General features: G+C 73.8%; 39 protein-coding genes and 1 pseudogene. 21 read left to right on the top strand and 19 right to left on the bottom strand.

Annotation, left to right across the window (positions count from 1 at the left end; all coding sequences use genetic code 11):
* The 3 genes and pseudogenes from ABZY31_RS27125 to lgt form a co-directional block, all read left to right on the top strand.
* A pseudogene (locus ABZY31_RS27125) lies at positions 1–94 on the top strand (tryptophan synthase subunit alpha); the annotation flags it as partial.
* A gap of 95 nt (positions 95–189) precedes the next feature.
* The gene (locus ABZY31_RS27120; RefSeq protein ID WP_356415144.1) at positions 190–1,185 is read left to right on the top strand and encodes a thioredoxin domain-containing protein; all 996 of its coding nucleotides are present in this window, start codon (positions 190–192) and stop codon (positions 1,183–1,185) included.
* 113 nt (positions 1,186–1,298) lie between these two features.
* On the top strand, positions 1,299–2,393 hold the full coding sequence (gene lgt, locus ABZY31_RS27115; RefSeq protein ID WP_356415142.1) for a prolipoprotein diacylglyceryl transferase: 1,095 nt from the start codon (positions 1,299–1,301) through the stop codon (positions 2,391–2,393).
* 84 nt (positions 2,394–2,477) lie between these two features.
* Here lgt and ABZY31_RS27110 read toward each other — a convergent pair whose 3' ends face one another.
* Genes ABZY31_RS27110 through ABZY31_RS27080 form a run of 7 tightly spaced genes read right to left on the bottom strand, consistent with a single transcriptional unit; the run spans position 2,478 to position 10,610 of the window.
* Positions 2,478–3,299, bottom strand: a complete 822-nt coding sequence (locus ABZY31_RS27110) for a CoA ester lyase (protein WP_356415139.1) — start codon at positions 3,297–3,299, stop codon at positions 2,478–2,480.
* Positions 3,296–4,597 (bottom strand): CoA transferase, encoded by a 1,302-nt coding sequence (locus tag ABZY31_RS27105; RefSeq protein WP_356415137.1) that lies wholly within the window; start codon positions 4,595–4,597, stop codon positions 3,296–3,298. Before ABZY31_RS27105 ends, ABZY31_RS27110 begins: the two co-directional genes overlap by 4 nt.
* Positions 4,594–5,499 carry a ribokinase gene (gene rbsK, locus ABZY31_RS27100; protein WP_356415134.1) on the bottom strand — a complete coding sequence of 302 codons (906 nt, stop codon included), beginning with the start codon at positions 5,497–5,499 and terminating at the stop codon, positions 4,594–4,596. The genes ABZY31_RS27105 and rbsK overlap by 4 nt, the downstream gene beginning before the upstream one ends.
* Positions 5,496–7,025: an ADP-ribosylglycohydrolase family protein gene (locus tag ABZY31_RS27095; RefSeq protein ID WP_356415131.1), complete on the bottom strand. Its 1,530-nt coding sequence runs from the start codon at positions 7,023–7,025 to the stop codon at positions 5,496–5,498. Before ABZY31_RS27095 ends, rbsK begins: the two co-directional genes overlap by 4 nt.
* Positions 7,022–8,209, bottom strand: a complete 1,188-nt coding sequence (locus ABZY31_RS27090) for an ADP-ribosylglycohydrolase family protein (protein WP_356415128.1) — start codon at positions 8,207–8,209, stop codon at positions 7,022–7,024. The genes ABZY31_RS27095 and ABZY31_RS27090 overlap by 4 nt, the downstream gene beginning before the upstream one ends.
* Positions 8,206–9,492, bottom strand: a complete 1,287-nt coding sequence (locus tag ABZY31_RS27085) for an ADP-ribosylglycohydrolase family protein (protein WP_356415152.1) — start codon at positions 9,490–9,492, stop codon at positions 8,206–8,208. Before ABZY31_RS27085 ends, ABZY31_RS27090 begins: the two co-directional genes overlap by 4 nt.
* Positions 9,493–9,530: 38 nt before the next feature.
* Positions 9,531–10,610: an ADP-ribosylglycohydrolase family protein gene (locus ABZY31_RS27080; protein WP_356415125.1), complete on the bottom strand. Its 1,080-nt coding sequence runs from the start codon at positions 10,608–10,610 to the stop codon at positions 9,531–9,533.
* Positions 10,611–10,889: 279 nt separating this feature from the next.
* Here ABZY31_RS27080 and ABZY31_RS27075 point away from each other — a divergent pair, with 279 nt between their 5' ends.
* The 3 genes from ABZY31_RS27075 (at position 10,890) to ABZY31_RS27065 (ending at position 18,024) form a co-directional block, all read left to right on the top strand.
* Positions 10,890–11,621, top strand: a complete 732-nt coding sequence (locus ABZY31_RS27075) for a VIT1/CCC1 transporter family protein (protein ID WP_356415123.1) — start codon at positions 10,890–10,892, stop codon at positions 11,619–11,621.
* A 327-nt stretch (positions 11,622–11,948) separates the two neighbouring features.
* Positions 11,949–16,571, top strand: a complete 4,623-nt coding sequence (gene gltB / locus ABZY31_RS27070) for a glutamate synthase large subunit (protein ID WP_356415120.1) — start codon at positions 11,949–11,951, stop codon at positions 16,569–16,571.
* A complete protein-coding gene (locus ABZY31_RS27065) occupies positions 16,564–18,024 on the top strand; it encodes a glutamate synthase subunit beta (protein ID WP_356415117.1) in 1,461 nt (486 codons plus the stop codon). Before gltB ends, ABZY31_RS27065 begins: the two co-directional genes overlap by 8 nt.
* Before the next feature lie 134 nt (positions 18,025–18,158).
* On the opposite strand, the gene ABZY31_RS27060 is transcribed toward ABZY31_RS27065, so the two are convergent.
* Positions 18,159–18,683 carry a UTRA domain-containing protein gene (locus ABZY31_RS27060; RefSeq protein ID WP_356415115.1) on the bottom strand — a complete coding sequence of 175 codons (525 nt, stop codon included), beginning with the start codon at positions 18,681–18,683 and terminating at the stop codon, positions 18,159–18,161.
* Positions 18,680–19,222, bottom strand: coding sequence for a UTRA domain-containing protein (locus ABZY31_RS27055; protein ID WP_356415113.1), 543 nt, complete (start codon positions 19,220–19,222; stop codon positions 18,680–18,682). Before ABZY31_RS27055 ends, ABZY31_RS27060 begins: the two co-directional genes overlap by 4 nt.
* Before the next feature lie 239 nt (positions 19,223–19,461).
* Between ABZY31_RS27055 and ABZY31_RS27050 the strand changes: the two genes are divergently transcribed.
* Positions 19,462–20,970, top strand: a complete 1,509-nt coding sequence (locus tag ABZY31_RS27050) for a DUF1906 domain-containing protein (protein WP_356415110.1) — start codon at positions 19,462–19,464, stop codon at positions 20,968–20,970.
* A 49-nt stretch (positions 20,971–21,019) separates the two neighbouring features.
* Here the strand turns inward: ABZY31_RS27050 and ABZY31_RS27045 are convergent, their stop codons facing one another.
* The 3 genes from ABZY31_RS27045 to ABZY31_RS27035 are packed head-to-tail and all read right to left on the bottom strand — an operon-like array spanning position 21,020 to position 22,586.
* A complete protein-coding gene (locus tag ABZY31_RS27045) occupies positions 21,020–21,142 on the bottom strand; it encodes a hypothetical protein (protein ID WP_356415107.1) in 123 nt (40 codons plus the stop codon).
* Between the two features lie 44 nt (positions 21,143–21,186).
* Positions 21,187–21,915 (bottom strand): VWA domain-containing protein, encoded by a 729-nt coding sequence (locus ABZY31_RS27040; RefSeq protein WP_356415104.1) that lies wholly within the window; start codon positions 21,913–21,915, stop codon positions 21,187–21,189.
* Positions 21,916–21,953: 38 nt separating this feature from the next.
* The gene (locus ABZY31_RS27035) at positions 21,954–22,586 is read right to left on the bottom strand and encodes a helix-turn-helix transcriptional regulator (RefSeq protein ID WP_356415102.1); all 633 of its coding nucleotides are present in this window, start codon (positions 22,584–22,586) and stop codon (positions 21,954–21,956) included.
* Between the two features lie 107 nt (positions 22,587–22,693).
* On the opposite strand from ABZY31_RS27035, the gene ABZY31_RS27030 reads away from it, so the two are divergent.
* Positions 22,694–23,431, top strand: coding sequence for a glucose 1-dehydrogenase (locus tag ABZY31_RS27030; protein WP_356415099.1), 738 nt, complete (start codon positions 22,694–22,696; stop codon positions 23,429–23,431).
* Positions 23,432–23,459: 28 nt separating this feature from the next.
* Positions 23,460–24,212 (top strand): class I SAM-dependent methyltransferase, encoded by a 753-nt coding sequence (locus ABZY31_RS27025; protein ID WP_356415097.1) that lies wholly within the window; start codon positions 23,460–23,462, stop codon positions 24,210–24,212.
* A gap of 184 nt (positions 24,213–24,396) precedes the next feature.
* Here the strand turns inward: ABZY31_RS27025 and ABZY31_RS27020 are convergent, their stop codons facing one another.
* Positions 24,397–25,398, bottom strand: a complete 1,002-nt coding sequence (locus ABZY31_RS27020; protein ID WP_356415094.1) for an acyl-CoA dehydrogenase family protein — start codon at positions 25,396–25,398, stop codon at positions 24,397–24,399.
* Positions 25,398–26,543 (bottom strand): acyl-CoA dehydrogenase family protein, encoded by a 1,146-nt coding sequence (locus ABZY31_RS27015; RefSeq protein WP_356415091.1) that lies wholly within the window; start codon positions 26,541–26,543, stop codon positions 25,398–25,400. The genes ABZY31_RS27020 and ABZY31_RS27015 overlap by 1 nt, the downstream gene beginning before the upstream one ends.
* A 160-nt stretch (positions 26,544–26,703) precedes the next feature.
* On the opposite strand from ABZY31_RS27015, the gene ABZY31_RS27010 reads away from it, so the two are divergent.
* The 5 genes from ABZY31_RS27010 to ABZY31_RS26990 all read left to right on the top strand — a co-directional run bounded on the left by ABZY31_RS27010 (position 26,704) and on the right by ABZY31_RS26990 (position 31,539).
* Positions 26,704–27,492, top strand: a complete 789-nt coding sequence (locus ABZY31_RS27010; protein ID WP_356415088.1) for an SDR family oxidoreductase — start codon at positions 26,704–26,706, stop codon at positions 27,490–27,492.
* Between the two features lie 26 nt (positions 27,493–27,518).
* Positions 27,519–28,133: a TetR/AcrR family transcriptional regulator gene (locus ABZY31_RS27005; RefSeq protein ID WP_356415085.1), complete on the top strand. Its 615-nt coding sequence runs from the start codon at positions 27,519–27,521 to the stop codon at positions 28,131–28,133.
* A 20-nt stretch (positions 28,134–28,153) separates the two neighbouring features.
* Entirely contained in the window at positions 28,154–29,311 is a 1,158-nt protein-coding gene (locus tag ABZY31_RS27000; protein ID WP_356415082.1) for an acetyl-CoA C-acetyltransferase, read from the top strand.
* 229 nt (positions 29,312–29,540) lie between these two features.
* Positions 29,541–29,747 (top strand): cold-shock protein, encoded by a 207-nt coding sequence (locus ABZY31_RS26995; RefSeq protein WP_283457653.1) that lies wholly within the window; start codon positions 29,541–29,543, stop codon positions 29,745–29,747.
* Positions 29,748–29,847: 100 nt separating this feature from the next.
* On the top strand, positions 29,848–31,539 hold the full coding sequence (locus tag ABZY31_RS26990; protein ID WP_356415079.1) for a DEAD/DEAH box helicase: 1,692 nt from the start codon (positions 29,848–29,850) through the stop codon (positions 31,537–31,539).
* A gap of 126 nt (positions 31,540–31,665) precedes the next feature.
* Here ABZY31_RS26990 and ABZY31_RS26985 read toward each other — a convergent pair whose 3' ends face one another.
* Genes ABZY31_RS26985 through ABZY31_RS26965 form a run of 5 tightly spaced genes read right to left on the bottom strand, consistent with a single transcriptional unit; the run spans position 31,666 to position 36,101 of the window.
* Positions 31,666–32,604 carry a tyrosine-protein phosphatase gene (locus ABZY31_RS26985; RefSeq protein ID WP_356415076.1) on the bottom strand — a complete coding sequence of 313 codons (939 nt, stop codon included), beginning with the start codon at positions 32,602–32,604 and terminating at the stop codon, positions 31,666–31,668.
* A gap of 29 nt (positions 32,605–32,633) precedes the next feature.
* Entirely contained in the window at positions 32,634–33,683 is a 1,050-nt protein-coding gene (locus tag ABZY31_RS26980; RefSeq protein ID WP_356415073.1) for a nitronate monooxygenase, read from the bottom strand.
* Complete coding sequence (locus ABZY31_RS26975) at positions 33,683–34,435, bottom strand: CoA-transferase (RefSeq protein WP_356415150.1); 753 nt, start codon at positions 34,433–34,435, stop codon at positions 33,683–33,685. The genes ABZY31_RS26980 and ABZY31_RS26975 overlap by 1 nt, the downstream gene beginning before the upstream one ends.
* A gap of 47 nt (positions 34,436–34,482) precedes the next feature.
* Positions 34,483–35,349, bottom strand: a complete 867-nt coding sequence (locus ABZY31_RS26970; RefSeq protein ID WP_356415070.1) for a CoA-transferase — start codon at positions 35,347–35,349, stop codon at positions 34,483–34,485.
* Positions 35,346–36,101: an enoyl-CoA hydratase family protein gene (locus ABZY31_RS26965; RefSeq protein WP_356415067.1), complete on the bottom strand. Its 756-nt coding sequence runs from the start codon at positions 36,099–36,101 to the stop codon at positions 35,346–35,348. Before ABZY31_RS26965 ends, ABZY31_RS26970 begins: the two co-directional genes overlap by 4 nt.
* A gap of 56 nt (positions 36,102–36,157) precedes the next feature.
* On the opposite strand from ABZY31_RS26965, the gene ABZY31_RS26960 reads away from it, so the two are divergent.
* From ABZY31_RS26960 to ABZY31_RS26930, 7 genes are all read left to right on the top strand, one after another.
* Positions 36,158–36,919 (top strand): SDR family oxidoreductase, encoded by a 762-nt coding sequence (locus ABZY31_RS26960; RefSeq protein WP_356415065.1) that lies wholly within the window; start codon positions 36,158–36,160, stop codon positions 36,917–36,919.
* Between the two features lie 38 nt (positions 36,920–36,957).
* The gene (locus tag ABZY31_RS26955) at positions 36,958–37,866 is read left to right on the top strand and encodes an SDR family oxidoreductase (RefSeq protein ID WP_356415063.1); all 909 of its coding nucleotides are present in this window, start codon (positions 36,958–36,960) and stop codon (positions 37,864–37,866) included.
* A 582-nt stretch (positions 37,867–38,448) separates the two neighbouring features.
* Positions 38,449–39,612: a hypothetical protein gene (locus ABZY31_RS26950; protein ID WP_356415060.1), complete on the top strand. Its 1,164-nt coding sequence runs from the start codon at positions 38,449–38,451 to the stop codon at positions 39,610–39,612.
* A 528-nt stretch (positions 39,613–40,140) separates the two neighbouring features.
* Positions 40,141–40,797, top strand: a complete 657-nt coding sequence (locus ABZY31_RS26945) for a DUF4360 domain-containing protein (protein WP_356415057.1) — start codon at positions 40,141–40,143, stop codon at positions 40,795–40,797.
* A 49-nt stretch (positions 40,798–40,846) separates the two neighbouring features.
* A complete protein-coding gene (locus tag ABZY31_RS26940) occupies positions 40,847–41,494 on the top strand; it encodes a DUF4360 domain-containing protein (protein ID WP_356415147.1) in 648 nt (215 codons plus the stop codon).
* A gap of 111 nt (positions 41,495–41,605) precedes the next feature.
* On the top strand, positions 41,606–42,454 hold the full coding sequence (locus ABZY31_RS26935) for a helix-turn-helix transcriptional regulator (protein WP_356415055.1): 849 nt from the start codon (positions 41,606–41,608) through the stop codon (positions 42,452–42,454).
* The gene (locus ABZY31_RS26930; RefSeq protein WP_356415052.1) at positions 42,414–42,602 is read left to right on the top strand and encodes a DUF397 domain-containing protein; all 189 of its coding nucleotides are present in this window, start codon (positions 42,414–42,416) and stop codon (positions 42,600–42,602) included. The genes ABZY31_RS26935 and ABZY31_RS26930 overlap by 41 nt, the downstream gene beginning before the upstream one ends.
* Positions 42,603–43,138: the final 536 nt, after the last annotated feature.

The following is a 43,138-nucleotide window of genomic DNA, read 5'->3' as shown; positions in this document are numbered from 1 at the left end:
CAAGCTCCTCCTGGACGCCCCCGACCTCCCGGCCGGCCTCGACGCGGTCCGCGCCCTGGCGGCCGAACTTGCGGAAGGCGTACGCAGGAGCTGACGAACAGCTGATCCACGGCGGGGTTCTGTAGCCCGTTCGAGTGGATGTGGGAGCGGGGAGGCACGAGAGTGCCTCCCCGCTTCGTTTGGCGGGACGTGAGCGACAAGAACGACGGTGTGAACCGCGATGCGAAGAGAACGGCCCGCGAGCGACTCCTGGTGGAGCGCGAGCGGCAGAAGAGCAAGGACAAGCGCCGGCGGACCCTGGTGGTGGCCGCCGCGGTCGTCGGCGTCCTCGGCCTGGCGGCCGTCGTCGGTCTGCTCGCGGCCAACGCCGGCAAGAGCGGCTCGGCCAAGGACGGGGCCGGCCCGGTCGTGGCCCCCTCGGGAGCCACCGGGAAGGACGCCCTCGCCATCCAGAACGGCAAGGACGCGGCGAAGTCGACCCTGACCATCTGGGAGGACTTCCGCTGCCCCGCGTGCAAGGCCTTCGAGGACTCCTACCGCGCCACGGTCCAGGACCTCGTGGCGAAGGGGCAGCTGAAGGTGGAGTACCACCTGGTGACGCTGATCGACGGCAACATGAGCGGCAGCGGCTCCCTGAAGGCGGCCAACGCTGCCGCCTGCGCCCAGGACGCGGGGAAGTTCCCGGCGTACCACGACGTCCTCTTCGAGAACCAGCCGAAGGAGGTCGACGACGCCTACGGCAAGAACGCCCGGCTGCTGGAGCTGGCGGGCAAGGTCGACGGCCTCGACACCCCCGCCTTCCGCCAGTGCGTCGAGGGCGGGACCCACAACAGCTGGGTCGGGAAGTCGTACGACGCGTTCAAGGCGGGGAAGTTCCGCGGCACGCCCACGATCCTGCTCGACGGCAAGGACATCTTCGCGGACCAGGCCAATCCGCTCACCCCGGAGAAGCTGAAGGCGAAGGTCACGGCAGCGGCCGGGGCGGGCTCCGGGGCGCCGGCGCAGGCGTCGCCCGACGCGTCGGAGGAGGCTTCGGCGCGACCCTCGGCGAAGGCCTCGGCGTCGGCCTCGGGCCGGCCGTCGGCGCGCGGTTCGGCGGGGTCGTCGGCCGGTACGTCAACGGGCTCTTCCACGGGCTCCTCGGCAGGGACCTCGGCCGGTGTTCCGGGGGGCGGCAGGGGGTGACAGGGCGGCCCTCGGATCCGTGCCCGCCGGATGATCGGCAGGTGTCGATTTGACGCCGTCTTGCCGGGCGGGTTGCGGTCCCCACCGCCCGGCAAGGTAGCGTCTGCGGTGCCATGGAACTTGCCTACATTCCCAGCCCGTCGACCGGTGTGGTCCATCTCGGACCGATCCCGCTGCGCGGCTACGCGTTCTGCATCATCATCGGCGTCTTCGTCGCCGTCTGGCTCGGCAACAAGCGCTGGGTAGCGCGCGGGGGCCGGCCGGGCACGGTGGCGGACATCGCCGTGTGGGCGGTTCCGTTCGGCCTGGTCGGCGGACGCCTCTACCACGTGATCACCGACTACCAGCTCTACTTCGGCGAGGGTCGCAACTGGGTCGACGCCTTCAAGATCTGGGAGGGCGGCCTCGGCATCTGGGGTGCGATCGCGCTGGGCGCGGTCGGCGCCTGGATCGGCTGCCGCCTGCGCGGCATCCCGCTGCCCGCCTGGGCGGACGCGCTGGCCCCCGGCATCGCGGTGGCCCAGGCCTTCGGCCGCTGGGGCAACTGGTTCAACCAGGAGCTGTACGGCCGCGCCACCGACCTGCCGTGGGCGCTGGAGATCAGCGACGGCCCGAACCGGGTCGCGGGCACCTACCACCCGACCTTCCTGTACGAGTCGCTGTGGTGCCTGGGCGTGGCCGCCCTGGTGATCTGGGCGGACCGCCGCTTCACGCTGGGCCACGGCCGGGCGTTCGCCCTGTACGTCGCCGCGTACTGCGCCGGGCGCGGCTGGATCGAGTACATGAGGGTCGACGAGGCGCACCACGTGCTGGGCCTGCGGTTGAACGTGTGGACGGCCATCGTGGTCTTCGTCGCCGCCGTGACCTACCTGATCCTGTCGGCGCGGCTGCGGCCGGGCCGCGAGGAGGTCGTGGAGCCGGTCGGCCCCGAGGGCGAGGCGCCGGCCGACGCTGCCGGCGAGGCCGCGGCCGACCCGGAGGCCGTACGGGCCGCGGCGCCGACGGCCGACCTCACGAAGCCCGACCTCGCGAAGGCCGATCCCGCGAAGCCCGACGCGACCAAGCCCGACCTCGCGAAGGCCGATCCCGCGAAGCCCGACGCGACCAAGCCCGACGTCACCAAGGCCGATCTCGCGAAGCCCGCGCCGGCCGAGCCCGGGCTGCCCGCGCAGGCCGAGGACACCGCGCCCGGAGCCAAGAAGCTCTGACCCCCGCGCGAGCCGCAGGCTCACCCGCGTCACCGTGCTCCGCCGGACCTGGTCCGGCGGAGCACGTGCGTGTGGGGGCGGCCGTCAGGACGGCACGCGGGACTCCCGCCGGGACAGCGCCATGACCTGCTCCGCGCCCGCCAGGACCGCCGCGTCCACGAAACGGCCGTCCGGGAGGGCCTGGGCCCCCGGGGTGCGGCGGGCCGCCGCGACGATCTGCTCCGCCGCCGCGACCTCGGCGGTCCCCGGTACGTAGGCCCGTTCGATCACCGGGAGCTGGCGCGGGTGGATCGCGGCCCGGCCCAGGAAGCCCAGCGCCCGGCCCCGGACGCACGATCCGGCCAGCGCCTCCAGGTCGCGGATGTCCGGGAAGACGGACTGCGGCGGCGGCGCGAGCCCGGCCGCCCGGGACGCCACCACCACCCGCGAGCGCGGCCAGTCGAGCCCCGCGTCTGCGCTCACGCCCAGGTCCGCCCGCAGGTCCGACTCGCCCAGGGACAGGCCCCGCAGGGCCGGGTGGGCGCGGGCGATCTCGTACGCCCGTTCCACCCCCAGCGCCGATTCCAGCAGCGCGTACAGCGCCACCCCGCCGGTCCGGTCGGCGACCGCGGCGACCTGCTCGGGCGCGGTGATCTTGGGCAGCCGCAAGCCGGCGAGCCCGGACAGCCCCGCCAGCGCGTTCAGGTCGGCCCGCGCCCACGGTGTGTCCAGGGCGTTGACCCGGACGTACACGGGGACCGGGGGCCGGTGCTGGAGGAGCTCCGCGGTGGCCGTGCGCGCGTACTCCTTGCGGGAGACCGGTACCGCGTCCTCCAGGTCCACGATCACCGCGTCCGCGCCGCAGGCGAGCGCCTTCGCGACCACCTGCGGCCGGTCCCCGGGCACGTACAGCCAGGTCAGAATCACAGTGCTCCCTCGGTCCGCAGGACGTCGATCTCCGCTGGGGACAAGCCCAGTTCGGCCAGCACCGCGTCGGTGTCCGCGCCGTGCGCGCGGCCCGCCCAGCGGATCGACCCCGGCGTCTCGGAGAGCCGGAAGAGGACGTTCTGCATCCGCAGCGGCCCGAGGTCCGGGTCGTCCACCTCGGTGACCGTGTCCAGGGCCGCGAACTGCGGGTCGGCCAGCACGTCGCGCACGTCGTAGACCGGCGCGACCGCCGCCTGCGCCTCCTCGAACGCGGTGACGACCTCCTCCGCCTTGTGCCGGGCGATCCACGAACCGACCGCCTCGTCCAGGACGGCGGTGTGGGCGGCCCGCCCCGAACTCGTCGCGAACCAGGGTTCCTCGGCCAGCTCGGGCCGCCCGACCAGGCGCACCACCCGCTCCGCGACCGACTGCGCCGAGGTGGACACGGCCAGCCACCGGCCGTCCGCGCTGCGGTAGGTGTTGCGGGGCGCGTTGTTCGTGGACCGGTTGCCGGTGCGCGGCTGGACGTAGCCGAGCTGGTCGTACCAGAGGGGGTGCGGGCCGAGGACCGCCAGCATCGGCTCGATGATGGCCAGGTCCACGACCTGCCCGGCGCCGGTGCGGCCGCGGCCCGCGAGCGCGGTCATCACGGCGTACGCGGTGGCCAGCGCGGCGATGGAGTCCGCGAGCCCGAACGGCGGCAGGGTCGGCGGTCCCTCCGGTTCCCCGGTCATCGCGGCGAACCCGCTCATGGCCTCGGCGAGGGTGCCGAAGCCGGGGCGGCGGGCGTAGGGGCCGAACTGGCCGAAGCCCGTCACCCGGGCCAGGACCAGCCGGGGGTTGGCCGCGGACAGCTCGGGCCAGCCGAGGCCCCACTTCTCCAGGGTGCCGGGACGGAAGTTCTCGATGACCACGTCGGCCGTGGCGGCGAGCCGCAGCAGCACGTCCCGGCCGCCGGGGGTGGACAGGTCGAGGGTGAGGGTCCGCTTGTTGCGGCCCAGGACCTTCCACCACAGGCCGAAGCCGTCCTTGGCCGGGCCGTGGCCACGGGACGGATCGGGGCGCCGCGGGTGCTCCACCTTGAGCACGTCGGCCCCGAAGTCGCCGAGCAGGGAGGCGGCGAGCGGGCCCGCGAAGAGGGTGGCCAGGTCGAGGACGCGCAGTCCGGCGAGCGGTCCGCTCGCGGCGGGGGCGGCGGGCGGGGGCGCCTGCGCGGACGGAGGTGTGGGCGGAGGTGCGGGCGGCGGTGCGGGCGGGGTGTCCCGCGCGGTTCCGGGCCGGGGTGCGGGCGGGTTCACGGCCGGGGCCCGGTGCCCGCGAAGGCGTCCGTCTCGGCGCGCGTCGGCATCGAGTCCTGGGCGCCGGGCCGCTGCACCGACAGCGCGGCCGCCGCCGAGGCCCAGGCCAGGGCCGCACGCATGGTGCGTCCCTCGCCGAGTGCCACGGCGAGCGCGCCGACGAAGGTGTCCCCGGCCGCGGTGGTGTCCACGGGCCGCACCCGGGGCGCGGGCACGGTGTACGGGGCCTGGCCGCGCGCCGCGTGCAGCGATCCGGCCGCGCCGAGCGTGATCACCACCTCCGGTACGTCGTGCAGCAGGGCGTCGGCCGCCCGGGCGGGATCGGTCAAGCCGGTGAGGGCGGCCGCCTCGTGTTCGTTGGGCACCAGCAGGTCGATGGTGGCGAGCAGTTCGGGGGGCAGCGGCTGGGCGGGGGCGGGCGTGAGGACCGTACGCACGCCGTGCGCGCGGGCCGCGCGGGCGCCCGCAAGGACGGCGGACAGCGGCAGTTCGAGCTGGAGCAGGAGCGTCCCGCAGGCGCCGATCCGGGCCGCGTCGCCCTCCTCCAGGCCGGTGACTAGGGCGTTGGCGCCGGGGATCACGATGATCGAGTTGCCGCCCTCGTCGTCCACGGTGATGTGCGCGGTGCCGCTGGCGCCCTCGACGGTGCGCAGCGCCGCCGTCTCGACGCCGGCGTCGCAGAGCGCGGCGCGCAGCCGTACGCCGAAGGCGTCCGCGCCGACCGCCCCGATCATCGTCACCTCCCCGCCGCTGCGGGCCGCGGCGACCGCCTGGTTGGCGCCCTTGCCGCCGGGGACGGTGTGGAACGCCCGGCCGGTGACGGTCTCCCCGAGGCGGGGGGCCTTGGGGACGTAGGCGACGAGGTCCATGTTGGTACTGCCGAGCACGGCGATGGCCGTCATGAGGGTGCTGCCTCCGGTGTGGTGAGGTGGGCGAGCTGTGCGGTGAGTCGGGCGAGGGCGTCGAAGCCGACGCCGTCGAAGCCGGGCACGCTGGTGGCGAGCCGGTTCGCGAGCGGGGCGGTCCAGCGGCGCGGGAGCCGGTCGGGGGAGCCGGCCAGGAGTCCCGCCAGCGCGCCCGCCGTCGCGCCGTTGGAGTCGGTGTCCCAACCGCCGGACACCGCGCGGCAGATGGAGTGGGTGAAGTCGCCCTCCGCGTGCGTGAGGGCGGCCGCGATCAGGGCGGTGTTCGGGACGGCGTGCACCCAGTGATAGTGCCCGTAGCGCCGGTGCAGCCGGTCGACGACCTCGTCGAAGGGGCGGTGCGCGGCGGAGTGCGCCCGGGCCTCGCGCACCGCGAACCGGACCGCTTCGGCGAGCCGCGAACGCGGGGGTACGACTGCCAGCCCGGCGGCGAGGGCGCCGTGCACGTCGGCTCCGGGGACGGCCGCGGCGGCGGTGGCAGCGGCGATGAAGAGGGCGGCGTAGACGCCGTTGCCGGTGTGGGTCAAGGTCGCGTCCCGGTGGGCCTGGGCCGCGGCGGCCGCCGGATCGCCGGGGTGGGTCCAGCCGTGGACGTCGGCGCGGATGAGGGCGCCGATCCACTCGCGGAACGGATTGCGGTGGGTGGCGGTGGCGGGGGGCTCCAGGCCGAGGAGGAGGTTGCGGTACGCGACGCGCTCGGCGGTGAAGGTCCGCCCGGCGGGCAGCTCGTCGAGCCAGAGCCGGGCCACGTCGGCGGTGGTGAAGCCCTTGCCGTGGCGCTGGAGCAGCAGCAGGTTCAGCAGGGGGTAGTTGAGGTCGTCGTCCTCGGGGGCGCCGTCGATGTTCTCGGCGAGCGAGGTGGGCGCGGAGCGGCGGTTCCAGGGGTACGCCGCCAGCAGCTCGGCGGGCACCCCCTCGGCGGTGAACCAGTCGTCCAGCGGCCAGTTCCCGGCGGCCCGCGCCAGGGCCCGGATCCCCGCGAGCGGCAGCTTCTCCACGGGCTTCCCGAGCACGCACCCCGCGGCCCGCCCCAGCCAGGCGGCCTCCAGCCGGGCCGCCTCCGGCGAGGGGCGCGGGGTGGGTCCGGTGGCCGGGGGCCAGGTGGCGGTGATCGTGGCCCAGCCGTGCGGCTCGGCCGCGGCCAGGGGGCGGGGGAGGGCGGCCAGTTCGGTCAGCAGGCGGTCGGCGAGGGCGCGCAGCTCCGGGCGGGCGGGGGAGGGCGAGGCTCCGGCCCGGTCGGGGGCCGGGTGGCCGCCCGCGGCCAGCCAGGCCCGCCGCACCGGCTCCGCGGCGCGGCCGCGCCCGTCCTCCTCGGCCTGGCGCAGCTCGTGCCCGATCAGGTCCTCGGGCTGCGCCCAGGTCAGGCGGATCGGGCCGGCGGGGCCGCCGGGCGGGGGATTCGGGGTCGCGGGGCGTGCCGGGGCCGGGCGGGCGGGGTGCGGGGCGTGGTCTGCCGAGGTGATCGGGGCCGCGGTCGGGGGCAGTCGGTTCGCGAGGGGTGTCATCGGGGGGCGGCGATCGTGGTGAAGGCGGACTCGTGGGCGCGGCGGCGGGCGAGATCGAGGGCGAAGACCTCGCGGGCCACCCGGGCCAGGGCCGCCGCTGGGGCGTGCAGGTCGAGTCGGCTCGCCGCCGCGACCTCCCGCGCCCAGGCCCCCGGCACCGCCGCCGCACCGCCCAGCGCGCCGGCCAGCGCCCCCGCCATGGTGGCGATGGAGTCGCAGTCCCGCCCGTAGTTGACGGCCCCGAGCACGGAGGCTTCGTACGCCCCCTCCGCGACCAGCAACATGCCCAGCGCCACCGGCAGTTCCTCGATCGCGTGCAGCCGGGACGGCCGCCGGGCGCCGAGCGAGGGCGAGCGGTAGTCCGGGCCGACCGAGTCGTACGGGGCGACCGCCTCCCGCAGCGGCACCAGCGCCGACTCGACGTCCCGGTGCGCGGAGGCGGCTTCGGCCACCGCCGCGATCGCGGCCCGGGTGCCGTCCTTGGCGAGGGAGAGCGCCGTTTCGACCACCGACGCGGCCGTCGCCCCCGGCACGCAGGCCGCGGCCACCGCGGCCGCGAACACCCCGGCGGCCTCCCGCCCGTACGACGACTGGTGCGCGCCCGCGATGTCCAGCGCCTCCGCGTACGCGCCCGCCGGATTGCCGGCGTTGACGATGCCGACCGGCGCCATGTACATCGCGGCCCCGCAGTTGACGATGTTGCCGGTGCCCGCCTCGCGGGGGTCCACGTGCCCGTAGTGGAGCCGGGCCACGATCCACTTCTCGGCGAGGAAGATCCGGTGCAGGGGCAGCGCCTCGGCCTCCAGCTCCGGGATCCAGCGGGGCCGCGACATCAGGTCGGGGACGAGGTGGTCGGCGACCGCGTAGGCGTCCAGGTGGTCGCGCACCGCCTCGTAGACGCGTACCAGCGCATGCGTCATCAAGGTGTCATCGGTGACGTGGCCGTCGCCCTTGTGGTAGGGCGCGATGGGGCGCGCGGTGCGCCAGTCCTTGTACCAGGGGCCGACGATGCCGCGCACCCGGCCGCCGTGCCGTTCCACGATCTGGTCCGGGGACCAGCCCTCGACCGGGCCGCCGAGCGCGTCCCCGACGGCGGCCCCGACCAGGCAGCCGGCGGCCCGGTCCTCGATCGTGAGCGCCCGCGCCTCTGTCCGCGCCTGGCTCTCCGTACCCATCTGCGTCATGGGCGGATCGTCCTCCGGGTCGTGTGGGGGAGCGGCGCGGTGAGTTCCGTCCGCGTGAGCAGGGCCGCGAGCTCCACCAGGTCCGTACCGGCGAGGCGGGGCAGCGCGCAGCCGGACAGGGTGCGGCAGGCGTCGCGCCAGGCCGGCGCGATCGAGTCGCCGCCGCCGAGGGCGCCGGTCAGCGCCCCGGCGAGGGCGGGGGCCGAATCCGCGACCCGGGACAGGCAGGCCGCCGCCGGCACCGCTTCGGCGACCCGGCCGCGGGCGGCGGTGGCCAGGGCGAGGGCGACGGGGACGGTCTCGGCGGCGGCGATGCCGTAGCTGTAGACGTGGTCCACGATCTGGTGCTCCAGCAGCGGCACGATGGCGAAGGCGCCGCCGTCGGGGTGCGCGCGGGCGAGCGCGACGGCGTGCCGGGCGTTGCGGCCGATCTCGGTCGTGGCGGGCAGCCGGCCGAGCGCGGCGTCCACGGCGGCGTCGGTGCCGGACCCCGCCAGGGCGGTCGCAAGGGCGGCGGCCATCGCGCGGGCGCCGTGCACGCCGTCGCCGTCCTGGGTGTAGCGGGCGTCGAACTCCGCGAGGTCGGCCGCCGCCGCCGGGTCCCCGGGGTGGACGACCGCGAGGACGCAGGCGCGGATGCAGGCGGCGTCGTCGAAGTAGTGCGGGTTGTCGTGGCCCGTGGCGGGCGGGCGCAGACCGGCGGCGAGGTTGCCGAGGCCCGCGCGTACGGAGATCCGCGCCCGCAGCGGCAGCACCGCCGACTCGACCTCGGGGGCCCGGTCGGCGGCCGCCGCGACCTCGCTGGCCAGGGCGTTCCACGCGAGGTCGATCGCGGCCCGCATCCGGCGCGACCGGCTCAGGTCGCTGAGCAGGGCGCCGGCGGCGGTGAGGACGGACTCGGCGGCGAAGGCTGCCCACTCGGCGTCGTCGCTCGGACCGAGGCGCAGGGGTTCGGGGGGCTGGTTGAGGGCGATGGGGACGGGGAGAGTGGTGGTGGCGTTCTGCTCGGCGAAGGTGTCCAGCTCGCGGGTGAGGCGGCGGGTCCACTCGGGCATCCGGCTGGCCCGGTGCCGGGCGGCGGGCCACCCGGCGGCGTCCCCGGCGGCCAGCCCGAGCAACAGCCCCTCGATCCGCCGCTCCCCGCGGGACGCGTCCCCGGCGGGGGCGCCGGTGCGGTGGCTTGCGGTGGCGGTGGCGGCGAGGGACTCGGCCTGTACGGGCACGGCCGCGTCTCCACCCGCTACCGGCACGACCACCTTCCCGCCCGCCACCGCCACCGCCACCGGTACCCCCGGGCTTTCCGGGGCGTTGCGTGGTGGGGTCATCGGGGCGGCTCGGAATCCGGGGTCAGGAGGTCCGCGATGTCCAGGACGTGGTAGCCCCGCATCGAGGGCAGGCAGCTGCCGCGGACCGGGCCGATCACCGAGGACCACGCGGCCGGGATGGCGGCGGCGCCGGAGAGGGCGCCGGACAGGGCGCCCGCGACGGCCGCCGTGGTGTCGGCGTCGCGGCCCATGTTGACCGCGGTCAGGACGGAGCCCCGGAAGTCCCCGCCGCAGGAGGCGAAGGCACCGAACGCGAGGCCCACCGCCTCCGGCGCCAGGTCCGTCCAGGGGTAGCCGCCGATGACCACCGCGGAGCGCACCGCCCGTTCGCCGCGCGGGGCGGCGGTCACGGCCCGGCGCAGGGAGCGCGCGGTCCAGGAGTCGGACGGGATGACGGACAGGGCCGCGGAGACCACCGAGGCCGGCGATCCGCCCGCCATGGCCGCCGCCACGCCCGCCGCGACGGCCTGGCCGCCGTAGATGCCCTCGCCGTCGTGGCTGACGGTGCCGTCGATGGCGACGAGCCGGGCCGCCTCCGCCGGGCGCCCGGCCGCGAAGACCCCGAAGGGGGCGGCCCGCATCGCGAGCCCGTCCGACCAGGCGTGCCGGTGCTGCGCCGAGATCGGCGCGGCGAGGCCCCGCCGCAGGTTCTCCAGGGTCCCGCGCTCGGAGAAGCCCGCCCCGCGGAAGGGGCCCTCGTCCAGGTCGGCGATCCAGTGGTGCCAGGCCCGTTCGACGTGCGCGACGGTGAGGGCGGACCCGTGCCGGGCCAGCAGCAGGCCGGAGAAGATCGCGTACTCGGTGTCGTCCGTACCGGCCGGGTCGTCGGACACGAACCCCTCGATGCGGCCCCACCTGGCGCGGATCTGCGACGGCTTCATGTTCTCCGCCGGAGCGCCCAGCGCGTCACCCACCGCGAGCCCCAGCAGCGCACCGCGCGCCCGGTCCAGCAGCACCTGCGGCTGCACGTCCGCCCGAGGCCCGGCCCACACGTCCGCCCGCACGTCGGGATGCGACCCCGGGTACCCCAGGTACCGCTCGGGATGCGACTGCGGACCGGATGCGATCAGCCCCATGGGCGCGCCTCTCCACTTGGTGGAACTCATCATGAGCCCATGGGGGATTTGTGCCACGGCATCGCGTTTGTCGGTTGCCGCGAAACACCACCCGGCCCCTCCCGTCACCCGGTCGCCGACGGACGAAAGCCCTGGTAAGTACGGCCTACCTTGCTGGCGGCGCCCCGAAATCGTGCGTAGTTTCGAGGTGTTCAGGGGGAGTGGGTGCCTGCACACGGTCCGGGCCCTCCCGTGCCGTGCCCGCGCGCCCGTTCCGTACGCGAAGGGGAGTCACGCCACATGTCCATCATCGACACCGAAGCACCGCTGCACGAGGCCCACCGCGACAACCACACCCACCGTGACGTCAACGGTGGCTGGCTGCGCCCGGCCGTCTTCGGTGCCATGGACGGACTGGTCTCCAACCTCGCCCTGATGACCGGTGTGGCGGGCGGCGCGGTCGCGACGCAGACCATCGTCATCACCGGGCTCGCGGGCCTGGCCGCCGGCGCCTTCTCCATGGCGGCCGGCGAGTACACCTCCGTCGCCTCCCAGCGCGAGCTGGTCCTCGCCGAGCTGGACATCGAGCGTCAGCAGCTGAGCAAGCACCCCATCGACGAGATGGAGGAGCTGGCCGAGCTGTACGTCTCGCGCGGCGTCGACCCGTCCCTCGCCCGCGAGGTCGCGATGCAGCTGTCCCGCGACCCCGAGCAGGCGCTGGAGATCCACGCCCGCGAGGAGCTGGGCATCGACCCGGACGACCTGCCGTCGCCGCTGGTCGCCGCGGTGTCCTCGTTCGGCGCCTTCGCGCTGGGCGCGCTGCTGCCCGTACTGCCGTACCTGCTCGGCGCGGCCGCGCTGTGGCCCGCGGTGCTGCTGGCCCTGGTGGGGCTGTTCCTCTGCGGGGCGGTCGTGTCCCGGGTCACCGCCCGGTCGTGGTGGTACAGCGGGCTGCGGCAGCTGCTCCTGGGTGGCGCGGCGGCGGGTGTGACGTACATCCTGGGCACGTGGATCGGTGGAGCCGTAGGCTGACCCCTCGAAGGGTGAGATGCTATGCAGAGTTCAGCATAAGTAGTCATTACTCGCCGGTTTCGGTCGGTTTCGATCGCGTGACCGGCGGGCATGACGTGAAGGCGGCCGGGCAATGATGCCCGGCCTGCATCAGGACCTCTGCCTCGCGCATCCGCCTCGCGCTGACGCCCGCGCAGGTCCTCACTTTTCTTTCGCACAGTGTCCGCATGCTGGAATGCGATATCCGGTTCCCGGGATTGCCGTCATCATGTAACCTGCACGAAATTTCGCAGAGGGCCAACGTCGTCCCTCGGCTATGCATATGCCACGACGACGACGGGAGTCCCGATGCGTTCCGCATCCACGCACTCCGCGACCGGCCCCAGCACCACCGCCTGGTCGCCCATGGACGGTCGCCCCGCCCAGCAGGGCATGTACGACCCGCGCAACGAGCACGACGCCTGCGGCGTCGGTTTCGTGGCCAACCTCACCGGCGAGGCCGGCCACACGCTGGTCGAGCAGGCGCTGACCGTACTGCGGAACCTCGAACACCGCGGCGCCACCGGCTCCGAGCCCGACTCGGGCGACGGTGCGGGCATCCTCTGTCAGGTCCCCGACGCGTTCCTGCGCGAGGTGGCCGGATTCGACCTCCCCGAGGCCGGCGCCTACGCCGTCGGCATCGCCTTCCTGCCCGCCGACGGCTCCGCACAGGCCGTCGCGCAGATCGAGGCCATCGCCGCCGAGGAGCACCTCACCGTGCTCGGCTGGCGCGAGGTGCCCGTCACCCCCGACCTGCTCGGCAACGGCGCCCGAGCCACCATGCCGGCCTTCTCGCAGCTGTTCGTGACCGGGGGCACCTCCCGGACGGAGTCTGGGGGAGGAAGCACCGGCATCGAGCTGGACCGCAAGGCGTTCGTGCTGCGCAAGCGCGCCGAGCGCGAGGCGGGCGTCTACTTCCCGTCGCTGTCCGCCCGCACCATCGTCTACAAGGGCATGCTGACCACCGGCCAGCTGGAGCCCTTCTTCCCGGACCTCTCCGACCGCCGCTTCGCCTCGACGCTGGCGCTGGTCCACTCGCGGTTCTCGACGAACACCTTCCCGTCCTGGCCGCTGGCCCACCCGTACCGCTTCGTCGCGCACAACGGCGAGATCAACACGGTCAAGGGCAACCGCAACTGGATGAAGGCCCGTGAGTCCCAGCTGGCCTCCGAGGCCTTCGGCGAGGGCGCGCTGGAGCGGATCTTCCCGATCTGCACCCCCGACGCCTCCGACTCCGCGTCCTTCGACGAGGTCCTGGAGCTGCTCCACCTCGGCGGCCGCTCGCTCCCGCACAGCGTGCTGATGATGATCCCCGAGGCGTGGGAGAACCACACCTCGATGGACCCCGACCGGCGCGCGTTCTACCAGTACCACTCCACCCTGATGGAGCCCTGGGACGGCCCGGCCTGCGTCACCTTCACCGACGGCACCCAGGTCGGCGCGGTCCTCGACCGCAACGGCCTGCGCCCCGGCCGCTACTGGGTCACCGACGACGGCCTCGTCGTCCTCGGCTCCGAGGTCGGCGTCCTCGACATCGACCCGGCCAAGGTCGTCCGCAAGGGCCGCCTCCAGCCCGGCAAGATGTTCCTCGTCGACACCGCGCAGAAGCGGATCATCGAGGACGACGAGATCAAGGCCGACCTCGCGGGCGCCGCTCCGTACGCCGAGTGGCTCGAAGCCGGTGAGATCGAGCTGGAGGACCTCCCCGAGCGCGAGCACATCGTCCACACCCACGCCTCGGTCACCCGCCGCCAGCAGACCTTCGGGTACACCGAGGAAGAGCTGAAGATCATCCTGGCGCCGATGGCCCGAACCGGCGGCGAGCCGCTCGGTTCCATGGGTACGGACTCCCCGATCGCGGCCCTGTCCGAGCGCCCCCGGCTGCTCTTCGACTACTTCACCCAGCTCTTCGCGCAGGTCACCAACCCGCCGCTGGACGCCATCCGCGAGGAGCTCGTCACCTCGCTGCTGTCCTCCCTGGGCCCCGAGGGCAACCTGCTGGAGCCGACCTCCGCGTCGTGCCGCAGCGTCACCCTCCCCTTCCCGGTGATCGACAACGACGAGCTGGCCAAGCTCGTCCACATCAACGCCGACGGCGACATGTCCGGCATGAAGGCCGCCACGCTCTCGGGCCTCTACCGGGTCTCGGGCGGCGGCGAGGCGCTCGCCGCGCGGATCCAGGAGATCCGCGCCGAGGCCGACGCCGCCATAGAGAGCGGCGCCCGCCTGATCGTCCTGTCGGACCGGCACTCCGACGCCGAGCACGCGCCGATCCCCTCGCTGCTGCTCACCTCCGCGGTCCACCACCACCTCATCGCCACCAAGCAGCGCACCCAGGTGGGCCTGCTCATCGAGGCCGGTGACGTCCGCGAGGTCCACCACGTCGCCCTGCTCATCGGCTACGGCGCGGCCGCGGTCAACCCGTACCTGGCGATGGAGTCCGTCGAGGACCTGCTGCGCGCCGGCACCTTCCTGTCGGGCCTGGAGCCCGAGCAGGCCATCAAGAACCTGATCTACGCGCTCGGCAAGGGCGTCCTGAAGGTCATGTCCAAGATGGGCATCTCCACGGTCGCCTCCTACCGCGGCGCTCAGGTCTTCGAGGCCATCGGCCTGGACGAGGAGTTCGTCGGCACGTACTTCAGCGGCACCGCCACCAAGATCGGCGGCGCCGGACTGGACGTCATCGCCAAGGAGGTGGCCGCCCGCCACGCCAAGGCGTACCCGGCCTCCGGCATCGCCCCGGCGCACCGCGCGCTGGACATCGGCGGCGAGTACCAGTGGCGCCGCGAGGGCGAGCCGCACCTGTTCGACCCGGACACGGTCTTCCGCCTCCAGCACGCCACGCGCAACCGCCGCTACGACATCTTCAAGCAGTACACGGACCGGGTGAACGAGCAGTCCGAGCGCCTCATGACGCTCCGCGGCCTGTTCGGCTTCGACACGGAGTCCCGCCCCTCGATCTCCATCGACGAGGTCGAGCCGGTCGCCGACATCGTCAAGCGCTTCTCCACCGGCGCGATGTCGTACGGATCCATTTCGAGCGAGGCCCACGAGACCCTCGCCATCGCCATGAACCAGCTGGGCGCCAAGTCCAACACCGGTGAGGGCGGCGAGGACCCGGACCGCCTGTACGACCCGGCCCGCCGTTCGGCGATCAAGCAGGTCGCCTCCGGCCGCTTCGGCGTCACCAGCGAGTACCTGGTCAACGCGGACGACATCCAGATCAAGATGGCGCAGGGCGCCAAGCCCGGCGAGGGCGGCCAGCTGCCCGGCCACAAGGTCTACCCGTGGGTCGCCAAGACCCGGCACTCCACCCCGGGCGTGGGCCTGATCTCCCCGCCGCCGCACCACGACATCTACTCGATCGAGGACCTGGCTCAGCTGATCCACGACCTCAAGAACGCCAACCCGGCGGCCCGCATCCACGTGAAGCTGGTCTCCGAGGTCGGTGTCGGCACCGTCGCCGCGGGCGTCTCCAAGGCGCACGCGGACGTCGTCCTCATCTCCGGCCACGACGGCGGTACCGGCGCCTCCCCGCTGACCTCGCTCAAGCACGCGGGCGGCCCCTGGGAGCTCGGCCTCGCCGAGACCCAGCAGACGCTGCTGCTCAACGGCCTGCGCGACCGCATCGTCGTCCAGACCGACGGCCAGCTGAAGACCGGCCGCGACGTCGTCATCGCCGCGCTGCTCGGCGCCGAGGAGTTCGGTTTCGCGACCGCGCCGCTCGTCGTCTCCGGCTGCGTCATGATGCGCGTCTGCCACCTCGACACCTGCCCCGTCGGCATCGCCACGCAGAACCCGGTGCTGCGCGAGCGGTTCTCCGGCAAGCCCGAATTCGTCGTCAACTTCTTCGAGTTCATCGCGGAGGAGGTGCGCGAGCTGCTCGCCGAGCTGGGCTTCCGCACGATCGAGGAGGCCGTCGGCCACGCGGAACTCCTCGACACCTCCAAGGCCGTCGCGCACTGGAAGGCCCAGGGCCTCGACCTGGACCCGCTCTTCCACGTGCCCGCACTGGCCGAGGGCGCCGTCCGCCACGCCGTCATCGAGCAGGACCACGGCCTCGCCAAGGCCCTCGACAACGAGCTGATCCGGCTGGCCGCAGACGCGCTGAACGCCCCGAGCGCCGAAGCCGCCCTCCCGGTCCGCGCGCAGGTGGCGATCCGCAACATCAACCGGACCGTCGGCACCATGCTCGGCCACGAGGTCACCAAGCGGTTCGGTGGCGCGGGCCTGCCCGACGACACCATCGACCTCACCTTCACCGGGTCGGCCGGCCAGTCCTTCGGCGCCTTCCTGCCGCGCGGCATCACGCTGCGCCTGGAGGGCGACGCCAACGACTACGTCGGCAAGGGCCTCTCCGGCGGCCGGATCGTGGTCCGCCCGGACCGCGGCGCCGACCACCTGGCCGAGTACTCCACCATCGCGGGCAACACCATCGGCTACGGCGCGACCGGCGGCGAGATGTTCCTGCGCGGCCGCACCGGCGAGCGCTTCTGCGTCCGCAACTCCGGCGCCCTGGTCGTCTCGGAGGGCGTGGGCGACCACGGCTGCGAGTACATGACCGGCGGCCAGGCCGTCGTCCTGGGCGAGACGGGCCGCAACTTCGCGGCGGGCATGTCGGGCGGCGTCGCGTACGTCGTCGACCTCGACCCCTGCAACGTCAACGTCGGCAACGCGGGCGCGGTCGAGAACGACCTGTCCGACGCCGACAAGCAGTGGCTGCACGATGTGGTGCGCCGCCACGAGGAGGAGACCGGCTCGACCGTGGCCGCCAAGCTCCTCGCCGACTGGTCCGTCTCGGTGGACCGCTTCAGCAAGATCATCCCCACTACGTACAAGGCAGTGCTCGCCGCCAAGGACGCCGCTGAGCGGGCCGGACTCTCCGAGTCGGAGACCACCGAGAAGATGATGGAGGCGGCGACCCATGGCTGACCCGAAGGGCTTCCTCACCACCCCCCGCGAGACCGCCTGTTCCCGACCCGTCGCCGAGCGGCTGAAGGACTGGAACGAGGTCTACGTCCCGGGTTCGCTGCTGCCGATCATCAGCAAGCAGGCCGGCCGCTGCATGGACTGCGGCATCCCGTTCTGCCACAACGGCTGCCCGCTCGGGAACCTCATCCCGGAGTGGAACGACTTCGCGTACCGCGAGGACTGGGCCGCCGCGTCCGAGCGCCTGCACGCAACGAACAACTTCCCGGAGTTCACCGGCCGCCTGTGCCCGGCTCCGTGCGAGTCGGCGTGCGTGCTCGGCATCAACCAGCCCGCCGTCACCATCAAGAACGTCGAAGTCTCGATCATCGACAAGGCGTGGGACAACGGCGACGTCACCCCGCAGCCCCCGGACCGGCTGTCCGGCAAGACCGTCGCCGTCATCGGCTCGGGCCCGGCGGGACTCGCCGCCGCCCAGCAGCTGACGCGGGCCGGTCACACGGTCGCGGTGTACGAGCGCGCGGACCGCATCGGCGGCCTGCTGCGGTACGGCATCCCCGAGTTCAAGATGGAGAAGGTGCACATCAACCGCCGCATCGAGCAGATGCGCGCGGAGGGCACCAAGTTCCGCACGGGCGTCGAGGTCGGCCGCGACATCCCGGCCGACCGGCTGCGCCGCCGCTACGACGCGGTCGTCATCGCCGCCGGAGCCACGGTCTCCCGCGACCTGCCGGTCCCGGGCCGCGACCTGAACGGCATCCACTTCGCGATGGAGTACCTGCCGCTGTCGAACAAGGTGCAGGAGGGCGACTTCATGGCGCCCCCCATCACCGCCGAGGGCAAGCACGTCGTCGTCATCGGCGGCGGCGACACCGGCGCCGACTGCGTGGGCACCGCCCACCGCCAGGGCGCGGCCTCGGTCACGCAGCTGGAGATCATGCCGCGCCCCTCGGAGGACCGCACCGCCGGCCAGCCGTGGCCGACGTTCCCCATGCTGTACAAGGTGACCTCGGCGCACGAGGAGGGCGGCGAGCGGATCTACTCCGTCTCCACCACCCACTTCGAGGGCGACGAGGACGGCAACGTGCAGTCCCTCCACCTGGTCGAGGTCGCCTTCGAGGACGGCAAGCTCGTCCAGAAGGAGGGCACCGAGCGCGTCCTCCCGGCGCAGCTGGTCACCCTCGCGATGGGCTTCACCGGCACCGACCAGGCCAACGGCCTGGTGGACCAGTTCGGCCTGGAGCTGGACGCGCGCGGCAACGTCGCGCGGGACGCGTCGTACGCGACCAACGTGGACGGCGTCTTCGTCGCCGGCGACGCGGGCCGCGGCCAGTCCCTGATCGTGTGGGCCATCGCCGAAGGCCGCTCCGCGGCCCGCGGCGTGGACCGCTACCTGACGGGCGCCAGCACCCTCCCGTACCCGGTCAAGCCGACGGACCGCTCGCTGACGGTGTAACCACCCGGCAGCACCCCTCCCCTCCGCGGGAGGCCCTCATACGGCCCGTACAACGGCGTACGGAACCCCGACACGGCGCCCGCCAGTCCCCGACCAGGGAGGCGGGCGCCGTGGCGTGCGGGGGCGGGGGCGGTTCAGCCGGGCGGGAACTCGTACCGCAGCTCGTACAGGTGGCCCGACTTGACCATGACGGTCACCTCGACCGGCCGCCGGTCGTCGCTGAAGACCGTGCGCAGGGTGCGGAGCACCGGCAGGTCGCTGGTCAGGCCCAACGCGCGGTGTTCGTCCTGGGTGGGGACGCGGGCGGAGACCCGGTCGACACTCAGCCGGGGAGGGACGCCGAGCCCGGCGAGCAGGGCGGGAGTGCCGCCCCTGATCTTGCGCGCCTCGGCGAGCGCGCTGCCGCGGGCGACGTCCAACGGGTAATAGGAGCAGACCAGCTCGACCGGTTCGCCGTCGATCCGCATCACCTGGCGTCGCAGTACCGTGCGATCGCCGTCACGGAGTCCGAGCGCGGCGGCGACATCGGCGGGCGGGGTCACCTCGCGCACCTCTACGAGCGTGCTGACGGCGTGGGCGCCGGGCCCGGCGGCGTCGGTGAGCCAAGGGTAGGGATCGTCGCCGGACGCGAGCGCGAGGGAGGCCGCGGGCAACGTCATCCGATCCTGGTCTCGTAGCGCAACTGTGCACGGTCCGCGGGCATGACCATCACGTCGGCCTGGACGGGCCGGTTGCTCGTGTCCATGGTGACCCGGGAGACGAGGAGTACCGGCTCGCCCGGTGCGATCCGCAGGTGACCGCATTCCTCATCCGTCGGCAGTCGCGCCGAAACCTCCTCCACCACGCGTACGCCGGCGTGCCCCAGCGCGGCGAGCAGGGTGACGGCTCCGCCGCGGATCTTCGCGGTGGATGCGAGCGGGGTTCCCGCCGCGATCGCAGCGGGGTAATGGCTGTCGGTCAACTCGCACGGCTCACCGTCCAGTTCGATGACCCTCCGACGCCGTACGACGCTCTCCCCGGCGGGGACGCCCAGCATCCGCGCGACCGCGTCCGACGCGGGCTCTTCCCCAGCGTGCAGGATGCGTTGTCCGCCCGAGCGCCCACGAGCCGTGGCCTCGGCGGTCCATGCGTCCGGCTCCCCGTCTGCCCGGGGCGTCAGGTACGGGGCCGACGCACTGGTCCACTGGCCGTCGCTCATGCTGCCCTCCGCTTCCAGGTCCGGTCCCGCTCTGCGGCTCTCACGGTATGCGTGTGCGCTGCCCTCGGAGGGTGGGGAGTCATCGATCACCGCGACGACATGCGCCTCTGCGTTTCCGAACGCGCCGCCGACGCCTTGGTGCACGCGGTGCCCGGTTGCAGGGCCAGGTGGGTAGTCGGTCGCCGGGGCGCGGCCTTGGTGGGGGTTTGTGGGGGTGTGGGGGCTGTATATACAGCGTCATGCCGCGAGTCGTGTCGAATGCCATGTCGGGTGTCGGGTCGTCCCGCGCCGGGGGCAGTGCCGTGTCCCGGGCCGGGGCGGGGTTGCCGCGGGGCGGGCGGGGGCTGTACCGGTTGCTGGCCTCCGGCTGCGGGGTCGCGCTGGCGCTCAGCGGGCCGCTGGCCGCCCTCGGTCCGGCCGCCGCTGCCGCCGACGCCGGCCGCACCTACGACTACCGGGGGCTGCGCTTCACCTTCCCCGCGACCTGGCGGGTCGTCGACCTCGACCGCCACCCCGAGGCCTGCGTGCGCCTCGACCTGCCCACCCTGTACGTCGGCCACGCCGGCCCCCAGGGCGACTGCGCGGGCCGGGCCGCCGTCGAGCGCGCCGACACGCTGCACCTGGAGCCCGTACAGGACGCCCCGCGGCGGGCCGACATCCCGACCGTCGACGTACCGGTCGGCACCGCGCTGCCCGCCGCCGCGCCCCGGGCGGTGCCCAGCAACGAGCTCCGGTACGTCCTCGCCCAGTCCGGCATCATGGCCACCGCCTCCTACGGCGACGCGCCCGCCGCGGTCCGCGCGGTGATCGAGGGCGCCCGGCCGGTCGGGAGCGGGGACGGTGATGCGGAGCTGCCCGGCCATCCCGGCCACCCCGGTCCGCCGTCCGTCCGCCCCGTGCCGAGGCCGGTGCCCCGGCCCGCGCCGCGGCCCCTGCCCGCCCCGGCACCCGGCGCCGCACCGGGGTCCCTGGTCACCCCGGGCGCGTACCGCGGCGAGGGCTTCGACGCCTGCACCGCCCCCGGCCAGGGGACCATGGACGGCTGGTGGGACGATTCCCCCTTCGGCGCCGTCGGCATCTACATCGGCGGCGGGTCCCGCGCCTGCGCCCAGCCGCAGCTGACCGCCGACTGGGTCAGGCGGCAGAGCGCCGCCGGGTGGCACCTGATGCCGATCTGGGTGGGCCGCCAGCCCTGGTACAGCGGCGCCACCGGGCTGTCCACCGACCCCGGCACCGCGGCCGCGCAGGGCCGGACGGCCGCCGACGGCGCCGCCTCGGCCGCCCGCTCGCTGGGTCTCGGCCCGGGCACCGTCCTCTACAACGACGTGGAGAACTACACCGACCGAGCCACCTGGGACGCCCCCGTGGTCGCCTACGTCGGCGGCTGGACCCAGCGGCTGCACGCCCTCGGCTACCGCGCCGCCGCCTACCTCGCGGCCGGTTCGGGGATGAAGGCGCTCAGCGCCGCCTACGCGCGCACCGGGCAGGCCGTCCCCGACATCGTGTGGGCCGCGGCCTGGAACGGCCGCTCCTCGGTCACCGACTCCGACCTCGGCCTGCCGTCGGGCACCGGGCAGTGGAGCGGGCGCCGCCGCGCCCACCAGTACCAGGGCGACCACGACGAGACCTACGACGGCGTGACCATCAACATCGACCGCAACCGGGTGGACATCGACCCGGCCGCGATCGCCCTCTCCGGGACCGGGCCCGCCCCCGAGCAGGACCCGGTCCCGGTCCCCGACGCGTAGACCGGCCCGTACTTCGGGGCCGGACCGGCTCCCGGGGCCGGGCCCCGCGTCACTCCTCCCGGGCGGGCTCGTCGTCGTTGCCCCGGCGGATCGTGCGCGGCCCTCCGGGCTGCGGCGCCTCCCCCGACTCCTCGGCGAAGCGGTGCAGCTCGGGCGGGTCCAGGATCTCCACGGCCCGCCCGGAGATCCGTACGTCCCTCCACCGGCGGAGGCGGGTCAGACGCGCACGATGCCCGCCGCACGGGCCGCCGCCAGCCAGGACGGGAACTCGGACACCAGCCGGTCGTACAGCTGCCCGTCCGGCACCGCCCGCGGATCCTGCCCGGCGTGGAAGTAGCCCGCGTTGTCCACGGGGCGCGCCTGCGGCACCGGCAGCTCGTCCAGCTTCCGCAGGAAGTCGAACTGGGTGCTGCGGGTGTTGCCGAAGCCGACGAACTGCCAGAACAGCGGCAGCCGCGCCGCCTTGCACAGGTAGCGCTCCGCCGCCGCCTTGTTCACCGGGCCGCCGTCCGTCTGGAAGACCACCAGGGCGGGCGCCGCGCACCCGCTGTCGAGGTAGTGGTCGATGACCGCGTCCATCGCGGCGTCGTAGGACGTCTTGCCCATGTGCCCGAGCCCGGCCGCGATCCGGTCCACCTCGCCCGCGTGCCGCTCCAGCGAGATCTCCTCGACGGCGTCGACGTCGGTGGAGAAGAAGACCACCGGGACCCGGCCGTCGTCGTCCAGGTGCGCCGAGAGTCCGAGCACCCGGTCCGCGAAGGCCTGTACGGTGCCGTCGGCGTAGTACGGGCGCATCGATCCGGAGTGGTCCAGCACCAGGTAGACCGCCGCCCGTTGGCCGCTCAGGCCGTGTTTGCGCAGGGAGACCCCGGCGCTCTTGTACAGGCTGACGAGCGCCGGAGCACTCTCTTCCACCTTGCGCAGGTCGATCGCACTGCCGGTCATGGGCCCGAGGGTACGGCAGTGCGCGCGGCCCGGCGGGGCTACGTCGAAAGGTCCGCGGAGCCCGCGGGCTCCCCGGCTTCCCGGGAGCCCGCGTCCGCCCGCGCCGCCTCCAGGGCCTCGATGTCCGCCAGCATGGCGGCCGCGAGGTCGCGCTCGGAGGCGTAGTACCGCTCGGCCCACCGGAGGGTGAGCGTGGGGTACGCCCACGCCGCCTGCCCCTCGGCCGCCTCCGCGTCGGCGATCGCGCGGCGCCGCATGTCCTGTGCGAACTCCTGGTGGCGGGCCAGGACTTCGCGCATCTGCTCCGGTTCCAGCAGGTGTCCCAGCCACAGCCGCAGCATCGGCCCGTGCTTGAGGACGGGCGGGTCGACCGCGGCGCCGCGGGCCCAGGTCCGCACGGCCTCCATGCCCTCGCCGGTGATCCGGTACACCCGCTTGTCGCGGGTGCCGCTCTCCGGGGAGACCAGGCGCGAGGTGGCGTACCCCGCCCTCTCCAGACGCTTCAGCTCGCTGTAGATCTGGCTGAAGGAGGGGCTCCAGTAGAAGAACGTGAGCGACCGGTCCGACCACTTCTTCAGGTCGTAGCCGGACAGTTCCTGCCCGAAGGAGAGCAGTCCGAGCACCGCCCAACTGGTCGCGGGGAGCGCGCGTCCGTTCGTCTCGTCTGCCACGGTCGGCAGTCTACGACCGGCTCCGCGGGCGCCCTTCCCTCCGCCGGGGGCGGCTGCTAGAAGTATTCCTATTCGAAATACCTGTGCAGTACAGGGGGAGGACCGTCGTGGGGGCTCACGTCTCGCTGGACGGGAAGGTCGTGGTGATCACCGGCGCCGCGCGCGGTCAGGGCGCGGTGGAGGCCCGGCTGTGCGCGGAGGCGGGCGCGCGGGTCGTCGTCACCGACCTGCGGGAGGAGGAGGGGCGGGAGATCGCCGCGGCCCTGGGTGACCAGGGCCTGTACGTACGGCACGACGTGGCCGACGCCGGGAGCTGGGCCGGGGTCGTGCGGGCCGTGGTGGCGGCGTACGGAGGCGTCTCGGCCCTGGTCAACAACGCGGCCCTGTGGCGCACGGCCCATGTGGAGGAGCAGAGCGCCGAGGGCTTCGAAGCACTGCTCCGGGTCAACCTGCTGGGCCCCTTCCTCGGGATCCAGGCGGTGGCCCCGCTGCTGCGCGCCGCCGGGGGCGGGTCCGTCGTGAACATCTCCTCCACCGCCGGGCTGGTCGGGATACCGGGGCACGCGGCCTACGGCTCCACGAAGTTCGCCCTGCGCGGGCTGACCCGGTCGGCGGCACTGGACCTGGCCGGGGACGGGATCCGGGTCAACTCCGTGCACCCGGGGGCGATCGACACGCCGATGGTCGCCGGAGCGGTGGCCGGCCGGGACTGGTCGCACGTGCCGCTGGGCCGGATGGGGCGCCCGGAGGAGGTCGGCGAACTGGTCCGGTTCCTCTGCTCGGACGCCGCCGCCTACATCACCGGCGCGGAGTTCACCGTCGACGGCGGGATGACCGCACGGTGAGCGTCCGTGCGCCGCGAATAATGGGGGAATGAGCACCTCATCCTCACCGAGCCATATACGGGCCCGTGCCCGTTCCTTCGACGCGGCCGCGGCGCTGTACGGGGCCAACCGGCCCGGGTATCCAACGGAGTTGTTCGACGCCCTGGAGGAACTGGCCGGGCGGCCGCTGGAGGGGGCGCGGGTGGCGGACGTCGGGGCGGGCACCGGGATCGCGAGCGCGCTGCTGGCGGGGCGGGGGGCGCGGGTGGTCGCGGTCGAGCCCGGTGACGGCATGGCGGCCGAGCTGCGGCGCGCGCACCCCGGGATACCGCTGGTCCGGGGGGACGGGGACCGGCTGCCGCTGGCCTCCGGGGCCTTCGACCTGGTGACCTACGCCCAGGCCTGGCACTGGACCGACCCGGTCCGCTCGGTTCCCGAGGTGCGGCGGGTGCTGCGGGGTGGTGGGGCGCTGGCCCTGTGGTGGAACGACCTGGACGCCTCCGTGCCGTGGATCGACGCGCAGGACCGGCGGGTGGCGGAGCTGCTGTCCGCCGAGCCGGGGATCGCGCCGCGCGGCCTTGCCGCCGGCCTCGCCTTCGCCACGCGGCAGGTCCGCTGGGCGCGGCGGGTGCCGGTGGATACGCACCTGGCGAACCTGGCCAGTCATTCGGCCTTCCTCGTCCTGGGGGACGGGGCCTCGGGGGACTTCTTCGCGGCCGAGCGGGTGCGGTTGCTGGCGCTCTTCCCCGACGGCGTCCTGCGCGAGGACTACGTCACCACCCTCTGCGTGGCCGTCCCGTAAGCCCTTGGGGTGGCCCCCCTCAGCCCGTCCGGCGATTGAGGACCGGGTCCGGGCGGAGCCCGGGAGGCTCGGCCGCGAGTGATGGTTCGGCCTGTTGTCCGTCTGCGGCCGGTCGTCCTGGGCTCTGCCCAGACCCGCGCCTCAAACGCCGGCGGGGCTTGATAGGGAAGGACACCGGCCGGGGTCAGGGGGCGGGCAGGAGTTCGGCTCGGCAGGTGGAGGGGGTGCCCCAGGCGTCGCGGAGGGGGCGGGCTTTGCGGAGCCAGAGGGAGAGGTCCAGTTCCTCCGTGTAGCCCACCGCACCGTGGAGTTGGAGCGCGGTCAGGGCCGCCCGGTAGGCCGCCTCGCCGGCGGCGACCTTGGCCGCCGCGATGTCCCGGGGGGCCAGGGTCAGGGCCGCCGCCCACACCAGCGGCCGCGCGAACTCCAGCGCGATCAGGGTGTCCGCCAGCCGGTGCTTGACCGCCTGGAAGGACCCGATCGCCACCCCGAACTGGGTGCGCTGCTTCACGTACTCCACCGTCCGCCCCAGCAGCGCCTCGCCCACCCCCAGGCTCTGCGCCGCGGTCAGCAGCCGCGCCCACCGCAGCGCCGCGCCCGCCGCGGCCGCCACCCCCGGCCCGGCGGCCAGGAGTTCACCGTCCGGGCCGGGCCGCGAGAGCCGCCGCGCGGGGTCCAGCGAGGTCATCGGGGGCCCGGCGCCCGCCCCCGCCAGCCGCAGCGCACCCGCCGCCGACACCGTGAAGACGTGGTCGGCCGCCGCCGCGTCCAGCGCGTACGGGCCGCCCCCGGCCAGGGTCAGCGTGGCCACCGCCTCGCCCGACAGCAGCCCCGGCAGGAAGCGCTCGGCCAGGGCCCCGTCCCCCAGCCCCTGATCCGACAGCAGGGCCACCGCCGCCACCGTCTCCGCCAGCGGCCCCGGTACCGCCGCCCGCCCCAGCTCCACGAAGCCGAGGGCCAGTTCGACCGGGTGGACGCCGAGCCCCTCGTACTTCCGCGCCCCCGCGTCCTGCGGTGCGGCCAGCGCGAACAGGCCGGTGTCGGCGAGCCGGGTCCACAGGGCCCGGCCCGGCCCGTACGCCCCGCCCGACCAGGACCGTACGACGGCCGGCACGTCCGAGGCGCCCAGCAGCGCGCGCAGGGTGCGGGCGAAGTCCGACTGCTCGTCGGTCGGAAGGAAGCGCATCAGCGGCGGCCCTTCGGGAGGCCGAGCAGCCGCTCGGCGATGATGTCGCGCTGGATCTCGTTGGTGCCCGCGTAGATCGGCCCGGCCAGCGAGAAGAGCCAGGGCTCCGCCCACGGCCCGTCCGCCAGCTCCGCGTCCGCGCCGAGCAGGTCGAGCGCGCTCTCGTGCAGGGCGATGTCGTACTCGCTCCAGAACACCTTGTTCAGGCTCGACTCCGCGCCGATCGCCTCACCCGCCGCGAACCGCGAGGCGTTCGTCCAGGTGAACAGCTCGTAGGCGCGCGCCCCGATCACCGCGTCCGCGACCCGGTCGCGCAGCGCGGTGTCGGCCGGGTCCGCCCGCTCCCGCCACAGCGCCGTCAGCCGGTCGGCCGCCGCCAGGAAGCGGCCGGGGGAGCGCAGGGTCAGCCCGCGCTCGTTGCCCGTGGTCGACATCGCGATGCGCCACCCCTGTCCCGGCTCGCCGATGACGTCCTCGTCGGGCACGAACACCCCGTCCAGGAACAGCTCCGCGAAGGCCGGCTTCCCGTCCAGGCGCCCGATGGGCCGTACGGTCACCCCCGGCGCCCGCAGGTCGAACATCAGGTACGTCAGGCCCTGGTGGGGCTTGGCCGTGCCCGCCCCGGTGCGGAAGATGCCGAACGCCCGGTCCGCGAACGCCGCCCGCGAGGACCAGGTCTTCTGCCCCGTCAGCAGCCAGCCCCCCTCGGTGCGCTCCGCCCGGGACGTCAGCGAGGCCAGGTCGGAGCCGGACTCCGGTTCCGACCAGGCCTGCGCCCAGATCACCTCGCCACGCGCCATCGGCGGCAGCACGCGGGCCCGCTGCGCGGGGCTCGCGTGGTCGAAGAGGGTGGGGGCGAGGAGGTTGATGCCGTTCTGCGAGACCCGGCCGGGGGCGCCCGCGGCGTAGTACTCCTCCTCGAAGACGAGCCACTGCACGAGGTCCGCGCCGCGGCCGCCGTACTCCTCGGGCCAGGACACCACCGACCAGCGGTCCGCCGCCAGCAATGCCTCCCACTCCCGGTGCGCGGCGAAGCCCGCCGAGGTTTCGAGGGAGGGGAGCGGCCGCGCGGGCACGTGCGCGCGCAGCCAGGCCCGGGCCTCGGCCCGGAAGCCGGTCACCTCGGGCGTATGGGTCAGGTCCATCAGCCGGTCGCCTCCGTCGTCGCCGCGCCGCCCGTGCCCCCGTGCCGTCGGGCGGGCGTCCGGGCACGCTTCCCTAACAAGTGTTTGGTAGGTTAACGTACGCCCGTCAGCAGCGTCGAGGAGTCCGCGCGGATCCTCGCTCCCCACCAGGAGGTCCGGCATGGACGCCACCCTTCCCCGGTACGTCGCCGGGCACGGCCTGCTGAAGGACCGGACGGCCGTGATCACCGCGGCGGCCGGCGCCGGGATCGGCGGCGCCACCGCCCGCCGCTTCCTGGAAGAGGGGGCCCGCATCGTCATCGGCGACGCGCACGCCCGCCGCCTCAAGGAGACCGAGCACGCGCTCGCCGCCGAGTTCGGCGCGGACCGGGTCGCCTCCCTGCCCTGCGACGTCACCGACGAGGAGCAGGTCGGGGCCCTCTTCGCGCTCGCCGAACGCATCCACGGCGGCCTGGACGTCGTCGTCAACAACGCGGGCCTCGGCGGCACGGCCTCCCTCGTTGACATGACGGACGACCAGTGGACCAAGGTCCTCGACGTCACCCTGAACGGCACCTTCCGCTGCACCCGCGCCGCCCTGCGCTCCCTGAAGGCGGCCGGCACGGGCGGGGTGATCGTCAACAACGCCTCCGTCGTCGGCTGGCGCGCCCAGAGCGGCCAGGCCCACTACGCCGCCGCCAAGGCCGGCGTGATGGCGCTGACCCGCTGCGCGGCCCTGGAGGCCGCGGAGTTCGGCGTCCGGGTCAACGCGGTCGCCCCCAGCCTCGCCATGCACCCCCACCTGGTGAAGGTCACCAGCGCGGAACTCCTGGAGGAGCTCACGGCGCGGGAGGCCTACGGGCGCTACGCCGAGCCCTGGGAGGTCGCCAACGTCATCGTGTTCCTGGCCAGCGGTTACGCGTCCTACATGACCGGCGAGAGCGTCCCGGTCAGCAGCCAGCACGCCTGAGGGGCGTCTGGGACCACAATGGGCGCGTGCCAACGAACCAGAAGAAGCAGCAGGTGACGGCCTCGCCGGAGCGCCGGGGGGAACTCCTCGCCACCGCGGCCGAGGTCTTCGCAGCCCAGGGCTACAACGCCACCACCGTCCGCAAGATCGCCGACGCCGCGGGGATGCTCGCGGGCAGCCTCTACTACCACTTCGATTCCAAGGAATCGATGCTCGACGAGATCCTCTCGACCTTCCTGAACGAGCTGTGGCAGGGCTACGACAGCGTGCTCGCCGCCGGACTCGGCCCCAGGGAGACCATCGAGGCCCTCGTCACCGAATCGTTCCGGGAGATCGACCGGCACCGCGCCGCCGTCGCGATCTACCAGAAGGAAGCCCGGCACCTGTCCGCGCAGCCCCGCTTCCACTACCTCTCGGACTCGCAGGTCAAGTTCGAGAAGGCGTGGCTGGGGACGCTGGAGCGGGGGGTCGCCGCGCGGGTCTTCCGGGCCGACCTGGACGTCCGCCTCACCTACCGCTTCGTGCGCGACACGGTGTGGGTGGCGGCGTCCTGGTACCGGCCGGGGGGACAGCACAGTCCCGAGGAGATCGCCCGCCAGTACCTCTCGATGGTCCTGGACGGGATCGCGCTCCGTCCCTGAACCCCCACCGAGGAGTCCCGATGCCCGAGGCCTACATCATCGACGCGGTACGCACCCCCGTGGGCCGGCGAGGGGGAGGGCTCTCCGCGGTCCACCCGGCCGACCTCGGCGCCCACGTCCTGAAAGCGCTCGTGGAGCGGTCCGGGGTGGATCCGGCCGCCGTCGAGGACGTCGTCTTCGGCTGCCTCGACACGGTGGGCCCGCAGGCCGGTGACATCGCCCGGACCGCCTGGCTCGCCGCCGGACTCCCCGAGGAGGTCCCCGGCGTCACCGTCGACCGCCAGTGCGGCTCCTCGCAGCAGGCCGTCCACTTCGCCGCGCAGGGCGTCCTGTCCGGCACCCAGGACCTGGTGGTCGCGGGCGGTACCCAGAACATGTCCATGATCCCGATCGCCTTCGCCTCGCGGCAGGCCGCCGAACCCCTCGGCCTCACCGAAGGCCCCTACGCCGGCTCGGCGGGCTGGCGCGCCCGCTACGGCGACGCCCCCGTCAACCAGTTCCACGGCGCCCAGCTGATCGCCGAGAAGTGGGGGATCTCCCGGCGCGCCATGGAGGAGTTCGCCCTGCGCTCCCACCAGCGGGCGCTGCGCGCGATCGACGAGGGCCGCTTCGCGCGCGAGACCGTCGCCCACGGCGACGTCCGCACCGACGAGGGGCCGCGCCGGGACACCACCCTGGAGAAGATGGCGGCCCTGAAACCCGTCGTGGACGGTGGCACCATCACCGCGGCCGTCTCCTCCCAGGTCTCCGACGGCGCCGCCGCGCTGCTGATCGCCTCGGAGCGGGCCGTGGCGGAACACGGCCTGACGCCGCGCGCCCGCATCCACCACCTCTCCGTCCGCGGCGAGGACCCCATCCGGATGCTGTCCGCGCCGATCCCCGCGACGGCGTACGCGCTGAAGAAGACCGGGCTGTCCCTGGACGACATCGACCTGGTCGAGATCAACGAGGCCTTCGCCCCGGTGGTCCTCGCCTGGCTGAAGGAGACCGGCGCCGACCCCGATCGGGTGAACGTCAACGGCGGAGCCATCGCGCTGGGCCACCCGCTGGGTGCCACGGGCGTCAAGCTGATGACGACGCTCCTGCACGAGCTGGAGCGCACCGGCGGCCGCTACGGACTGCAGACGATGTGCGAAGGCGGAGGTCAGGCCAACGTGACCATCATCGAGCGGCTCTGACCGGCGGGGCGCCCGGGCGGCGTCCCGGCGGCTCGCCGGGACGCGCCGGGGCGACGTGCGTCACACACCCGTGGACAAGATCCGCCGTCTTCCTGTGGTACGTTGGAGACGTTGCAGTTGTGGTACCCATGAACTTTATGTGCGCCTGACGGGATTGCTCCTCAGGCGCTTTTATTGTTTCCGGCATTCTCCGGATGGGGCCCTTGCCACCTATTCAGGAGATTTAAAAATGGCACTTGGCACCGTGAAGTGGTTCAACTCGGAAAAGGGCTTCGGCTTCATCGAGCAGGACGGCGGCGGCCCGGACGTCTTCGCGCACTACTCGAACATCGCCACCCAGGGCTTCCGTGAGCTCCAGGAGGGCCAGCGCGTGTCCTTCGAGGTCACCCAGGGTCAGAAGGGCCCGCAGGCCGAGAACATCCTGCCTGCTAACTGACGCTCTTCGCACGGCCGGGGTCCGCACCGCGAGGTGCGGGCCCCGGCCTGTGTGTTGTTCCGTCGATGCATTTCCGCCGGTTCCAGGAGGGCCTCCCCGCATGACCAGCTCCAGCTCCGCACGTCCCAGCCGCCGTCCCGTCAGGGGTCGGGGTGCTGCCCAGGGACGTCCGAAGGCTGGCGGCGGCCGGCCCAAGGGCGGTTCCGCCCAGCCTGCCCGGCCGCAGGAATTCACCATGCCGGACCCGATCACCCCGGCCCTCCCCCCGGTGGCCGCCTTCGCGGACCTCGACATGCCCGCCGCGCTGCTGAAGACCCTCGCCGCGCAGGGCGTCACCGAGCCGTTCCCGATCCAGGCCTCCACCCTCCCGAACTCGCTCGCCGGCCGTGACCTCCTCGGCCGCGGCCGCACCGGCTCCGGCAAGACGCTCGCCTTCGGCCTGGCGCTGCTGGCCCGTACGGCCGGCCGCCGCGCGGAGCCGAAGGCGCCGCTCGCGCTGGTCCTCGTACCGACCCGCGAGCTGGCCCAGCAGGTGACGGACGCGCTGACGCCGTACGCCACCGCCGTGAACCTGCGCATCACCACCGTCGTCGGCGGCATGTCGATCAACCGGCAGTCCGGCGCCCTGCGCCGCGGCGCCGAGGTCCTCGTCGCCACCCCCGGCCGTCTGAAGGACCTCATCGAGCGCGGCGACGCCACCCTCGGACAGGTCTCGATCACGGTCCTCGACGAAGCCGACCAGATGACCGACATGGGCTTCATGCCGCAGGTCACCGCGCTGCTCAAGCAGGTCGAGCCCGGCGGCCAGCGGATGCTCTTCTCCGCGACCCTGGACAAGAACGTCGACAAGCTCGTCAAGATGTTCCTGGACGACCCGGTCTCGCACTCCGTCGACCCGTCGGCCGGCGCCGTCACCACGATGGAGCACCACGTCCTGTACGTCATGGACGAGACCGACAAGAAGGCCGTGGCCACGCGCATAGCCGCTCGCGAAGGCCGGGTGATCATGTTCGTCGACACCAAGCGCGGGGTCGACCGCATGGTCAAGAAGCTCCTCGCGGACGGCGTCCGCGCCTCCGGCCTGCACGGCGGCCGCTCGCAGCCGCAGCGCAACCGCACCCTCGACTGGTTCAAGACGGGCGAGGTCACCGCGCTGGTCGCCACCAACGTCGCGGCCCGCGGCATCCACATCGACGACCTCGACCTGGTCGTCAACGTGGACCCGCCCACCGATCACAAGGACTACCTGCACCGCGGCGGCCGTACCGCGCGCGCCGGTGAGTCCGGCAGCGTGATCACCCTGGTCCTGCCCGAGCAGAAGCGCGAGATGACCCGGCTCATGTCGGACGCGGGCATCAACCCCCGCACCGCGCAGATCCGCTCCTCGGACGAGGAACTGGTCCGCCTGACCGGCGCCCGCGTGCCCTCCGGCATCCCCGTCGTGATGGAGGTGCCGCAGCCCACCCCGGCCAAGGCGCGTCCCGCCGCCAAGAGCGGTGGCCAGGGTGCGCGCCGTCGCTCCGGCGCCCCGCAGGGCGGCGGCTCCGGTTCCGCCTCCGGTTCGGGCGCGGGCTCCGGTGCGGGCGAGCGTTCGCGCCGCGCCCGCAGTGCGGCTCCGGTCGCCGCGGGCTCCGGTGGTTCCGCCGGCCAGGGCCGCCGCGGCGGCTCCGGCGCGGCAGGGGCGGCTGGCGGCCGTACCCGCAGCGGTGGCGCCCAGGGCGCCAGCCAGGGCTTCGGCGGTCGGCGCCGCGCGACCGGCGGCGGCGCCGGGTCGGGCCGCCCGAGCGCCTGATCCTCCGGCACCCCACCGGTACCCGTACGACGAGAACGCCGGGCGGCGCACACGCGCCGCCCGGCGTTCTCGTCGTTTCCGGTGGCGGGCCGGGGCGGTCCGGGAGGTGTGCGGGCCGGTCGGGGGCTACGAGCGGACCAGCTTGCCCTGGAGCTTCGCCAGGGTCCGCAGGTCCAGCCCGAGGCCGTCCGTCAGGTAGCCGTAGAAGCCGCCGTAGTCCGCCGCCAGCTGCGCCGTCGCCGCGTCCAGGTAGTCCTGGCGGACCTCCTGGAGCGGTATCAGCAGGTCCGGGTTCTGCATCCGGCCCGACTGTTTGAGCGCCGCCCGGACCTGCGCGTCGTACGCCGCCCGGAAGGTGTTCGAGGCCAGGTAGTCCTGCTCGGCCGCGGACTGCGGCACGGCCAGCGCCCGCAGCAGTACGTAGCTCATCCAGCCCGTCCGGTCCTTGCCGGAGGTGCAGTGGTAGAGGAGCGGGCCCTGCGCGCCGTCCGCGATCTCCCGCAGCGTGGCGGCGAACTGCGCCCGGCTCTCCTGGCTGGTGACGAAGGTCCGGTAGATGCCGCGCATGTAGGCCTCGGCGCGGCCACCGCCCAGCATCTGCTCCTGCTTGACCGGGTCGCCGGTGGCGATCGCGCCCACCAGGGTCCCGTACAGGCCGAGGTCGCTGACCGGGCGCGAGGTGGCGGTCAGTCCCGCGGGCAGCCGGTCGGCCCCGTCGTACTGCAGCTCCATCGGGATGCGGAAATCGACGGCCTTCGTGAGGCCGAGACCGGAGACCGTGGTGAGGTCGGCGTCGGTCAGCTTGCTCAGCGCGTCGGAACGGTAGACGAGGCCCTGGCGGACCTGGCCGCCGAGGAGGGTGCGGTAGCCGCCCACGTCACGGACGTTGACGGCGCCCTGGAGCGGGATCCGGCGAATCGTTTCCGCCGTCTGCTGCCGGTGGTGCCGGGCGGCCGCAGGGGCGGGGACGCCCCTCGGCGCGGCGTGCGCGGAGGCGGGGAGGGTGGCGGCGAGCGCGGAGAGAAGCACTCCGGTCGCCGCCAGGCGGATGCGGGCACGGCTCATCGGTGCGACTCCTGAGGGGAGAAGGGGGATCACCCGGCCGGAGGCAGGGCGCGGAGCACTGCGTGTGCCTCGGCCATGACGCGGCTGACGAGTTCCGCACAGGACGGAAGGTCCTCGATCACGCCCGCGACCTGGCCCGATGCCATGACGCCGAGGTCCGTACGGCCCTCGACCATGGACGCCTTCAGGAGCATGGGGGTGTTGGCGGCGAGCAGGACCTGGCTCCAGGACAGGTCCTTGCCGTGCTTCATCGCGAGGCCGTCACGCACCATCTGCGGCCAGCTCAGACCCGAGATCCGGCGGAAGGCCGCCGCGTGCCGGACCGCCTCGGCCAGTGCCCGCGCCCGGCCCGCCCGCTCCAGGGCCACCACCAGCTCGCTGCGCAGCATCCGGTGCGGGAGCCCGTCCACGGCCGTCGTCACCGTGACGTCCTTGACGCCCGCCGCGAGGTAGCGCGCCTTGACCGCGTCGGGGACGGTGGAATCGGAGGTCAGCAGGAAGCGGGTGCCCATCGCGATGCCCGCCGCCCCGAAGGCGAGCGCCGCCACCAGACCGCGCCCGTCGTGGAAGCCGCCCGCGGCGATCACCGGGATGTCCACCGCGTCCACCACCTGCGGCAGCAGGACGGTCGTGGCCACCTCCCCGGTGTGCCCGCCGCCCTCCCCGCCCTGCACGATCACCGCGTCCGCGCCCCACGCCGCGACCTTCTCGGCGTGGCGGCGCGCGCCGACGGACGGGATCACCACGACACCCGCGTCCTTGAGGAGGGCGATCAGCTCCCGGGAGGGCGCCAGCGCGAAGGACGCGACCCGGACCCCCTCGTCGATGATCAGCCGGGCCCGCTCGGCCGCGTCGCCCGCGTCGGCGCGCAGGTTGACCCCGAAGGGCGCCGCCGTGCGGGACGCGACCTCGCGCACCGCGGCGCGCAGCTGGTCGAGGGTCATGGTCGCGGAGGCCAGGATGCCCAGCGCCCCCGCGTTGGCCGCGGCGGAGACCAGGCGCGGGCCCGCTACCCAGCCCATGCCGGTCTGGACGACGGGGTGTTCGATGCCGACGAGCCGGGTGAGCGCGGTCTCCATCACGCCGGCACCTCGCGCAGCCGGGTGGCGCGCGGGTCCAGTTCCTCGCGGATCAGGCGCAGTTCGGCGGCGGTCGGCTCGCGGGTGTACGGGAAGGAGTCCGTGCCCGCGAGGTCGAAACCGGTAGCGGCGCGGACCTCCTCCAGCGTGACCCCGGGGTGCAGGGAGGCGATGCGCATCGACCGGTCCGGGGTCTCGAAGTCGAACACCCCGAGGTTGGTCACCACGCGGGGGAGGCGGTGGTAGCGGCTCGCGGAGGGGCCCGCCGCGGCGGCGCGGTCGTAGCCCACGCCCGAGACCATGTCCACGCGCTCCACGAAGACCCGCGAGGAGTGCTTGGGGATCCAGTAACTCACCGGGTTGTTGAGGGTGTTGACGGGGGCGCCGCGCACGCCCAGCAGCTGGCGGGCGGGCTGCTCCCAGTCGCCGATGCAGGAGATGTTCTGGTTGCCGAACCGGTCGATCTGGCTCGCGCCCATCATGACGTGCCGCTTGCCGCCGGTGACCATCGTCAGGTGCTGGCGGTAGGGCAGCCAGCCCTCGGTGGCGCCGTCCGGGCCGATGAGGAACGCCTCGCCGTTGGTCAGCAGGAGGTCGGGGGAGAAGGTGCGGCGGGCGAGCCGGGCGCCGATGGAGGGGATCAGGCCCATGGGGCTCGCGAGGACCTCGCCGTTGTCCCGCCAGGCTTCGGCGCAGGCGATCACGCAGTGGTCGGCGCGGGTCGCGGGGGCGGGAGGCCGGCCGGGCGGCAGGCCGGGGGCGGGGCGGGGCGCGGGGCCGTCGGTGGCCGGTGTGCTCGTCACTTCTGCTGCTCCTCGTGCCAGGCCTGGACGGCGCACTGGTAGGCCTTCTCGTCGCCGGACAGGAAGCGGGCGGTGAACTGCGCCCAGGCGGCCGGGTCGGCGGCCGCGGTGGCGTAGGCCTTCTGGAAGGGTTCGTCGCGCTCGTAGTCGGGGGCGCAGGCGGTGAAGTGCGCGCCGTGCGGGGTCTCGACGACACCGGTGACCGCGTGCCGCTTGATGAGGAGGGTCTGCGGGGCCGCCCCGCGGGTCAGCTCGGCGGTGTCGACCAGCCGCTCGCACGAGACGTACGCCGTGTCGGCGGCCTCGCAGAAGAGGTCGTCGAAGTACGGGTCGGGGCCCAGGTACTGGCCGTTGCCCGCGCGGTCGGCGCGGTTCATGTGGACCAGGGCCGCGTCCATGCGCAGGGCGGGGACGGCGACGAACTCCTCGCCGTCGGCGTAGGGGGAGGTCACCGTGCGCAGTTCGGGGTTGACCCGCATGACGTCGGAGCCGAGGCCGGCCCGGACGGGCAGGAACGGCAGCCGGTTGGCGGCGGCGGTCAGGCCCCACATGAACATGGCCTCGTCGATCTCGGTGAGTTCGAAGGCGCCGCGCTCGCGGGCGGCCCGGAAGTGGGGCTCCAGGGGGATCGAGTCCAGGGTGGTGAAGGCGGCCACCAGCTTGCGGATCTTCCCGGCCGCGGCCAGCAACCCCACGTCCGGGCCCCCGTAGGAGACCACGGTCAGATCGGTGATCTCGGACCGGAGCAGTGCTCTGACCAGGGCCATCGGCTTGCGGCGCGAACCCCAGCCGCCGATCCCGACCGTCATGCCGCTGCGCAGCTGCCCGACGACCTCGTCGGGGGTCATCGTCTTGTCGCTCATGAGCGTTCCCCGTCTCCGTTTCCGAAGGTGTCGCGGACCCGGTCGGCGACCCCGCTGAGATTGGCCTCGAAGGTGAAGCCCTGCTCGAAGCGGTAGCTGCGCCGGACGTCCACGGGGTCGATGCCGTTGATCGCCGCCTTGGCCAGGCGGATCAGGTAGCCGTCCTTGAGGGCGATCTCGGCGGCCAGTTCGAGCGCCGCCGCGCGCAGGGCGGCCCGCGGGACCACCTTCCACACCGAGCCGTGCGCGTGCAGTTCGGCGGCCGTCGCGGTGCGCGAGGTGTAGTAGAGGGCGCGCATCAGGTGCTGCGGGACCAGCCGGGACAGGTGCGTGGCGGCGCCGAGCGCGCCCCGGTCCAGCTCGGGCAGGCCGAAGGTGGCGTCGTCGCTGGCGACGATGGCGTCCGCGTTGCCGACCAGGCCGATGCCGCCGCCCAGGCAGAAGCCGTGCACCGCGGCGACGACCGGGACCTCGCATTCGTACACGGCCGCGAAGGCCTCGTAGCAACCGCGGTTGGCGCCGATGAGAGCGCCGTGCCCGGTGTCGCGCTGCATCTCCTTGATGTCGACGCCGGCGTTGAAGCCGCGGCCCTCCGCGGCCAGCACCACGCACCGCACCTCGGGGTCGCGGCCCGCGGCGCGCAGGGCGTCGGCGAGGTCGTACCAGCCGCGTACGGGCAGGGCGTTGACCGGTGGGAAGTCGACTGTGACGAGTGCGATGCCCTTGCCGGGGCCGGAGGTGGAGACACCCATGAGCGGATCAGCTACCTTTCCACCAAACGTTTGTTAGGGAAGGAAGGTAGCAGCCGATGGAGCTGGACGGGAGGGTCGTCGTCGTCACCGGTGGCACCCGGGGAGTCGGCGCCGGGATCGCCCGGTCGTTCCTCGCGGCGGGCGCGCGGGTCGTCGTCTGCGCGCGCCGCCCGCCGGACGAACCGGTGGCGGCGGGGGACCGTACGGCCTGCTTCCTCCCCCTGGACCTGCGCGATCCGGCGGCGGTGGCGGAGTTCTTCGCACACGTCGCGGACCGCTACGGGCGCCTCGACTGCCTGGTCAACAATGCGGGCGGCACCCCCTACCGGCTGCTCGGCGAGGGCGAGGCCGAACGGCACGCGCGGGTCGTCGCCCTGAACCTGACCGCCCCGATGACCGCCTCGCTCGCCGCCCGCCCCTTCCTGCGGGAGGCGCGCGGCTCGATCGTCATGATCGGCAGCGTCAGCGGCACCCGCCCCTCGCCCGGCACCGCCGCCTACGGAGCGGCCAAGGCCGGGCTGGAGAACCTGGCCCGCTCGATGGCCGTCGAGTGGGCCCCCGAAGTGCGGGTGAACACCCTGGTGCCCGGCATGGTGCGCACCGAACTGTCCCACCTGCACTACGGCGACGAGAGCGGCATCGCGGCCGTCGGCGCGACCGTCCCGCTCGGACGGCTCGCCGAACCCTCCGACGTGGGCGGGGCGGCCGTCTTCCTCGCCTCCGACCGGGCCGCGTACGTGTCCGGCGCGAGCCTGCTGCTGCACGGCGGCGGGGAACGCCCCGCCTTCCTGGACGCCGCCACCGCGAACCAGACATGACGGACACCGACACCCCCCTCAGGAGAAGGAGAACTGACATGGGCCTCGCCGAGGACCGGGTAGTGATCGTGACGGGCGCGGGACGGGGGCTGGGCCGGGCCCACGCGCTGGCCTTCGCGGCGGAGGGCGCGCGGGTCGTCGTCAACGACCTCGGCGTCAGCCTCGACGGCCTGCCGGGGCCGGACGGCCCGGCGGCGGCGGTGGTGGCGGAGATCCGCGCGCTGGGCGGCGAGGCGGTGGCCCACGGCGGGGACATCGCGACGACCGGGGGCGCGTCCTCGCTGGTCGAGTGCGCCCTGGACACCTTCGGGCGGCTCGACACCCTGGTCAACAACGCGGGGTTCCTGCGGGACCGGATGCTCGTGAACCTGGACGAGGACGACTGGGACGCTGTCATGCGGGTCCACCTCAAGGGGCACTTCCTGCCGCTCAAGCACGCGGCGGCGCACTGGCGGGCCGAGGCGAAGGCGGGGCGCGAGGTGGCGGCGCGGGTGGTGAACACCTCCTCTGGGGCCGGGCTGTTGGGATCCGTCGGCCAGGGCAACTACAGCGCGGCGAAGGCGGGCATCCTGGGCCTCACCCTGGTCGCGGCGGCGGAGATGGGCCGGTACGGGGTCCAGGTGAACGCGATCGCCCCGGCGGCCCGGACCCGCATGACGGAGCAGGCCTTCGCCGAGACCATGGCCGCCCCGGCGGCCGGGGCCTTCGACGCGATGGCGCCGGAGAACGTGTCCCCGCTGGTGGTGTGGCTCGGTTCGGACGCCTCCGCCGGGGTCACGGGCCGGGTCTTCGAGGCGGAGGGCGGCCGGATCACCGTCATGCAGGGCTGGCGCCCCGGCCCCACCGCCGACCGTGCCTCCCGCTGGACCCCGTCGGAGGCGGGCACGGCGGCCGCGAAGCTCCTGTCCGAGGCGGAGCCGGCGTGGCCGGTGTACGGGGGGCGGTAAGGGGGGCGCCGGTGCGGGGCCCCTGGGCGCGGGGGCCCTGGGTGCGGGCGCGGGCCCTGGGCCCTGGGCGTGGGCACGGGCGCGGGGCCTGGCCGAGGGCGCGGGCCTTGGCCCCGACCCGGGCCGCGGGCCCTCCCTCCGCCCCCGAGGCCGACCCCGGCCGCGGGGTGCCCCCAAGCGCCGGGCGGGCTGGGGCCATCCCAGCCTCGCCGGGGTTTGAGGCGCCCCCGGAGGGCCGAGCCACCTGGCGCTTGAGGTGTGGGGGAGGGGTGCGGGTGTGGGTGGCCTCCGGCGGGCCCTCAAGCGCCGGGCGGGCTGGAGTTGGCCGGTAGGGCGGGATGCCGGGCTCCGGGGATCCGCGGGCTGGGTTGGTTGGCTCGGCCGGTGCCGCGGCAGCGCGGGCCATCCCAGCCCCGCCGGCGTTTGAGGCGCCCCCGGAGGGGAGGCGGGGCGGTCACCGGGCACGGGCAACGGCCGGGCGCGTGCTTTCGCCTGGCGGACGGGGGGCACAGAATGCGACCGGGGCGGGGAACGCGGAGCGCCCCGTACGCGTACCTGGAGGGGGACTTGATGTTACGTGCGGTGACCACGACGGCTCTGGTGGTGGCGGCAACGCTACCCATGGGCCCCGCCCAGACCACCGGCACCACGACCACACCGCCGGCAAGGGCCACGGCGGCCCTGGTGATGTCCGAACTGCGCCCCCCGGACGGCTTCGTCTCGACCTTCGGCTCGCTGCTCAGCGATGCCGGCCACGTCGTCGGCACGGCGGGCGCTCCCCGGGGCGAGAAGTACGTCCCCGTCCGGTGGGAGCCCGACGGCACGCCCACCCGCCTCGTCGGCCTGGGTGACGACTGGATGGCGACGAAGGCCGTCAACGACGACGGCGTCATCTCCGGCGCGGCCAACACCCCCGACGGCAAGCAGCACGCCGTGACCTGGGACTCCTCCGGCACGGCCAAACGGCTCCAGGAACCCGAGGGCTACCTGCAGAGCGTCGCCGAGGACATCAACAACCAGCACGTGGCGGTCGGCACGACGTCCCTCTACAGCACCACCTGGGCCGTGCGCTGGGACCGCGACGGCAAGCCGACCTTCCTGGAAAAACCGCCGAACTCCGTCGGCAGCCTCGCCACCCGGATCAACGACAGCGGAGAGATCATCGGTTCCGCCCGCTTCCTGGGCACGAGCAGCACCTCGGCGGTGCGCTGGGACGCGAGCGGCAAGGTTTCGTACCTGGGCGCGAGCCAGTTCCCCTCTCCCGCCAACGCCACGGACATCAACAACCGCGGAACGGTCGCCGGTGACACCTACGACCCGGTCGCGGGCGGATACCGGGCGGCGCGGGCGCTGCGCTGCTGCGTGTTCCGCGTCATGCCGGGCGCGGCCGACGGCAGCGCCGCCTACGACGTGAACAACCGGGACGTGTTCCTCGGCGCGACCAAGATCGGCGACCGCATCGAGAACGTGCGCTGGGACGACGCCGGCGGGATGGTGGTGATGAAGCCGGTCCCCGGCACGTCCTCCCGCAATGTGTACGCGCTCAACGATGCGGGGCTGGCGGTGGGGGTTTCCGGGGGCCACGCAGCCGTGTGGGATGCCGGCGGGAACGCGACGGGGCTGCCGGATGAGAAGCCGGGGCGGGTGCTGAAGGATTCGATGGCACTGACGATCAACAATGCCGGTCAGGTGCTCGGGCGTGCCGACTACTGGGACGTCTCCCCGCGCGCGATCGTCTGGCGCTAGCCCGGCCCTCAAGCGCCGGGCGGGCTGGGACGGCCATCCCAGCCTCGCCGGCGTTTGAGGCGCCCCCGGAGGGCCGAGCCACCTGGCGCTTGAGGTGCGGGGGAGGGGTGCGGATGCGTGGGGCCTCCGGCGGGCCCTCAAACGCCGGGCGGGCTGGGGTTGCTGCCTGGGCGGGATGTCGGGCTCCCGGGATTCGGGGCCGGGTGGGTTGGCTCGGCCGGTGCCGCGGCAGCGCGGGTCATCCCAGCAGCGCCGGCGTTTGAGGCGCCCCCGGAGGGGCCGGGGCTCGGGGTGGGTCCGGGTTCCGGACAAAGCGGGGGGCGGGCGGGCCGCGGCGTGCGGTGGGGATGCTGGTGGGCCGGGGCGGGAGCGGGACGCGGGCGTTGGTTCGGGCCACGCGGCCCGGGGGCGAGGGGGTTGGCCGTATAGCGGGCTTACCCAGCCCCCGACCCCGTGGTGGCATGTGCATGCCCACGTCGGATCCGGATAGCGGACCCGGCCGCACCTTCACCGGACGGAGTACCGGACATGCCCCTGCCCAGACTGGCCCTCGGGGCCGCCGCCCTGACCCTGGTGGCCGTGACCGCCCCCACCGCCACCGCCCGGGCCGCCGGCCCGGCCGCCGTACCCCCCGGCCGGATCACCGTGGAGGTGGTCGGCGCGAACGGCTCCGGCTGCCCCACCGGCACCGCGGACGTCGCCGCCGCCCCCGACGGCACCGCCTTCACCGTCACCTACAGCGACTACCTCGCCCAGACCGGAGCCGGCTCCTCCGGCACCGACTTCCGCAAGAACTGCCAACTCGCCCTCCGTGTCCACGTCCCCCAGGGCTTCACCTACGCCGTCGCCCGCGCCGACTACCGCGGCTTCGCCAGCCTCCAGCGCGGCGCCTACGGCCAGCAGCGCGCGGGCTACTACTTCCAGGGCGCTTCGCAGACGGCCCGTACGACCCACCAGTTCGGCGGCCCGTACGCGGACAACTGGCAGGCCAGTGACCAGACCGGCCATGCCGACCTCGTCTGGGCCCCCTGCGGCGAGGACCGGATCCTCAACGTCAACACCGAACTGCGCGTCTACGCGGGCACCTCCGGCCCCCAGGCCCTGAACTTCATGAGCATGGACTCGACGGACGGCAGCGTCAGCACCGTCTACCACGTCGAGTGGAAGCAGTGTCCGGCCGCCTGAAACCGCCCGTCCCACCTCACGGCCAGGAGTGACGCCCGTGTCTCCTTCCCTGCCCCGAACCCTGCTCGCCGCCGCCGCGACCGCCGCCCTGCTGGCCTCCGCGGCCCCGGCCCACGCGACGCCCATCACCGTCCCGCCGGACAAGATCGTGATCGAGCTCGCCACGGTCAACGGCTCCGGCTGCCGCGAAGGCACCGCCCAGGTCGCCGTCGCCCCCGACAACACGGCCTTCACCGTCACCTACAGCGAGTACCTCGCCCAGGTCGGCCCCGGCGCCCCGCCCACCGGCTTCCGCAAGAACTGCCAGCTCAACCTGCGTGTGCACGTCCCCTCCGGCTTCACCTACGCCATCGTCCAGGCCGACTACCGCGGCTTCGCCTCCCTCCAGCGCGGCGCGTCCGGCCAGGAACGCGCGGGCTACTACTTCCAGGGCATGCCGCAGACCACCCAGCGCACCCACCAGTTCGGCGGCCCGCTGGAAGACAACTGGCAGACGACGGACAGGACCGAGTACGCCGACCTGGTCTGGGCCCCTTGCGGAGAGCAGCGCAACTTCAACATCAACACCGAACTGCGCGTGAACGCCGGTACGTCCGCCCCCGGCACGACGAGCTTCATGGCGATGGACTCCACCGACGCGAGCGTGAACACCCTCTACCACCTCGCCTGGCAGGTGTGCCCGGCGCCGAGGGCGTAACCCGTGCGTGGGCGGTTGCCCGAATTCCGGTACCGCGCCGCGTCCGGGTCGTTACGCTCGGTCGCCGACCGGAACGAGCGCCACACGGCGCGTACTTGGGGGTGACCGCCCATGGTCAACATCCGCGACCTCGATCCCAGCGACTCCCCGCTGGACTACTACGGGTCCGAACTGCGTCGCCTGCGGGAGGCTGCGGGGCTGAAGCAGTCGCAGCTCGGCGACATCATCTACTGCACCGGATCCCTGATCGGCCAAGTGGAGAACGCCCGGAAGGTGCCGACGCGGGACTTTTCCGAACGGCTCGACGCGGCGCTGGGCACGGACGGGCAGTTCAGCCGCCTGGTGGGGCTGGTGCTCCGCAGCCAGTTGCCGGTGTGGTTCCGGGCCTACGCCGAGATGGAGGCCCGGGCGGCGTACATCTCCACGTACCAGTGCCAGCTGGTCCACGGACTGCTCCAGACGGACGCGTACGCGCGGGCGGTCCTCGGCGTCGAGTACCCCGAGAGTCTCGACGGCGCCGTGGAGGCCCGGCTGGACAGGCAGCGCATCCTGGTCCAAGAGGAGCCGCCGGTGCTGTGGGCGGTCCTGGACGAGGCGGTCCTCCACCGCGAGATCGGGGGACGTGACGTCATGCGCAACCAGCTCGCCCACCTGCTGAGCCTGCGTGACCGGCAGTGGGCGGACCTTCAGGTGCTGCCGTTCTCAGCTGGTCAGCACACCGGGATGATGGGGTCGTTCACCCTGCTGCGCTTCGACGGCGATCCCGACATCCACTACAGCGAGAGCTACGACTCCGGTCACATGACCGCCAACCCGCAAGTGATCAAAGAGCGTTCGGTCGGATACGCTCGTTTGCAGGCCGAGGCCCTGTCCCCCCGGGATTCGGCCGCGCTGATCGCTCGCGTCATGGAGGAACGTTATGGAGACCAACCAGGAGCTGGCGGGCGCGCGGTGGCGTAAGTCCTCGTACAGCGGCAGCAGCGGCGGCGAATGCGTCGAGGTCGCTCCGCAGCCGCGTCTCGTCGCCGTCCGGGATTCCAAGGTCCCCGACGGGCCCGTCTTCACCGTCGGCCGCACCGCCTTCGCGGCCTTCGTCGGGGCGCTCTAGACGGCGGCGGCACGGCCCGGAAAACGGACCGGACCCGGCCCCCTGGCGGGAGGTCGGGTCCGGTCCTTCTCGTGCGATGACGTATCACTACCCAGCCCATCGGCCCGCTGAACCGCCTCGGCCCATCGTGTTCTGCGGCGTCCGTACGGCCCGGCGGTGGAAGGGGGTGTTCCGGCCTGCGGGGCCGGGCACATCCGGCACATGAGCACGAACGCCATCATCATGTGGGGTGTCCTGGCGTCGTTCGTCGCCTTCTTCGTGCTGGGCTGGCTGATGAGCCGGGGTCGGGGCAGTGCGCCTGTACGGGGTCCCGGGGACGAGGACGGCGACGGGTGCGGGGGTGGGGGCGAGGGGTGCGGGTGCGGGTGCTCTGACGCGTGACGCGGGTGCGGGCCTGCGGGGCGCCCCTTCGGCTTCGCCGGGCCCCCTCCAGCCTCGCCGGCGTTTGAGGCGCGGGTCCGGGCGGAGCCCGGGGCGGCCCGCCAGGGTCGTTGTCCCCTGCGGGGCGCCTGGGGCTCCGCCCCCGGTCGGTAGTG

Source organism: Streptomyces sp. NPDC006529 (genome assembly GCF_040611795.1).
In the GTDB taxonomy this organism is placed as follows: Bacteria; Actinomycetota; Actinomycetes; order Streptomycetales; family Streptomycetaceae; genus Streptomyces.
Note: the sequence above shows the minus strand (reverse complement) of the source record. Positions and strands in the feature narration are given on the sequence as shown.

Bases quoted from the DNA above. Each gene is read 5' to 3' on its own strand.
- lgt (WP_356415142.1), top strand. From the start codon at position 1,299: ATGGAACTTGCCTACATTCCCAGCCCGTCGACCGGTGTGGTCCATCTC.
- rbsK (WP_356415134.1), bottom strand. From the start codon at position 5,499: ATGACGGCCATCGCCGTGCTCGGCAGTACCAACATGGACCTCGTCGCC.
- ABZY31_RS27095 (WP_356415131.1), bottom strand. From the start codon at position 7,025: ATGACACCCCTCGCGAACCGACTGCCCCCGACCGCGGCCCCGATCACC.
- ABZY31_RS27090 (WP_356415128.1), bottom strand. From the start codon at position 8,209: ATGACGCAGATGGGTACGGAGAGCCAGGCGCGGACAGAGGCGCGGGCG.
- ABZY31_RS27080 (WP_356415125.1), bottom strand. From the start codon at position 10,610: ATGGGGCTGATCGCATCCGGTCCGCAGTCGCATCCCGAGCGGTACCTG.
- ABZY31_RS27075 (WP_356415123.1), top strand. From the start codon at position 10,890: ATGTCCATCATCGACACCGAAGCACCGCTGCACGAGGCCCACCGCGAC.
- gltB (WP_356415120.1), top strand. From the start codon at position 11,949: ATGCGTTCCGCATCCACGCACTCCGCGACCGGCCCCAGCACCACCGCC.
- ABZY31_RS27065 (WP_356415117.1), top strand. From the start codon at position 16,564: ATGGCTGACCCGAAGGGCTTCCTCACCACCCCCCGCGAGACCGCCTGT.
- ABZY31_RS27060 (WP_356415115.1), bottom strand. From the start codon at position 18,683: ATGACGTTGCCCGCGGCCTCCCTCGCGCTCGCGTCCGGCGACGATCCC.
- ABZY31_RS27055 (WP_356415113.1), bottom strand. From the start codon at position 19,222: ATGAGCGACGGCCAGTGGACCAGTGCGTCGGCCCCGTACCTGACGCCC.
- ABZY31_RS27050 (WP_356415110.1), top strand. From the start codon at position 19,462: ATGCCGCGAGTCGTGTCGAATGCCATGTCGGGTGTCGGGTCGTCCCGC.
- ABZY31_RS27040 (WP_356415104.1), bottom strand. From the start codon at position 21,915: ATGACCGGCAGTGCGATCGACCTGCGCAAGGTGGAAGAGAGTGCTCCG.
- ABZY31_RS27025 (WP_356415097.1), top strand. From the start codon at position 23,460: ATGAGCACCTCATCCTCACCGAGCCATATACGGGCCCGTGCCCGTTCC.
- ABZY31_RS27020 (WP_356415094.1), bottom strand. From the start codon at position 25,398: ATGCGCTTCCTTCCGACCGACGAGCAGTCGGACTTCGCCCGCACCCTG.
- ABZY31_RS27015 (WP_356415091.1), bottom strand. From the start codon at position 26,543: ATGGACCTGACCCATACGCCCGAGGTGACCGGCTTCCGGGCCGAGGCC.
- ABZY31_RS27010 (WP_356415088.1), top strand. From the start codon at position 26,704: ATGGACGCCACCCTTCCCCGGTACGTCGCCGGGCACGGCCTGCTGAAG.
- ABZY31_RS27000 (WP_356415082.1), top strand. From the start codon at position 28,154: ATGCCCGAGGCCTACATCATCGACGCGGTACGCACCCCCGTGGGCCGG.
- ABZY31_RS26995 (WP_283457653.1), top strand. From the start codon at position 29,541: ATGGCACTTGGCACCGTGAAGTGGTTCAACTCGGAAAAGGGCTTCGGC.
- ABZY31_RS26990 (WP_356415079.1), top strand. From the start codon at position 29,848: ATGACCAGCTCCAGCTCCGCACGTCCCAGCCGCCGTCCCGTCAGGGGT.
- ABZY31_RS26985 (WP_356415076.1), bottom strand. From the start codon at position 32,604: ATGAGCCGTGCCCGCATCCGCCTGGCGGCGACCGGAGTGCTTCTCTCC.
- ABZY31_RS26980 (WP_356415073.1), bottom strand. From the start codon at position 33,683: ATGGAGACCGCGCTCACCCGGCTCGTCGGCATCGAACACCCCGTCGTC.
- ABZY31_RS26970 (WP_356415070.1), bottom strand. From the start codon at position 35,349: ATGAGCGACAAGACGATGACCCCCGACGAGGTCGTCGGGCAGCTGCGC.
- ABZY31_RS26965 (WP_356415067.1), bottom strand. From the start codon at position 36,101: ATGGGTGTCTCCACCTCCGGCCCCGGCAAGGGCATCGCACTCGTCACA.
- ABZY31_RS26960 (WP_356415065.1), top strand. From the start codon at position 36,158: ATGGAGCTGGACGGGAGGGTCGTCGTCGTCACCGGTGGCACCCGGGGA.
- ABZY31_RS26955 (WP_356415063.1), top strand. From the start codon at position 36,958: ATGGGCCTCGCCGAGGACCGGGTAGTGATCGTGACGGGCGCGGGACGG.
- ABZY31_RS26945 (WP_356415057.1), top strand. From the start codon at position 40,141: ATGCCCCTGCCCAGACTGGCCCTCGGGGCCGCCGCCCTGACCCTGGTG.
- ABZY31_RS26935 (WP_356415055.1), top strand. From the start codon at position 41,606: ATGGTCAACATCCGCGACCTCGATCCCAGCGACTCCCCGCTGGACTAC.
- ABZY31_RS26930 (WP_356415052.1), top strand. From the start codon at position 42,414: ATGGAGACCAACCAGGAGCTGGCGGGCGCGCGGTGGCGTAAGTCCTCG.